46 protein-coding genes and 1 tRNA gene (2 of these 47 running past the window's edge) are annotated in these 57,671 nt (G+C 72.3%); 23 read left to right on the top strand and 24 right to left on the bottom strand.

Annotation, left to right across the window (positions count from 1 at the left end):
* The 6 genes from thrB to K1Y72_RS16190 form a co-directional block, all read right to left on the bottom strand.
* Window positions 1-563: the 5' portion of a homoserine kinase gene (gene thrB / locus K1Y72_RS16165; protein ID WP_220167152.1), read on the bottom strand. 388 nt of this gene lie to the left of the window's left edge; only the first 563 of its 951 coding nucleotides appear in the window; its start codon is at window positions 561-563; its stop codon lies off the left edge, out of view.
* A complete protein-coding gene (gene thrC / locus K1Y72_RS16170; RefSeq protein WP_220167153.1) occupies window positions 560-1,627 on the bottom strand; it encodes a threonine synthase in 1,068 nt (355 codons plus the stop codon). The genes thrB and thrC overlap by 4 nt, the downstream gene beginning before the upstream one ends.
* A gap of 61 nt (window positions 1,628-1,688) precedes the next feature.
* Window positions 1,689-2,987, bottom strand: a complete 1,299-nt coding sequence (locus K1Y72_RS16175; protein WP_308287105.1) for a homoserine dehydrogenase — start codon at window positions 2,985-2,987, stop codon at window positions 1,689-1,691.
* Window positions 2,984-4,375, bottom strand: coding sequence for a diaminopimelate decarboxylase (gene lysA, locus K1Y72_RS16180; protein ID WP_220167154.1), 1,392 nt, complete (start codon window positions 4,373-4,375; stop codon window positions 2,984-2,986). The genes K1Y72_RS16175 and lysA overlap by 4 nt, the downstream gene beginning before the upstream one ends.
* Window positions 4,372-5,055 (bottom strand): DALR anticodon-binding domain-containing protein, encoded by a 684-nt coding sequence (locus K1Y72_RS16185; protein ID WP_220167155.1) that lies wholly within the window; start codon window positions 5,053-5,055, stop codon window positions 4,372-4,374. The genes lysA and K1Y72_RS16185 overlap by 4 nt, the downstream gene beginning before the upstream one ends.
* A 21-nt stretch (window positions 5,056-5,076) precedes the next feature.
* Window positions 5,077-5,439 carry a response regulator transcription factor gene (locus K1Y72_RS16190; RefSeq protein WP_220167286.1) on the bottom strand — a complete coding sequence of 121 codons (363 nt, stop codon included), beginning with the start codon at window positions 5,437-5,439 and terminating at the stop codon, window positions 5,077-5,079.
* A 129-nt stretch (window positions 5,440-5,568) separates the two neighbouring features.
* On the opposite strand from K1Y72_RS16190, the gene K1Y72_RS16195 reads away from it, so the two are divergent.
* A tRNA-Arg gene (locus tag K1Y72_RS16195) sits at window positions 5,569-5,640 on the top strand.
* A 372-nt stretch (window positions 5,641-6,012) separates the two neighbouring features.
* Entirely contained in the window at window positions 6,013-6,438 is a 426-nt protein-coding gene (locus tag K1Y72_RS16200) for a hypothetical protein (protein ID WP_220167156.1), read from the top strand.
* Between the two features lie 103 nt (window positions 6,439-6,541).
* Here K1Y72_RS16200 and K1Y72_RS16205 read toward each other — a convergent pair whose 3' ends face one another.
* Both K1Y72_RS16205 and K1Y72_RS16210 read right to left on the bottom strand, forming a co-directional pair.
* Complete coding sequence (locus K1Y72_RS16205; RefSeq protein WP_220167157.1) at window positions 6,542-7,030, bottom strand: GNAT family N-acetyltransferase; 489 nt, start codon at window positions 7,028-7,030, stop codon at window positions 6,542-6,544.
* A 70-nt stretch (window positions 7,031-7,100) separates the two neighbouring features.
* Entirely contained in the window at window positions 7,101-7,523 is a 423-nt protein-coding gene (locus tag K1Y72_RS16210) for a hypothetical protein (protein WP_220167158.1), read from the bottom strand.
* Between the two features lie 204 nt (window positions 7,524-7,727).
* Here K1Y72_RS16210 and K1Y72_RS16215 point away from each other — a divergent pair, with 204 nt between their 5' ends.
* A complete protein-coding gene (locus tag K1Y72_RS16215) occupies window positions 7,728-7,931 on the top strand; it encodes a helix-hairpin-helix domain-containing protein (protein WP_220167159.1) in 204 nt (67 codons plus the stop codon).
* Between the two features lie 6 nt (window positions 7,932-7,937).
* Here the strand turns inward: K1Y72_RS16215 and K1Y72_RS16220 are convergent, their stop codons facing one another.
* The 4 genes from K1Y72_RS16220 to K1Y72_RS16235 all read right to left on the bottom strand — a co-directional run bounded on the left by K1Y72_RS16220 (window position 7,938) and on the right by K1Y72_RS16235 (window position 11,361).
* Window positions 7,938-8,597: a response regulator gene (locus K1Y72_RS16220; protein WP_220167160.1), complete on the bottom strand. Its 660-nt coding sequence runs from the start codon at window positions 8,595-8,597 to the stop codon at window positions 7,938-7,940.
* Complete coding sequence (locus tag K1Y72_RS16225; protein ID WP_220167161.1) at window positions 8,594-9,745, bottom strand: sensor histidine kinase; 1,152 nt, start codon at window positions 9,743-9,745, stop codon at window positions 8,594-8,596. Before K1Y72_RS16225 ends, K1Y72_RS16220 begins: the two co-directional genes overlap by 4 nt.
* Window positions 9,742-10,581, bottom strand: a complete 840-nt coding sequence (locus tag K1Y72_RS16230) for a CPBP family intramembrane glutamic endopeptidase (protein WP_220167162.1) — start codon at window positions 10,579-10,581, stop codon at window positions 9,742-9,744. The genes K1Y72_RS16225 and K1Y72_RS16230 overlap by 4 nt, the downstream gene beginning before the upstream one ends.
* A gap of 141 nt (window positions 10,582-10,722) precedes the next feature.
* Window positions 10,723-11,361, bottom strand: a complete 639-nt coding sequence (locus K1Y72_RS16235) for a DedA family protein (protein ID WP_220167163.1) — start codon at window positions 11,359-11,361, stop codon at window positions 10,723-10,725.
* Window positions 11,362-11,620: 259 nt separating this feature from the next.
* On the opposite strand from K1Y72_RS16235, the gene K1Y72_RS16240 reads away from it, so the two are divergent.
* The 6 genes from K1Y72_RS16240 (at window position 11,621) to K1Y72_RS16265 (ending at window position 29,820) form a co-directional block, all read left to right on the top strand.
* A complete protein-coding gene (locus K1Y72_RS16240; protein WP_220167164.1) occupies window positions 11,621-13,285 on the top strand; it encodes a DUF6119 family protein in 1,665 nt (554 codons plus the stop codon).
* A gap of 123 nt (window positions 13,286-13,408) precedes the next feature.
* Complete coding sequence (locus K1Y72_RS16245; RefSeq protein ID WP_220167165.1) at window positions 13,409-19,648, top strand: protein kinase domain-containing protein; 6,240 nt, start codon at window positions 13,409-13,411, stop codon at window positions 19,646-19,648.
* A gap of 56 nt (window positions 19,649-19,704) precedes the next feature.
* Window positions 19,705-22,620 (top strand): DUF8741 domain-containing protein, encoded by a 2,916-nt coding sequence (locus K1Y72_RS16250; protein ID WP_220167166.1) that lies wholly within the window; start codon window positions 19,705-19,707, stop codon window positions 22,618-22,620.
* Window positions 22,620-26,783, top strand: coding sequence for an Eco57I restriction-modification methylase domain-containing protein (locus K1Y72_RS16255; protein ID WP_220167167.1), 4,164 nt, complete (start codon window positions 22,620-22,622; stop codon window positions 26,781-26,783). Before K1Y72_RS16250 ends, K1Y72_RS16255 begins: the two co-directional genes overlap by 1 nt.
* Window positions 26,783-28,624: a DUF4357 domain-containing protein gene (locus K1Y72_RS16260; RefSeq protein ID WP_220167168.1), complete on the top strand. Its 1,842-nt coding sequence runs from the start codon at window positions 26,783-26,785 to the stop codon at window positions 28,622-28,624. Before K1Y72_RS16255 ends, K1Y72_RS16260 begins: the two co-directional genes overlap by 1 nt.
* Complete coding sequence (locus K1Y72_RS16265; protein ID WP_220167169.1) at window positions 28,621-29,820, top strand: McrC family protein; 1,200 nt, start codon at window positions 28,621-28,623, stop codon at window positions 29,818-29,820. Before K1Y72_RS16260 ends, K1Y72_RS16265 begins: the two co-directional genes overlap by 4 nt.
* 13 nt (window positions 29,821-29,833) lie before the next feature.
* Here K1Y72_RS16265 and K1Y72_RS16270 read toward each other — a convergent pair whose 3' ends face one another.
* From K1Y72_RS16270 to K1Y72_RS16280, 3 genes are all read right to left on the bottom strand, one after another.
* Window positions 29,834-31,516, bottom strand: a complete 1,683-nt coding sequence (locus K1Y72_RS16270; RefSeq protein WP_220167170.1) for an N-6 DNA methylase — start codon at window positions 31,514-31,516, stop codon at window positions 29,834-29,836.
* A 157-nt stretch (window positions 31,517-31,673) separates the two neighbouring features.
* Window positions 31,674-31,874, bottom strand: coding sequence for a DUF397 domain-containing protein (locus tag K1Y72_RS16275; protein WP_220167171.1), 201 nt, complete (start codon window positions 31,872-31,874; stop codon window positions 31,674-31,676).
* Window positions 31,867-32,718 (bottom strand): helix-turn-helix domain-containing protein, encoded by an 852-nt coding sequence (locus K1Y72_RS16280; RefSeq protein ID WP_220167172.1) that lies wholly within the window; start codon window positions 32,716-32,718, stop codon window positions 31,867-31,869. Before K1Y72_RS16280 ends, K1Y72_RS16275 begins: the two co-directional genes overlap by 8 nt.
* A 355-nt stretch (window positions 32,719-33,073) precedes the next feature.
* Between K1Y72_RS16280 and K1Y72_RS16285 the strand changes: the two genes are divergently transcribed.
* From K1Y72_RS16285 to K1Y72_RS16300, 4 genes are all read left to right on the top strand, one after another.
* Complete coding sequence (locus K1Y72_RS16285) at window positions 33,074-33,484, top strand: ATP-binding protein (RefSeq protein WP_220167173.1); 411 nt, start codon at window positions 33,074-33,076, stop codon at window positions 33,482-33,484.
* 434 nt (window positions 33,485-33,918) lie between these two features.
* Window positions 33,919-35,565: a hypothetical protein gene (locus K1Y72_RS16290; RefSeq protein ID WP_220167174.1), complete on the top strand. Its 1,647-nt coding sequence runs from the start codon at window positions 33,919-33,921 to the stop codon at window positions 35,563-35,565.
* A 61-nt stretch (window positions 35,566-35,626) separates the two neighbouring features.
* Complete coding sequence (locus tag K1Y72_RS16295; protein WP_220167175.1) at window positions 35,627-36,127, top strand: hypothetical protein; 501 nt, start codon at window positions 35,627-35,629, stop codon at window positions 36,125-36,127.
* A gap of 13 nt (window positions 36,128-36,140) precedes the next feature.
* Entirely contained in the window at window positions 36,141-38,219 is a 2,079-nt protein-coding gene (locus K1Y72_RS16300) for an Hsp70 family protein (RefSeq protein ID WP_220167176.1), read from the top strand.
* Window positions 38,220-38,231: 12 nt separating this feature from the next.
* Here K1Y72_RS16300 and K1Y72_RS16305 read toward each other — a convergent pair whose 3' ends face one another.
* Window positions 38,232-39,185, bottom strand: coding sequence for a helix-turn-helix transcriptional regulator (locus tag K1Y72_RS16305; protein WP_220167177.1), 954 nt, complete (start codon window positions 39,183-39,185; stop codon window positions 38,232-38,234).
* A gap of 94 nt (window positions 39,186-39,279) precedes the next feature.
* On the opposite strand from K1Y72_RS16305, the gene K1Y72_RS16310 reads away from it, so the two are divergent.
* Both K1Y72_RS16310 and K1Y72_RS16315 read left to right on the top strand, forming a co-directional pair.
* The gene (locus K1Y72_RS16310) at window positions 39,280-39,807 is read left to right on the top strand and encodes a DinB family protein (RefSeq protein WP_220167178.1); all 528 of its coding nucleotides are present in this window, start codon (window positions 39,280-39,282) and stop codon (window positions 39,805-39,807) included.
* 102 nt (window positions 39,808-39,909) lie between these two features.
* Entirely contained in the window at window positions 39,910-40,764 is an 855-nt protein-coding gene (locus tag K1Y72_RS16315) for a restriction system modified-DNA reader domain-containing protein (protein WP_220167179.1), read from the top strand.
* 12 nt (window positions 40,765-40,776) lie between these two features.
* Here K1Y72_RS16315 and K1Y72_RS37170 read toward each other — a convergent pair whose 3' ends face one another.
* Window positions 40,777-42,738 carry a UvrD-helicase domain-containing protein gene (locus tag K1Y72_RS37170; RefSeq protein ID WP_220167180.1) on the bottom strand — a complete coding sequence of 654 codons (1,962 nt, stop codon included), beginning with the start codon at window positions 42,736-42,738 and terminating at the stop codon, window positions 40,777-40,779.
* Window positions 42,739-42,997: 259 nt separating this feature from the next.
* Here K1Y72_RS37170 and K1Y72_RS16325 point away from each other — a divergent pair, with 259 nt between their 5' ends.
* On the top strand, window positions 42,998-44,431 hold the full coding sequence (locus tag K1Y72_RS16325; RefSeq protein ID WP_220167181.1) for a sigma-70 family RNA polymerase sigma factor: 1,434 nt from the start codon (window positions 42,998-43,000) through the stop codon (window positions 44,429-44,431).
* Here the strand turns inward: K1Y72_RS16325 and K1Y72_RS16330 are convergent, their stop codons facing one another.
* Entirely contained in the window at window positions 44,432-45,691 is a 1,260-nt protein-coding gene (locus K1Y72_RS16330; RefSeq protein WP_220167182.1) for a PucR family transcriptional regulator, read from the bottom strand.
* A gap of 144 nt (window positions 45,692-45,835) precedes the next feature.
* Here K1Y72_RS16330 and K1Y72_RS16335 point away from each other — a divergent pair, with 144 nt between their 5' ends.
* The 4 genes from K1Y72_RS16335 (at window position 45,836) to K1Y72_RS16350 (ending at window position 47,434) form a co-directional block, all read left to right on the top strand.
* On the top strand, window positions 45,836-46,063 hold the full coding sequence (locus tag K1Y72_RS16335; protein ID WP_220167183.1) for a hypervirulence associated TUDOR domain-containing protein: 228 nt from the start codon (window positions 45,836-45,838) through the stop codon (window positions 46,061-46,063).
* Window positions 46,060-46,389, top strand: a complete 330-nt coding sequence (locus tag K1Y72_RS16340) for a DUF3140 domain-containing protein (protein WP_220167184.1) — start codon at window positions 46,060-46,062, stop codon at window positions 46,387-46,389. Before K1Y72_RS16335 ends, K1Y72_RS16340 begins: the two co-directional genes overlap by 4 nt.
* A gap of 85 nt (window positions 46,390-46,474) precedes the next feature.
* The gene (locus tag K1Y72_RS16345; RefSeq protein WP_220167185.1) at window positions 46,475-47,044 is read left to right on the top strand and encodes a TIGR03086 family metal-binding protein; all 570 of its coding nucleotides are present in this window, start codon (window positions 46,475-46,477) and stop codon (window positions 47,042-47,044) included.
* A gap of 18 nt (window positions 47,045-47,062) precedes the next feature.
* Window positions 47,063-47,434 carry a YchJ family protein gene (locus K1Y72_RS16350; RefSeq protein ID WP_220167186.1) on the top strand — a complete coding sequence of 124 codons (372 nt, stop codon included), beginning with the start codon at window positions 47,063-47,065 and terminating at the stop codon, window positions 47,432-47,434.
* On the opposite strand, the gene K1Y72_RS16355 is transcribed toward K1Y72_RS16350, so the two are convergent.
* Window positions 47,413-48,123 (bottom strand): response regulator transcription factor, encoded by a 711-nt coding sequence (locus K1Y72_RS16355; RefSeq protein WP_220167187.1) that lies wholly within the window; start codon window positions 48,121-48,123, stop codon window positions 47,413-47,415. The two genes, K1Y72_RS16350 and K1Y72_RS16355, sit on opposite strands and share 22 nt — an antisense overlap.
* On the bottom strand, window positions 48,120-48,380 hold the full coding sequence (locus K1Y72_RS16360) for a hypothetical protein (protein WP_220167188.1): 261 nt from the start codon (window positions 48,378-48,380) through the stop codon (window positions 48,120-48,122). The genes K1Y72_RS16355 and K1Y72_RS16360 overlap by 4 nt, the downstream gene beginning before the upstream one ends.
* 110 nt (window positions 48,381-48,490) lie before the next feature.
* On the opposite strand from K1Y72_RS16360, the gene K1Y72_RS16365 reads away from it, so the two are divergent.
* Window positions 48,491-49,822 carry a HAMP domain-containing sensor histidine kinase gene (locus K1Y72_RS16365; protein ID WP_220167189.1) on the top strand — a complete coding sequence of 444 codons (1,332 nt, stop codon included), beginning with the start codon at window positions 48,491-48,493 and terminating at the stop codon, window positions 49,820-49,822.
* A 17-nt stretch (window positions 49,823-49,839) separates the two neighbouring features.
* Here the strand turns inward: K1Y72_RS16365 and K1Y72_RS16370 are convergent, their stop codons facing one another.
* Entirely contained in the window at window positions 49,840-50,979 is a 1,140-nt protein-coding gene (locus tag K1Y72_RS16370) for an alpha/beta hydrolase (protein ID WP_220167190.1), read from the bottom strand.
* A gap of 259 nt (window positions 50,980-51,238) precedes the next feature.
* Between K1Y72_RS16370 and K1Y72_RS16375 the strand changes: the two genes are divergently transcribed.
* Complete coding sequence (locus K1Y72_RS16375) at window positions 51,239-52,081, top strand: class I SAM-dependent methyltransferase (protein WP_220167191.1); 843 nt, start codon at window positions 51,239-51,241, stop codon at window positions 52,079-52,081.
* A gap of 17 nt (window positions 52,082-52,098) precedes the next feature.
* On the opposite strand, the gene K1Y72_RS16380 is transcribed toward K1Y72_RS16375, so the two are convergent.
* Window positions 52,099-53,280 (bottom strand): low temperature requirement protein A, encoded by a 1,182-nt coding sequence (locus K1Y72_RS16380; protein ID WP_220167192.1) that lies wholly within the window; start codon window positions 53,278-53,280, stop codon window positions 52,099-52,101.
* Window positions 53,281-53,392: 112 nt separating this feature from the next.
* Window positions 53,393-55,282 carry an ABC transporter ATP-binding protein gene (locus K1Y72_RS16385; protein WP_220167193.1) on the bottom strand — a complete coding sequence of 630 codons (1,890 nt, stop codon included), beginning with the start codon at window positions 55,280-55,282 and terminating at the stop codon, window positions 53,393-53,395.
* Between the two features lie 178 nt (window positions 55,283-55,460).
* Here K1Y72_RS16385 and K1Y72_RS16390 point away from each other — a divergent pair, with 178 nt between their 5' ends.
* Window positions 55,461-56,615, top strand: coding sequence for an aminotransferase class V-fold PLP-dependent enzyme (locus K1Y72_RS16390; RefSeq protein WP_220167194.1), 1,155 nt, complete (start codon window positions 55,461-55,463; stop codon window positions 56,613-56,615).
* 40 nt (window positions 56,616-56,655) lie between these two features.
* On the opposite strand, the gene K1Y72_RS16395 is transcribed toward K1Y72_RS16390, so the two are convergent.
* Window positions 56,656-57,671: the 3' portion of an LCP family protein gene (locus K1Y72_RS16395; RefSeq protein ID WP_220167195.1), read on the bottom strand. The gene runs 19 nt beyond the window's last position; the window shows 1,016 of its 1,035 coding nt (coding positions 20-1,035); the start codon falls outside the window, past its right edge; it ends in the stop codon at window positions 56,656-56,658.

Here is a 57,671-nt window from a genome sequence, read left to right on the forward strand (position 1 = left end):
TGGTCCGGGACGAACGCCACGACGCCGCCCTTGATCTGCGGGTCGAGCCGGACGAGCCGCGCCCCGGCCGCGCCCGTCCAGGCGATCGTGAGACCGCCCGCCAGGCACGGCGCGACGTTGTCGGGGTGCCCCTCGATCTCGGTCGCGAGCCGCAGCGCGTCGTCGTCGCCGAACGACTCCCCCGCCGGGTGCAGGTGCCGGGCCGCGACGATGCCCGCCACGATCGCCGCCGACGACGAGCCGAGCCCGCGGCTGTGCGGGATCCGGTTGACGCAGCGCAGCCGGACGCCCGCCGCCCGCGCGGCGTACCGCGTCCCGGCGCGCGCGTCGATCGCCGCCAGCGTCCGGCGGACCACCTGGACGATCAGGTGCCGCTCGCCGCGGCCGGCGACCTCGGCGCCCTCGCCCTCGACCTCGATGGCGACGCCGGGCGCGGCGGCGACCTCGACGGTCACCTCGTCGTGCAGGTCCAGCGCGAGGCCGAGGCTGTCGAAGCCGGGGCCGAGGTTCGCGCTGGTGGCGGGGGTGCGGACGGTGACCGGAGCGGGTTGCCAGCCGGTCACGCGAGGCCCAGCGCGGACGCGGCCTCGTGCGCGTCGACGCGCACGGTCGTCGGGGCGGGCGCGCCGGAGATCGCCCAGTCGGGGTCCTTCAGGCCGTTGCCGGTGACCGTGCAGACGATCCGGGAGCCGCGCTCGACGCCGCCCTGCTCGACGGCCTGGAGCAGCCCGGCGACGCTCGCCGCCGACGCGGGCTCGACGAACACGCCCTCCTCGGCCGCGAGCAGCCGGTAGGCGGCGAGGATCTGCCGGTCGGTGACCGAGTCGATCGCGCCGCCCGACTCGTCGCGGGCGGCGATCGCCAGGTCCCAGGACGCGGGGTTGCCGATCCGGATCGCGGTCGCGATCGTGCGCGGCTTCAGCACCGGCTCGCCCTTGACGAACGGGGCCGCGCCGGACGCCTGGAACCCCAGCATGCGCGGCGTCCGGGACGCGACGCCGTCCCGGGCGTACTCGGTGTAGCCCATCCAGTAGGCGGAGATGTTGCCGGCGTTGCCGACCGGCAGGCAGTGCACGTCGGGGGCGTCGCCGAGCGTGTCGACGATCTCGAACGCGGCGGTCTTCTGCCCCTGCAGCCGGTAGGCGTTCACCGAGTTGACCAGCGCGACCGGGTAGTCCACCGACAGCTTGCGGGCCAGTTCCAGGCAGTCGTCGAAGTTGCCGTCCACCTGGAGCAGCCGGGCGCCGTGCACGAGCGCCTGCGCCAGCTTCCCCATCGCGATCTTGCCCTGCGGGACCAGCACCGCGCAGGTCATCCCGGCGCGCACCGCGTACGCGGCGGCCGACGCCGAGGTGTTGCCGGTGGACGCGCAGATCACCGCCTTGGCGCCGTCCTCGGCGGCCTTGGAGATCGCCATGGTCATGCCGCGGTCCTTGAACGACCCGGTCGGGTTGGCGCCCTCCACCTTCAGGAGCACCTCGCAGCCGGTGAGCTGCGACACCCGCGGCGCCGGGACGAGCGGCGTGCCGCCCTCCAGCAGGGTGACCACCGGCGTCGTGGCCGACACCGGGAGGCGGTCGCGGTACTCGGAGATGAGGCCGCGCCAGGCACGGGCGGTCGGGTTCACGTCGATCTCCTCGGATCGGATGACCTGCGGTGTTGCCGCAGAGTGTAGAGGGCGAAAGCGGTTATTCGTCGCCTTCGACGCGCATGACGCTGGCCACCTCGCGGACGGTGCCGAGCTTGCGCAGCGTCTCCACGGTCGCGGCGAGCGCGGCGTCGGGCGCCCGGTGGGTGACCACGACGAGCTGGGCGTTCTCGCCGACGCCCTCCTGCCGCACCGCCCGGATCGACACGTCGTTGCGGGCGAACTCCTCGGCGACGGCCGCGAGGACGCCCGCCTGATCGGCGACGTCGAGCTGGATGTAGTAGCGCGTCGTCGTGTCGCCCATGGGCAGCGCCGGCAGCTCGGCGTAGGTGACCTCCAGCGGGCCGGGGGTGCCGCCGCGCACGTTGCGGGCGACCGCGACGAGGTCGCCGAGCACCGCCGACGCCGTCGGGGCGCCGCCCGCGCCCGCGCCGTAGAACATCAGCGAGCCCGCCGACTCGGCCTCCACGAACACCGCGTTGTAGGCCTCGCGGACGCTGGCCAGCGGGTGCGTCCGCGGGATCATCGCCGGGTGGACGCGGACCGACACCCCGCGCGACCCGCCCGCGCCGTCGGGCACCCGCTCGCAGATGGCGAGCAGCTTCACGACGCTGTCCATCTCCTTGGCGCCCGCCACGTCGGCGGCGGTGACCTCGGTGATGCCCTCGCGGTGCACGTCGGCGGCGGTGACGGGGGTGTGGAACGCCAGCTGGGCGAGGATCGCGGCCTTGGCGGCGGCGTCGAACCCCTCGACGTCGGCGGTCGGGTCGGCCTCGGCGTACCCGAGCGCCTGCGCCTCCTCCAGCGCCTCGTTGAACCCGGCGCCGTGGGTGTCCATCTGGTCGAGGATGTAGTTGGTGGTGCCGTTGACGATCCCGAGGACCCGCTGCACGTGGTCGCCGACGAGCGACTCGCGCAGCGGGCGCAGCAGCGGGATCGCGCCGGCCACCGACGCCTCGTAGTACAGGTCGGCGTTGCACTCGCGGGCGGCGGCGAACAGCGTCGCCCCGTCCTCGGCGAGCAGCGCCTTGTTCGCCGTGATCACCGACTTGCCGGTCTTCATCGCGGCGAGCAGCAGCGACCGGGCGGGCTCGATGCCGCCGATCACCTCCACCACGATGTCCACGTCCGGCCGGGTGACCAGGGCCTCGGCGTCGGTGGTGAGCAGCGCCGGGTCGACGCCCTCGCGGACCCGGTCGGGGCGCCGCACGGCGATCCCGGCGAGCTCCAGCGGCGCCCCGACCCGGGCGGCGAGGTCGCCCGCGCGCTCGTTCAGCAGCCGGACGACCTCGGTGCCGACAACGCCGCACCCCAGCAGCGCCACCCGCAACGGTTTCACGCTTCGACCTCCGCATCGAGGCGCAGCAGGTCGTCCTCGGTCTCCCGGCGGACGATCACCCGCGCCGCGCCGTCCCGGACCGCCACCACGGCGGGCTTCGGGACATGGTTGTAGTTACTGGCCATTGAGCGACAGTACGCACCGGTCGCCGCGACCGCCACCAGGTCGCCCGCCGTCAGATCCTCGGGCAGCCAGAGGTCGCGCACGACGATGTCCCCGCTCTCGCAGTGCTTGCCGACGAGCCTGCTGAGCATGGGCGCCGCGTCCGACGTCCGGGACGCCAGCGCGCACGAGTACTCGGCGCCGTACAGGGCGGTGCGCAGGTTGTCGCTCATCCCGCCGTCCACCGACACGTAGGTGCGCAGCCCCTCGACGTCCTTGACGGTGCCGACCTCGTACAGCGTGACGCCGCCGGGGCCGACGATCGCGCGGCCCGGCTCCACCGTCAGCCGCGGCATGGCGAGCCCGTAGGCGCGGCACTCGCGGCCGACGATGTCGCGCAGCGAGTCCGCCATGGCCTTCGGGTCGATGGGTTCGTCACCGGGGAGATAGGCGATCCCGTACCCGCCGCCGAGGTCCAGCTCGGGCAGCTCGACGCCGTGCTCGTCGCGGATGGCGACGAGCAGCTCGGCGAGCCGGTGCGCGGCGACCTGGAAGCCGTCCGCGTCGAAGATCTGCGACCCGATGTGGCTGTGCAGCCCCACCAGCTCCAGGTCCTTCAGCGCCAGGACCCGGCGGACCGCCTCCAGCGCGGCGCCGGAGCTCCGCGAGAACCCGAACTTCTGGTCGTCGTGCGCGGTGGCGATGAACTCGTGGGTGTGGGCCTCGACGCCCGTCGTCACCCGGATCAGCACCTTCGGCCGCACGCCCTTCTTCCCCGCGAGGAAGCCGAGCCGGGCGATCTCCTCGAACGAGTCGACCACGATGTGCCCGACGCCCGCGTCCAGCGCCCGCTCCAGCTCCCACACGGCCTTGTTGTTGCCGTGCAGGGTGATGCGCTCGGGCGGGAAGTCGGCCGCAAGCGCGATGGCGAGCTCCCCGCCGCTGCACACGTCCAGCCCGAGCCCCTCGTCTCTCAGCCAGCGCGCGACCGCCGTGCACAGGAACGCCTTGCCCGCATAGTGGACGCTGCCGTCATGGAACGCCTCGGCGTACCTGCGCGCGCGCGCCCGCACGTCCGCCTCGTCGTAGACGTACAGCGGCGTCCCGTACTCGCGCGCCAGGTCGCGCACGTCGACGCCGCCGATGACGACGGCGCCCTCGTCCCTGCGCGCCCCGCGCGGCCACACCAGCTCGTCGAGGACGTTCAGGTCCTCGGCCGGGGGCATCGGGTTGTCCTCGGGCAGCACGTCGGCGTGCCGGCCGCCGGCGGGGTGAACTCTGCTCATATCAGCTCTCTAGGGGTCTCACCGATCATGTCCAGTCCGTTGCCGAGGGCGATGCGCGCGGCCGCCGCGAGGGTCACCCGCGCCGCGTGCACCGCCCCGGGTTTCTCGTCGCCGCTGGGCAGCGCCGGACACCGCTCATGGACATCGTGGTAGACCCCGGCCAGCCGTTCCAGATAGGAGGCCAGCACCCGCGGCTCGTTCTCGCGCTCGGCCTGCTCCCCGCGCCCGGGCATCTCGGCCAGCACTTCGAGCAGCCGCAGCTCGTCCCCCGCGTACCCCTCGGGCTCGCCCGCCGTCACCCCGAGCTCCCGGGCCCACCGCTGGACCCAGCCCGCCCGCGCGTAGGCGTAACGCACGCAGAACCCCGGATTGTCGAACGTCCGGGGCCACTCGCTCCACCCCGTGCCCGCCCGCACCCGGGCACGCCCGTAGACGTCCCCCAGCCGCACGATCTCCCCCGCGAGCGCCCCGGCGTCCACCCGCACGACGACGAGCCCTCGCACCACGGAAACGTCCTCGACCCCCTCCGCGCGCCGCACCCGCGCGGCGACGACCTCGGGGTCGACCCCCGCGCGCAGCGCGACGGGGCTCGCGTACACCCCGGGCCCGCGCACGCTCACCGGCGCCGCGTCGGCACCGGCGGCGGCCGCGAGGACGGCGCTGACATCGGCAGGAGTCACGCTGGTGAGACTATCTGACCACTATCTGGACATGGCAGCGAGTTTCCGCACCGTCTGGATGAGCTGGTTCGGATCGAACGGCTTCGTCACGTAGGCGTCCACGCCGATCTCGTGCCCGCGGCGGATGTCGTGCTCCTGCGCCCGCGCCGTGATCATGACGACCCGGATGTGCGCCGTCCCGGGGTCCTCCCGCAGCCGGCTCGCGGTCACCCAGCCGTCCAGCCGCGGCATCATCACGTCCAGCGTGATCACGTCGGGGCCGACCTCCCGCACCCGCTCCAGGCAGTCCCGCCCGTCCGTCGCCGTCGCCACCTCGAAGCCCTCCAGCTGCAGGTTCACGGCGATGAGCTGCCTGATCACCTCATCGTCGTCGACGACCAGCACGCGTCCCAGTGGCTCGGTCACGGCATCGAAGCTAGCCCACTCCCCCGCCCCGACGCACGGCGAACGCCCAGGTGCGCGCAAGCCCGCCGATCCTGGTAGCCTTCTTCTCGCGCCGCTCACCGGCGCAGGGCCCCCTTAGCTCAGGGGATAGAGCAACGGCCTCCGGAGCCGTGTGCGCAGGTTCGAATCCTGCAGGGGGCACCGCACAGACCCACCGCCGACCCCGGCCGACTCACGTCGCCGGGGTTTTCTGCATCCAAGAGCGCCGCACCGTCCCGCCCGGCGTATTCCAGCCATTTCACCGGCCGGATAACTTCTTGCGGAATTCACGACGTCCGCGTTATGATCAAACAACGATGACGGCCGGGCCGCGATAGAAGAATCGGGTCCGCCGCGTTATACGACCGCGCATTGCCCATCATGAGATGGATGCCGACGAAGGCATCGCACGAAGAGTGGATACTCCGGGGCAATACGGGGAGCCCAGTGCTGCCCGAAAACAGATCGCGACGCACAAGAGGGGCGAAGAACACCTTCCGACAACTACATAGAGCGACAAATGAGGAGCCCATCGTGAACAGCAACGCGCAGAAGACCTGTATCCACGAACTCCCCACCGATCAGTGCGCCTACTGCCGCAAGCCTCCCGCCGGCCTTCCGGGCAGGGTCTGGCGCACCCGCTACGGCACCCACATGCACCGCTGGGCCGACTGCAACGCCCTCCTGTACGGCCACCACGTCTCCCGGAAGCTGGACCTCAACACCCACGCCCCCCGGCCCGTGTCGCTCGCCGAGGCCAATTCCGCCGGCCTCGACCGCTGCTCCAACTGCCTCCCCGAAAACGTCCCGCCCGGCGCCCGAGCCTGCCGGGTGAGATTCAACGGCTACTGGGAGGACGGCTTCGTCATCGAACTCCTCCCGAACGGAAACGCCCTGATCGACTTCCAGTCCCGGGGTGAACGCATGCGCCGCGTCTTCCACCACTGGAAGAACCGCTGACCTGAAACAATGGCGAGCGGATCGGCCCGGCACCCGAGAGCACAGCGGGCCGATCCGCAACCCACCCGGCCACGAGGGAATCCGGCTCAAAGCCGAGGCCCTGCTATGGCAGTTGCTTGTGCATTAGTGTGCACATCGTCTCGTGCAGGGTGATGGTGCCGTCGGGGGCTTCTGCTTCCCACGACTCGGGGGCGCTGTCGTAGGCGGTGTAGCCGAGTCGTTCGTACAGCGCGCGGGCGCGCGGGTTGTCGTCCTCCACGCCCAGTTCGGCGCGGTCCAGGCCGCGGGCCTGGATCCGCTGCTCGGCGGCTTGGATCAGGACGGTGCCGATTCCGCACGACTGCAGTGCCGGGTGAACGGCCAGCTGCCAGAGCGTTCCCGCGCCCGGCACCTTGGCGTAGTCGACGCCGCCGACGCCCACCGGAAGACCGGAGGGCGGGCAGAGGGCCAGGTAGTCCACCTCGCCCAGCCCGACCCGGTCCAAGGCTCTGGCCATGCTCTCCAGATGGGCGGCCGATCCGCTCCAGTCGCATGAGGGAAGGTCCTCGCGGGTCAGGTCGCGCACCGTCATCGGCACTGTGATCTCGGCCATGGCCGCCGCCCCCGTCCTCCATCGTGATCCGCCGGCTGGCCAAGTCAGCGCCCAAGGGACAGTTCTGTGATCACAGGCTGGTGCGGCTTCGGCGTTCTTGCGTGACGCGTTCGGCGGCGTCGGTCCACAGAGGCCGGGCGGTGGGGGTGTGGGGCAGGTCCGCGGTCGGCAGCGTCCAGGAGACGCGCTCGAACTCGTCCATCCAGGGGCGGATGCGGTCCATGGCGGCGCCGTGGGGGTCGGTGCGGGTGTAGGCGGACAGGGAGCGGCGGTCGGTCCAGGCGGAGAGCGTCCAGAACGTGCCGCGGAAAGGGTGGGCCTCGATCGCGATGCCGAGGAGGCCCGGCGAGCGCAGAGCCTGCCACCACAGGAGCAGGCTGTGGAGCATGAACCCGGGCGAGCGCCAGGAGTCCTTGAGCCGGAACCACGTCACCAGCACCACGGCGTCCCCGCCGTTCGCGGCCGCCGGTCGGGAGATCCACGGAAACCTCATGCGCGCCTTCCCTGCCGGTACCGGGAGCATCGATCAGATGAACAGGTGCGTCTATTTGATGCCCATCATCGCAGACCGGTTCCCTCCGGGGAAGACGGGGGGCACCGGCAGGGACTATCGTCCAGGTGGCGTATGCCTTCGTGCGGCGTAGCCGTTCCGCCGGAATCTTCGGGTACCGGACATCTCCGAGCTCCGAGGAGTCCCATGGAAGGCAGCGATCTGCCGAGACTCGCCATGCCCGCCCGGCGCGCCCTGGCCGACGCCGGGTACACGCACCTCGAACAGCTCACCGACGTCTCCGAAGAAGACCTCCTGGAGCTCCACGGCATGGGCCGCAACACCATGCAGGTCCTCCGCGAGGCCCTCGCCGAGCGCGGCCTGTCGTTCCTCGACGACGAGGACGACTGACCCCCGTCAGCTCGCCAGGCCTTGCCGGTAGGCGTAGACGACCGCCTGGACGCGGTCGCGCAGGCCGAGCTTGGTGAGGATGCGGGAGACGTAGGTCTTGACGGTCTCCTGGCTGAGGACGAGGGCCGCGGCGATCTCGCTGTTGGACAGTCCCTCGGCGATGAGGCGCAGCACCTCCATCTCGCGCGGCGTGAGCGCGTCCGCGGCCGACGCGCTCTCGGCGGGACGGATCCGCTCCGCGTACCGGCCGATGAGCCGCCGGGTCACCTCGGGGGCCAGCAGGGCGGCGCCGGCCGCGACGGTCCGGATGCCGTGCAGGAGCTGCGCCGGCGGGGCGTCCTTGAGCAGGAAGCCGCTCGCCCCCGCGCGCAGCGCCTCGTACACGTACCGGTCCAGGTTGAACGTGGTCACCACGAGCACCTTGACGGGGTCGGCGACGCCGTCGCCGGCCAGCAGCCGGGTCGCCTCGATGCCGTCCAGGACGGGCATCCGGACGTCCATCACCACGACGTCGGGGACGAGGCGGCGGGCGAGGTCGGCGGCGGCGCGGCCGTCGCCGCACTCCCCCACCACCTCCAGGTCGGGCTGCGCGCCGATGATCGTCGCGAAGCCGGTGCGGATCAGCGCCTGGTCGTCGGCGACCAGGACCCGGACCGGCGCGCTCACGCCGGGCTCCCCGACGGGATGCGGGCCCGCACGACGAAGCCGCCGTCCGGTCCCGGCCCGGCGGCGAAGTCGCCGTCCAGGGCGCCGATCCGGTCGCGGAGCCCGGCGAGGCCCCGGCCGCTCCCGCCGGGCGACGCGGCCGGCGTCGCGGCGCCGTCGGTGCCGACCTCCACGCTGATCTCCCTGTCGCGGTAGTGCACGCGGACGACGGTCCGGCTGCCGGGGGCGTACTTGAGGGCGTTCGTCAGCGACTCCTGGACGACGCGGTAGGCCACCAGCTCGGCGCTGCCGGCCGGCTCGCCCGGCTCGCCCGCCGCGGTGAACTCGACGGGCTGGCCGGCCTGGCGCGTCCGCTCCACGAGTGCGGAGAGCTCGCCGGCGGACGGCACGGCGGCGGTCCCGTGGTCGGGGTCGAGCACGTCGAGCAGGTGCCGCAGGTCGCCGATGGCGCGCCGCCCGGTGTCGGTGATGGCGCCGAGGGCGCCGTCCAGGCGGCCCGGGTCGGCGGTCAGGTACCGCGCCGCCTCCGCCTGGACGACCATCGCCGTCACGTGGTGCGTCACGACGTCGTGGAGGTCGCGGGCGATGCGGGTGCGCTCGGCGGCGCGGGTGTCCTCGGCGACGCGGCGGCGGCGCTCGGCCTCGGCGGCGCGGGTGGAGCGCAGCCACGCCCCGATGCCCCACGCGAAGACCGTCACCAGGTAGAACGTCGCGAACCCGCTCAGGTGCTCGGTGGAGCCGAGGCGGTCGAGCGCGACCGCCAGCAGCACGTACGCCGCGGAGAGCGCGGCGGCGACGCCGTACCGCCGGCGCTCCAGGTGCGCGCCCGCGCTCACCAGCGCGAACGCGAGGGCGCTGCCGGCGAACGAGTGGTAGGCGCGGAGCTGGTCGGCGGCGAAGCCGAGCGCGACGAGGACCGTGCAGAGAGCAGGCCAGCGGCGGCGCACGGCGAGCGGGAGGCAGGTCAGCAGGATGACCGGGACGGCCAGCGCGTCGAGGGGGCGGGCCGGCAGGTCGCCGAGCTGCGTCCCGTGGTCGCGGAACGCCGGGACGAACGACGCGGCGACGATCAGCAGGGGGAAGGGGAGGTCCCGGACCGTGACGTCCAGCCGTCGCCACCGGTCCGGGACCCGCCGGAAGTCGATCACCGGGCGAGCGTAGCGGCCGCGGCGGGCTCGGCCGTCCGGCGTCCGCGGCGGTGGACGATGGTGCCGCGCCGCCGGGCCAGCCACAGGAACGCGACCATCAGGGCCGCGCCGAAGCCGACCGCGTACAGGCTCGCCTCGGGGCCGAACTCGCCGCCGCCGAGCAGCGTCGGACCCGACGTCGTGCTGTTGAGCAGCCCGTCCGGGGCGTCCTTGCCGGAGACGGTGGTGCCGAAGATGCCGCCCCCGGCGAAGTTCCACGCGAAGTGCAGGCCGATCGGCACCCACAGGTTGCGGGTGGCGACGTAGGCGGCGGCGAGCATGCCGCCGGCCTCGATGGCGATGGCGAGCGCGCTCCACAGGTCGGCGCCGGGGTTGGGCAGGTGCATGAGGCCGAACAGCAGGGCGGTCAGGACGAGCGCCACCCAGGTCCCGGTGCGCTCCTCGACGATCCGGAACAGGACGCCGCGGACCATCACCTCCTCGGTCACCGCGGCGGCGGCCATGAACCCGAGCAGCGCGACCGCACCGCCCGCCGAGCCGAACCCGTCGACCCGGTAGTCGCCGAGGAAGGCGATGTTCGCGATGACGGCCCCGAACATCGCGAACCCGATCAGCATCCCGCGCGTGACGGCGCCGGCCGCGCCCTTGGCGGCCACCTCGTCCGGCGCGCGGTGCTCGGTGCGCCGCACGATCCAGCGGTAGGCGAGCAGCGTGAGCACCGCCGTCGCGGCACCGAAGAGGAGCGTCAGAACCGGGTTCCACTGCGCGGCGCCGACGAGCGCGCTGCCCGCGAACGCGACCACGCCGACGACCACGAGCTGCTTGAGCAGTCGCATGCTGACTCCTTGGGGGGTACCGCGGCCGGAGCGCCGCGGCTTCGCCCACAACGCTAGGGATCCACCCCCTCCCGGATCGTCACCGCGCGGTGGACACCTGCCTGTAGCTCGCACGGGGGACAGACGCCGCCGGAAAGGGGGTCAGCGGCTCTCGCCGGCCGCGCCGTCCTGCTGCCGGTTCGGACGGAAGCGGTTCCAGAGGTAGCGGCCGGCCTCGATGAGGGCGGAGAGGGCCAGGGCGATGCCGAGGCCGAGGAGGAGGCCCTTGAGGGGGTCGTCCTCGAAGGCCGCGCCGCCCAGGTAGCCGATCAGGGCCGAGTAGGTGCCCCACAGGACGGTGGCCAGGGCGTCGAAGAGGGAGAAGGCGCGCATCGGGTACCGCACCGCGCCCATGACGAGCGTCGCCGCCGTCCGGCCGCCCGGGATGTAGCGGGCGATGACGAGGACGAGGCCGCCGCGGCGGTCGAGGATGCGTTCGGCCTCGTCGAAGGCCTTGCGGCGGCGCTTCCCGCCGCGCAGCCGGTGCTGGAGCCGGTCCCCGGCGAAGCGGCCGATGAAGTAGGAGATGTGGTCGCCGCAGAAGGCGCCGAGCGCCGCGGTCACGATGACGAGGACGAGGTTCGGCGCGCCGTGCGCGGCGAAGACGCCCGCGGTGACGACGAGGCTCTCGCTCGGGAAGACCGGCAGGAACGAGTCGACCAGCGCGAGCCCGAAGATCGCGAGGTAGATCCACGGCGAGTCCATCGCCCCGCGCAGGGCGTCCAGGATGGCGTCACCCACGGGCCGTCCGCTCCCCCGAAGTCCCCATGGCCAGCGATTCTAGGAACCGCGGACAGTGAGCGACCGCCGCGACCTGCGCCCCTGTCCACCGGATGGCACAGATTTTTCCATCCGTGAAGCAGAGCCACTAGTTCACGGATGTGTTGACACTGCCAATAGGTTGGCGTAGTCTACCCAATGAACACACACCACTCGCGCCCCCCGGTCCCCATGACCGCGGACCTGCGCGACCATCGCCTACACGCTCGGGGGCCGAACGATGCCTGTGCACACCCTCTACCGCCTCACCGACATCCCGCCCACCCACGAGGGCATGCTCGACGCTCTGGACACCGAGCAGCTCGACGAGCTGCGCTTCCTGCCCTCTTTTCCCGACGAGCACCTGGGCTGTCCGGCCCTGCTGGTCGGCGGGCACTTCGACATTCCGCGCGTCGGCTGGTGCAACGAGATCAGCAGCCTGACCGGCGTGGAGCTGGAACTGGGGAAGCTGGACACCGCGGCGCTCCTGATGCTCGCCGTGGACGGCGAGGTGTACGCGATGGGGTTCGGCAGCGGCTACCGGCTCGTTCCCGAGGAGCATAAGGACCGCTCCTTCGGCCTGCGGGTCGCGGTCCGGAGCGTGGACCCCGACTTCGTTCAGGGGGTCGTCCGGCGGTCGTTGTCGAAGCAGGGCCGTCAGGACGCCACGCGCGTCTCGTTGGGACTGCACATCTCGCGCGTCGGCGTGAGGCAGCACGACGAGCTCGTCCGTCAGATCGGCGGCCGCTTGGCCGCGAGCGACATCGGGCTGCCGGGCGTCGGACGGATCTCGATCGAGGGCGCGACGGGCCTGCGCTTCTCCACGCCGACCTCGCCCGAGACGCTGCTGCGCTGCCTCCGCGCGCTCACCGCGATCTGCGCGGCCCCGCCCGTCCCGGAGCTGGAGTTCATCGAGGCCGTTCAGCCGGTGACCGACGCGCGGACCGTCAAGCGGCTGGACGAGGAGCTGGACAGGCGGCTCCTCGACCCTCGTGACGACTCCCTTCAGATCGCGGTCCCCTCCGACCTCTCCGCTGATCTCCCGCACACGAGCTCCTACCGGATCCAGGTCGGGAGCGCGGCTCTGCCGCCCCGCGACCACCTGGACGTGTCCGACGTCCGCGCCCGTGCCCGCGTGCAGCACGCCGTCACCCCGTCCGAGGCGCTGCGCAAGGGAAAGATCTCCCTGCTCTCCTCCAGCGGGACGGTGCTGGCGTCCGCGCCCGCGATCCGCTGGATCGAGACCGACGTCGCCACCGGGTTCGAGCACCGTTTCCTCTTGGAAGGGGAGTGGTACGAGAGCGGCGCGGACTACATGGCCTCGATCGAGCGGCAGGTCGCCGAGCTCATCCCCGCGAACCCCAGCGTCGCGCTGCCCGCTTGGCGGCCCGGAGAGCACGAGCGCGACTACAACCTGCGCGTCCAGGACGAGCTGGGGCGCGCCGCCTTCCTCTGCCTGGACCGCACCAGCGTGAAGAACGCCCTGCACGCGCACAACGGCATCGAGGTGTGCGACGGCCTCGGCCCGCAGGGCGAGCTGATCTGCATCAAGCCCGCCGACGGGTCGTCGCCGCTCAGCCACCAGTTCAACCAGGCGCTGGTGGCCGTTGAGACCCTGCTGCACGACGCGACGGCGCGTGAGCGGTTCCACGCCCTGGTCGTCGAGCGCAGCGGCGGCACGCGCACCCCGCCGCCGGACGCGCGGCCGAAGAAGGTGATCTTCGGGATCCACCTGAAGACCGGCCGTGACCTCACCCCTGCGACGCTGTTCCCCTTCGCGCGGGTGGCACTGGTCAACATGGCGACCGTCCTGCGGCACGACGTCGAGGTCGAGGTCGTCGGCATCCCCGCCGTCGGCGCGGTCGCCGCGAGCGCGCCGGCGCTCGCCTCGTCCCCCAGCAGTTGACTCTGCCAACAAGATAACCGTAGAACAGCGGTGCACCACCGTGTACAGTCAGACCGGTCCGACGCCGCAATCCCCCGAAGCCGATGCGCCCACGTCCCGGCGCAAGGACAATGAAGGATGCCCATGACGCTGGAGTTCGTGGCAAACAGGTTCCGTCTCGTCGGCCAGCTCGGCCGGGGGAACATGGGCGTCGTCGAGCAGCGCGAGGACATGGAGGCCGAACCCGGCTCCCCCGACCGTCTGGTGGCGGTGAAGCTGCTCCTGCGCAGCCGCAACGGCGCGCACCTGGACACCGAGGCCGACGCCAAGGCGGTCAAGCGCTTCGGGCGCGAGGTGCGGATCATGGGCCGGCTCGACAGCCCCAACCTGCCGCGGATCATCGACGGCGGGGTGGACGAGGACGCGGGCGGCCTCCCCTATCTGGTCATGGAGCTCCTGGACGGGCGCACGCTCGACCTGCTGATCGGCGAGGAGAAGCGCCTCCCGGTGGCCTGGGCGGCGGCGATCGGCGTCCAGATCGCCAACGGCCTGGTGGCCGCGCACGGCGCCGAGGTGGTGCACCGCGACCTCAAGCCCGCCAACATCATGCTGATGCCCGACGGCACGGTGAAGGTGCTGGACTTCGGCATCGGCCGCATCATCGACGACCCCGACGGCGACGGCCTGACCAGTTCGGACGCCACGCTCGGCACGGCCCGCTACATGGCCCCCGAGCAGTTCCGGTCCGCCGCCGTGACGCAGGCGGCCGACCTGTACGCGCTGGGCTGCATCATGTACGAGCTGCTGACGAGCGTCCCGCCCTTCGACGGCCCCGTGTACCACGAGCTGGCCGTCAAGCACGAGAAGGACGCTCCCCCGCCGATCTCGATCATCCGCGGCGACGTGCCCGTCGACCTGCTGCGCCTCGTCGACGACCTGCTGGCCAAGGAGCCGGAGAAGCGCCCGGTGGACGCGGTCGCGGTCCGGGAGGCCCTGCTCCCGCACGTGGTCCCCGTCCCTCCCGTCGACGACTGGGCGGAGTTCGACCCGATCCCGGTGGCCCTGTCCGAGACCGCCTCGCCCAAGCCCGCCGAGCCCGACCTCTCGACGCCGGCGATCCGTCCCACCGGCACCGTCATGGACGTCTTCGGCGTCCACCAGCAGCTCATCAAGGACTACCGCGCCTTCACCGAGGGCGGCACGGTGATCCGCGACGAGCGCATCAAGGACTTCGTGGAGGACACCCTCGACGCCAAGTCCCAGTGGCCCGACCCGTGGCTGTCGCTCAACCCGTTCTTCGCGTCCGGGGGGACGGTGCTGGAGCTGGCCCGTGACGGCGTGCTGCACGAGGAGTGCGCGCAGATCTTCCAGGCGGGCAAGCGGGCCGGTGCCACCGGCTGCGACGGGCGGCCGCTCACCCTGCACCGGCACCAGCGCGAGGCGGTCGACACCGCGCGGAGCGGCCGCTCGTACGTGCTGACCACCGGCACCGGCTCGGGCAAGTCACTGGCCTACATCGTGCCGATCGTCGACAAGGTGCTGCGCACGCGGCCCGCCGCGGGCGCCGCCCGCCGCAAGCGGGTCCGCGCGATCATCGTGTATCCGATGAACGCCCTGGCCAACAGCCAGCGCAACGAGCTGGAGAAGTACCTGACCCACGGCTACGGCGAGGGCCGCGAACCGGTCACCTACGCCCGCTACACCGGGCAGGAGAGCGAGGAGGACCGCCGCCGGATCCGCGAGGACCCGCCCGACGTCCTGCTGACGAACTACGTGATGCTGGAGCTGATGCTGACGCGGCCGGACGACCGGCGCTCGCTCATCCGGATGGCGCACGGACTGGAGTTCCTGGTCTTCGACGAGCTGCACACCTACCGCGGCCGGCAGGGCGCGGACGTGGCGCTGCTCATCCGCCGGGTCCGCGAGGCGTGCGAGGCTGCGGACCTGCAGTGCATCGGGACCTCCGCGACCATCTCCAGCGAGGGCACGGCGGACGAGCAGCGGGCGGTGGTGGCGAGTCTGGCCACCACCCTGTTCGGCGTGCCGGTGGATCCGGCCGACGTCATCGGCGAGACGCTGGTGCGCGCCACCGAGCCCGAGCCCGACGAGGTCCCGGCCGACCGGCTGCGCCGGGCGGACGCGCCGCGCGCCTACGCCGAGCTGGTCCGGGATCCGCTGGCCCGCTGGATCGAGACGCGCTTCGGGCTGGCCTCCGACGCCGCCGGGCGGCTGGTCCGCCAGCGCCCGGCCAAGATCGAGGAGGCCGCCGAGGCGCTCGCCGCCCAGAGCGGCGTCCCCGCGCAGCAGTGCGCGCAGGCGATCCGCCGGACGCTGGAGGCCGGTTCGGAGGCCCGGCATCCGGTCACCGAACGGCCGCTGTTCGCGTTCCGGCTGCACCAGTTCCTGTCTAAGGGCGACACCGTGTACACCACGCTGGAGCCGCCGGCGGGCCGCCACCTGACCCGCGACTACCAGCTCGTCCAGCCCGGCTCGGACGGCAAGGTCCTGCTGCCGGTGGCGTTCTGCCGCGAGTGCGGGCAGGACTACCTGACCGTCTGGCGCCGTGACAAGGACGGCCGGGTCTCCTACGAGTCGCGGCCCGACACGGCGGCGAGCGGCGGCAGGGACGGGGACGGGTACCTGTACGTCTCCCCCGAGCGCCCCTGGCCCGCGACGGCCGACGCCGCGATCGCCGAGCGCCGGATCCCCGAGTCGTGGCTGGAACTGGACGCGCACGGCAACGAGGTCGTGCGCGCCTCTCTCCGGGACCGGCTGCCGCGCGCCGTCATCGTGGACGAGTACGGCAACGAGGGCCGCGGCGAGCTGCACGCGGCGTTCATCCCGGCGCCCTTCCGGTTCTGCCTGCACTGCGCGATCAGCTACGAGCAGTCCCGCGGCCGGGACTTCGCCAAGCTGGCCACGCTGGGGCAGGAGGGGCGCTCGTCGGCGACCTCGCTGGTGTCGGCCTCGATCGTGCGCTCGCTGCGGGCGGTGCCGGCCGAGGCGCTGGACCCGGAGGCCCGCAAGCTGCTCACCTTCGTCGACAACCGCCAGGACGCCGCCCTGCAGGCCGGGCACTTCAACGACTTCGTGCAGATCACCCAGCTCCGCGGGGCGCTGTACCGGGCCGCGCTCGCGGCCGGCGAGGACGGGCTGGAGCACGAGAAGCTGGCGGAGCGGGTCACCGAGGCCCTCGGCCTCCAGCCGGTCGACTACACCGGCGAGGCCGACCTGGCGCCCCGGCTCGCCCGCAACGCCGCCAGGACGCTGCGCGACGTGGTGGCGTTCCGCCTCTACCTGGATCTGGAGCAGGGCTGGCGGATCACGATGCCCAACCTGGAGCAGACGGGCCTGCTGACCGTCCAGTACGCCGATCTGGACTGGCTCGCGTCCCAGGACGACCGCTGGAGCGCCGCGCACCCCGCGCTGCGCGGCGCCGCGCCGCGGCGCCGCGAGGAGATCATGCAGGTGCTGCTGGACGAGATGCGCCGCGGTCTCGCCATCGACGTGCAGTACTTCCGGGACGACTTCGACAGCCTGCAGCGCGCCAGCGAGGAGCGCCTGGTCGATCCCTGGGTGCTCGCCCCGGGCGACCAGCCGCGCGTCGCCACCGTCTACCCGCAGCCGTCGCGACCGGGCCTGGACAGGTCTTTCCGGTTCCTGTCGGGCAAGGGCAAGTTCGGCAAGTACCTGCGGCGGGTGCACTTCACCGACGCCGAATTCGGCTCCGAGGACGCCCAGCGGGTCATCGCCGACCTGCTGCGGATCCTGGCCAAGGCCGGCCTGGTGACCGAGGTGGAGGCGACACCGCAGCCGGCCGGCCGCCGGCGCCGCGTCCCGTCGATGCCGACCACCGGCTACCGGGTGTCGGCGGCGGCGCTGGTCTGGCGGGCCGGCACCGGCGAGACCGGCGCGTACGACCCGCTCACCCGCACCTACGCCAGCGGCGACGGCCCCCGCGTGAACACCTTCTTCCGCGACCTGTACCGCAACACCGCGGGCACGCTGGCGGGGCTGGCGGCCCGCGAGCACACCGCGCAGGTGTCGCCCGAGGAGCGGGAGCGGCGCGAGAAGGCGTTCTACAAGGCCGAGCTGAAGCTGCTGTACTGCTCGCCCACGATGGAGCTGGGCGTGGACATCTCCTCGCTGAACGCCGTCATGATGCGCAACGTGCCGCCGACCCCCGCCAACTACGCCCAGCGCAGCGGGCGCGCGGGGCGTTCCGGTCAGCCGGCGCTGGTGACCACCTACTGCGCGACCGGCAACAGCCACGACCAGTACTACTTCCGCCGGTCGGACCGCATGGTGGCCGGTTCGGTCGTCGCGCCGCGGCTGGACCTGGCCAACGAGGACCTGGTGCGCTCCCACGTGCAGGCGGTATGGCTGGCCGAGGCCGCCTTCGACCTGCGAGGCAACATCCCGCACATCATCGACGTCGCCCACGACGAGGAGGCCCGCGTCCCCGCGCCCTCGCTGAAGTTCCACGACCACATCGCGGAGGCGCTCGCCGACACCGCGAGCACGGCCCGCGCGCTGGACGCCGCCCGGCGCGTCTTCGCCGAGCTGGTCCCGCTGTTCGAGGGCACGACCTGGTGGGACGAGCAGTGGATCGAGAACGCCGTCAGGCGGGCGCCCGAACGCTTCGACGACGCCTTCGACCGCTGGCGCGGGCTGTTCCGGGCCGCCCTGGTCGACCAGGCCGAGCAGAACCGCCGCGTGCTCGACCACACGCTGTCCGAGCGCGACCGCAAGATCGCGGTGAACCGGCGGCGGGAGGCCGAGACCCAGCTCAACCTGCTGAAAAACGAGAGCACCGACAACCGGTCGGTCCTGTCGGACTTCTACCCCTACCGCTACCTGGCCAGCGAGGGCTTCCTGCCGGGCTACTCCTTCCCCCGGCTGCCGCTGGCGGCCTACATCCCCAAGACCACCCGCCGGTACGGGGACGGCGACTACCTCCAGCGCCCCCGCTTTCTGGCCATCCGCGAGTTCGGCCCCGGTGCCCTGATCTACCACGAGGGGTCGCGGTACCAGGTCGACCGGATCCAGCTCCCGACGGACGCGACGGGCGACGTCACCACCTCGTCCGCGCGCCGCTGCGCGGAGTGCGGGTACCACCACGGCGCTGACGACCGAGCCGACCGGTGCCAGATGTGCCAGGCGACGTTGCAGGACACCACCACCTACGGGTTGCTGCGGCTGCACACCGTCTACACCAAGCGCCGTGAGCGGATCTCCTCCGACGAGGAGGAACGGCGCCGGGCCGGTTTCCGGCTCGTGACCTCCTACCGGTTCCAGGACCACGGCACCCGCCCAGGACGCCGCGACGCCCTGGTCTCCGACACTCAGGGAGAGCTCGCCACCGTCTCCTACGGCGACTCGGCGACCGTGCGCATCACCAACATCGGCCGGGTGCGCGCCAAGGCCGGCGAGCCGGACGGCTTCTGGCTCGACCCCGCCGACGGCCGCTGGCTGAACGAGCGCGACGCTGCCGAGGCGGCCGGCGACTCCAGCGAGATGCCGATCGTGGACGCCGACGGCAACGAGAACCGCCGCAAGAAGCGCGTCATCCCCTACGTCCAGGACAGCCGTAACATCCTGGTGGTGAAGCTGGCGGACAAGCTGGACCTGCCGGTGGCCCTGTCGCTGATGTACGCCCTGGAGCGCGGCATCGAGGCGGCGTTCGAGCTGGAGGACTCGGAACTGACCAGTGAGCTGCTGCCGCCGGCCGACGGTCCCCGCGACCGGATGCTGTTCACCGAGGCGGCCGAGGGCGGCGCGGGCGTGCTGCGCCTGATGCAGTCCGACGGCGACGCGCTGGCGAAGGCCGCCCGCGAGGCGCTGTCGATCTGCCACTTCGACGCGGCGGGCAACGACCTCGGCGGCGCCGACGCGGACCGGCCGTGCGCGCGCGGCTGCTACGACTGCCTGCTGACCTACGGCAACCAGCTCGACCACGCCTTCATCGACCGCCGCTCGATCCGCGACCTGCTGCTGCGCTTGGCCGGCGCGTCGGCCGTCACGACCGGGCGCGGCGAGACCCGCACCGAGCAGCACCGGCGCCTCACCGGCCAGGCCGAGTCCACGCTGGAGAGGCGGTTCCTCGCCTGGCTCAAGGAGCACGACCTGCGCATGCCCGACGACGCGCAGGTCCACATCGCCGAAGCGGGCGCGCGACCCGACTTCGTCTACCGGCTGCAGGGCGTCGACGTCGCGGTGTTCGTGGACGGTCCGGTCCACGACCATCAGGTGATCAAGGAGCGCGACCGGGCCGCCGAGGAGCGGTTGCAGGATCATGGCTGGGACGTCGTGCGCTTCTCCCACGACGCCGACTGGGACTCCGTCGTCGAGCGGCACCGGCGCTACTTCGGCACGGGCCGCTGATCGACGAGGACATGGACGGACGGACACGACGATGACGACACGAGGGACCGCCTGATATGCCCGTCACCTACACGCCCGGTTCCCTGGTCGCCGCGCGCGGCCGCGAATGGGTCGTGCTGCCCGAGAGCGACGGCGACATGCTGGTGCTGCGCCCGCTCGGCGGCTCCGACGACGACGTCGCGGCGCTGTTCCCCGGTTTCGAGGAGGTCGCCGCCGCCGAGTTCGCCCTCCCCTCGCCCGCCGACCTCGGGGACGCGCAGGCCGCGGGCATGCTGCGCACCGCGCTCCGGGTCGGCTTCCGCTCGGGCGCGGGCCCCTTCCGCTCGCTGGCGCGGCTCGCCGTCGAGCCGCGCGCCTACCAGCTCGTCCCGCTGATGATGGCGCTGCGGCAGAAGACCGTCCGGCTGCTGATCGCCGACGACGTCGGCATCGGCAAGACCGTCGAGGCGGGCCTGATCGCCGCGGAGCTGCTGGCGCAGGGCGACGCCCGCGGCATGGCGGTGCTGTGCTCGCCGGCGCTGGCCGAGCAGTGGCAGGACGAGCTGCGCACCAAGTTCGGCATCGACGCCGAGCTGGTGCTGTCCTCCACGGTCGCCCGCCTGGAGCGCAATCTGGACTTCGGGCAGTCGCTGTTCACCAAGTACCGCAACGTGGTGGTCTCCACCGACTTCATCAAGTCCACCCGGCACCGCGACGACTTCATCAAGCACTGCACCGACCTGGTCATCGTCGACGAGGCGCACACCTGCGTCGCCGCCGACGAGGGCACCTCCCGGCAGAGCCAGCTCCGCTACGAGCTGCTGCGCGGCATCGCCGACGCCACGCCGCAGCGGCACCTGATCCTGGTGACGGCGACCCCGCACAGCGGCAAGGAGAGCGCCTTCCGCAACCTGCTCAGCCTGCTCAAGCCCGAGTTCGCCACCATCGACCTGGGCAGCCGCGCCGGCCGGACCGAGCTGGCCCGGCACGTCGTCAAGAGGCAGCGTCCCGACATCCGCCGCTTCCTGGACGAGAACACCGAGTTCCCCTCGCCCCGCGACTTCAAGGACGAGACCTACAAGCTGTCGCCCGCCTACCGCGAGCTGCTCTACGACGCCATCGGCTTCGCGCAGGAGCGGGTCGAGGCGGCGGGCGGCCAGGGCAAGCGGGAGGCCCGCATCGCCTGGTGGTCGGCCATCGCCCTGCTGCGCTCCCTGGTGTCCTCGCCGCGGGCCGCCGCGCAGACGCTCACCACCCGCTCCACGGCGGCACTGGCCGCCACGGCCGCCGAGGCCGACGAGCTCGGCGCGCCGCTGAACCGCGACGCCGCCGACGCCGACGCCCTCGAAGGCATGGACGTCGCCCCCGGCGCGCAGACCGACGACACCGGCACCCGGCTGGCCGCGCTGGCCGCCCGGGCCGCCACGCTCCAGGGCCCCGCCACCGACCTGAAGCTGAAGAAACTGGTCAAGGAGCTCAAGGGTCTCCTGGCCGACGAGTACAACCCGATCGTGTTCTGCCGGTACATCCCGACGGCCGAGTACATCGCCGAGCAACTTGAGAAAAAGCTCGGCAAGGGCGTCGTGGTCCGCACCGTCACCGGCACCCTGTCCCCGCAGCAGCGGATCCAGCGCATCGAGGCGCTGGCGGCGGAGACGAGCGGTGACGCGGCCGCCCGCCGCGTCCTGGTCGCCACCGACTGCCTGTCGGAGGGCATCAACCTCCAGCACCACTTCGACGCCGTCGTGCACTACGACCTGGCGTGGAACCCCACCCGGCACGACCAGCGGGAGGGCCGCGTCGACCGGTACGGCCAGCGCCGCGACAAGATCCGCGTGATCACCCTGTACGGCGCCGACAACGGCATCGACGGCAAGGTCCTGGACGTCCTCATCCGCAAGCACCGGCAGATCCAGAAGGACCTGGGCATCTCGGTCTCGGTCCCCGACGAGGCGTCCGCCTCGGTGACCGACGCGATCGTCGAGTGGGTGCTGATGCTCGGCCAGAAGGGCGAGCAGGAGGGGCTGTTCGGCTCCGAGGAGCTGGCGAACCTCGATGCCAGGGCCGGGGATCTGGAGACGGAGTGGAAGTCCGCCGCCGAGCTGGAGCGCCGGTCCCGGTCGCTGTTCGCGCAGAACACCATCCGCCCCGACGAGGTCGAGCCGGAGGTCAAGGCCGTCCGGGACGCGCTCGGCGACCCCGGTGAAGTGCACGGCTTCGTTCGCCACGCTCTCGCCGCGCTCGGCGCCGTCCTCCGCGAGGACGGCGCCGGCGGCTTCACCGCCGACCTCAGCGGCACGCCGGCGGGCCTCCGTGACGCCGCCGCGCCGTTCCTGACCGGGCTGGACCTGGAGAGGGGCGCCCAGGTCCCGTTCCGCACGACGCCCGCGGTCGGACGCGGCGAGGCCGCCCTGGTGCGCACCGACCCGGTCGTGGGGGCCGTGGCGGGCTACGTCCTCAACGCCGCGCTGGACACCACCGCCGCGACGGCCGGCCGTGACGACGGCGAACGTCCCGCCCGCCGCTGCGGCGTCGTCCGCACCCGGGCGGTGGCGACCCGCACGACCCTGCTGCTGGTCCGGTACCGCTTCCAGCTCACCCTGCCCTCCCGCTCTGGCGAGCGGGAACTGGTCGCCGAGGACGTCCGGCTGCTCGCCTTCGAGGGCGCGCCGGACGGCGCCCGCTGGCTGCCGTCCGAGGACGCCCGCGCGCTGCTCAGCGCCACCGCCGACGACAACACCGACCCGGCCTTCGGTGAGCGGACGATGGCCCGCATCCTGGACGGCCTGACCGGCGCCGTCCAGGAGCACCTGGACGGCCGCGGCGCCGAGCTGGCGGACGAGCTGCTGAACGCGCATCGCCGCGTCCGCACCGCCTCCGGCGAGATCGTCCGCGGTGTGACCGTCCGGCACCGCACCCCCGCCGACATCCTCGGCGCCTACGTCTACCTGCCGGTGTCCGGCACCGCCCCGTCCGCCGGAGGAGCCCGCTGATGCCCGCCACCACCGCCATCACCGCCACCGTGTCGGTCGGCAACCTCATCCCGGCCGACATGCTGCTGCGCATCGCCACCGACACCGACGTCAAGGGCACCGCGCCGGCCGACTACGACGTCGTCGGCGTCCGCACGGTCGCCGACGACGCCGAACGGCACTGGGACTACCTGAAAGGCGTCTGGCGCGACCTGCGCAAGGAGCTGCCCCTCGCGCGGCCCGAGGAGCTGCCGGCCGACCCGACCGGCCGGGCGGCGTCCCAGTGGCTGGAACCGCTCTTCGCCGAACTCGGGTTCGGCCTGCTGACGCGGGTCGGCCCGGACGGCATCACGTCCGACGACGGCCAGAAGACCTTCGCGATCAGCCACCGCTGGAACCACGTGCCGATCCACCTGGCGCCCTGGAACGCCGAGCTGGACAAGCGCCCCGGCGGCTCCGGCGCCGTCCCGCCCCAGTCCCTCGTCCAGGAGTGCCTCAACCGGACCGAGGCGCACCTGTGGGCGGTGCTCGCCAACGGGCGGCGGCTGCGGCTGCTGCGCGACTCCAGCGCCCTGGCCACCGCCTCCTACGTCGAGTTCGACCTGGAAGCGATCTTCGACGGCGAGCTGTTCAGCGAGTTCGTGCTGCTGTACCGGATGCTGCACGCCACCCGCTTCAAGGTCGCTGCGGACGCCCCGCCCTCGTCCTGCTGGCTGGAGACGTGGCGCACCGACGCGATCAGCACCGGGATGCGGGCGCTGGACCACCAGCGTGAGGGCGTCCAGCGGGCCCTCACGGCTCTCGGCACCGGCTTCCTCCAGCACCCGGCCAACGACGCGCTGCGCCAGAACCTCGACATCGAGAAGTTCCACGCGGCCCTGCTCCGCCTCGCCTACCGGATGATCTTCCTGTTCGTGATCGAGGACCGGGACGTCCTGCACGGCGCGGACGTCCCCGACCTGGCCCGCGAGCGGTACGCGGCGTACTTCTCCTCGGCGCGGCTGCGCCGCCTGGCCAACCGCCGCCGGGGCAGCGCCCACACCGACCTGTACCAAGCGCTGCTGCTCGTACTGAACGCCCTCGGCGACGAGCAGGGCTGCCCCGAGCTGGGGCTGCCCGGTCTCGGCGGTCTGTTCGACGACACCGGCGCCGACACCCCGCTGCGCGGCATGGCGCTGTCCAACGAGCACCTGCTGAAGGCCGTGGACCACCTGGCGCGCGTCCGGGACGCCGGCTCCGCCCGCTGGCGGCCGGTGGACTACCGCAACATGGGGTCGGAGGAGCTCGGCTCGATCTACGAGTCGCTGCTGGAGCTGGTCCCCAAGCACAGCGCCGTGGACCGCACCTTCCAGCTCGTCGACCGGGCCGGCAACGACCGCAAGAAGACCGGCTCGTACTACACGCCGAGCTCGCTCATCGAGAAGCTGCTCGACTCGTCCCTGGACCCGGTGATCGACGACGCGCAGAAGCGTGGCGAGCAGAAGGCGACGGCCGCGGGCGTGACGGACCCGGCCGAGGTGGCCGAGATCATCGCCGCCGAGCTGCTGGCGCTTACCGTCTGCGACCCCGCCTGCGGCTCGGGGCACTTCCTGGTCGCCGCCGCCCGCCGCATCGCCAAACGCGTCGCCGCGGTCCGCGAGCAGAACCCGGAGCCGACTCTGGACGCCGTCCGGCACGCCCTGCACGAGGTGATCGGCCGGTGCGTGTACGGGGTGGATCTGAACCCGATGGCCGTGGAGCTGGCCAAGGTCTCGCTTTGGTTGGAAGCGATGGAACCCGGTAAGCCGCTGGGCTTCCTGGACGCGCGCATCAAGCTCGGCAACAGCCTCATCGGCGCAACGCCCGCTTTGCTGCGTGGCGGCATTCCGAACAAGGCGTTCAAGGCCGCCGAGGGCGACGATGCGAAGTTCGCCGCAGCGCTGTTCAAGCAGAATGAGGAGGAGCGCTCAGGTCAAGGCTCTCTCTTCTCTCGCTCCACGCAGGCGAAGATCTCCAATACCACCTTCGCTGAAGGTCTCCGTCAGATCGCCGCCGTTCCAGCCGATACCCTGCGCGACGTTCGCCGCCAGAAGGCCGCCTACCGCGACTGGGCCACTTCACCGGAGTACCTGCACGACCTGCACGTGGCCGATGCGTGGTGCGCGGCGTTCATGTGGTTCAAAACGCCCGACGCGCCGCCCGCCATCACCCATGAGGTGTTCAGGGAGATCCAGAATCCAAACTCCCAGGGAGTTCCGCAGGAAACGCATGACGAGATCGTCCGACTCAGCGAGGAGTACCGCTTCTTCCACTGGCACCTGGAGTTCCCCGAGATCTTCACCGTGCCGGATGGAGACGCCACTACTGCGGCGGAAATCAACCCCGATACAGGATGGATGGGAGGCTTCTCTTGCATCCTTGCCAACCCGCCATGGGATAAGGTGATCTTCGAAGACACGAAGTACTTCAGTGTAGTTGAACCTTCCATCGCCAACCTCTCAGGCGTAGAACGCCGTAAAAGAATTGTCGAATGGGTCATCGAAAATCCCGAGGCCGGAAAACGCTACCATGCCGCCCGTCGTCGAGTTAAGTCAATTTTCCTTTTTGCCGGCAGCTCGGGCATGTTTCCTCTATGTGCCAAAGGGTTGACAATCAAGGGAGTTAATTCACTACAGATCGATCAACTGTTTGTCGAACTTTTCACCTCCATCCTCTCACCCGAAGGGCGTATTGGCTGCATTATTCCGACGACTATCGCAACTGGAGCCTCGGCTCAATATCTCTTTAGCACGTTTACACAACGCAGCTCTATTGCCTCTCTATATGACTTCGACAACCGCAAACCACTTTTCCTTGACGTGGAATCGCGGTACAGATTCTGTCTATTTTCGGCGATGGGCAGCGCACTCCAGGAAGGTGGCACAAAGTTTGTTTTCTCTCTAACAGAACCGTCCGATCTGGACACTCCAGGAAAGATCGTCCGCCTTTCTGCAGAAGAGATTTCACTCATCAACCCAAATACACTCACATTCCCTCTTTTCAAAGCGCGACGCGACGCAGAATTGACGCTCGCAATTTACAAAAGAATCCCAGTACTACTGAACGAGCGCAAAATCGATGGAAATCCTTGGGATGTGAATTTTAGAAACCTCTTCAACAGTACCGACGACTCAGACTTGTTTCAGTATCAAGAAAATCTAGAATCTTCCGGATGGGTTGCACAGGGAATCATATTCTCCGATGGGGATACTCAACTACTTCCCGTACTCGAAGGAAAGATGATCCATCTATTTGATCACAGATGGAATCACTATTACGGCGTCCGCGATAACGATTATGAACCAATCCCAAGTGGAATAAAATCCTCCCCCAATGGGACCGGATGGCCGCGCCGCTGGATCCAGGCCGACGGATCTATTCAGGCAGTCCGCAAAGGAAAGAGAGTCTCTATATCCGGAGTACGTGACAGACTACACGAAGCCGACTGGAAACATGAATGGCTATACGGGTGGCGCGAAATAGCGCGAGCTGCCGATGAGCGAACTGCTATTCCCGCTTTCGCGCCCCTCGCTGCCCCCGTAGAGACATTTCCCATATTGATCTCCCCAAGAAAACCGACCTTTATCGGCGCTCTCGCTGGAATCCAATCGTCTCTCATCTTCGATTTCGTTACCAGGCAAAAGGCAAGCGGCGCCCATATCGGTCGACGCATCTGGAAGCAACTCCCTGTTCCCACGCCCGTGATGCTGGAACCACACCTTTCCTTTGTCGTTCCGCGCGTCACGGAGCTGGTGTACACGACCTACGACATGGCGCCACTAGCTCAGGACCTTGGGGATGAAGGGCCACCGTTTCAGTGGGACGAGGAGCGGCGAGCACAGATCAGAGCCGAACTGGACGCCTATTTTTTCTTCCTTTACGGAATTAGCAGAGAAGACACCGAGTACATCCTGGAAACATTTCAGTCTGATTCGAAACGTGGGCTCAAGAACAACGAGATCGCCAAGTACGGCACCTACCGCACCCGCGATCTGGTGCTGGCCGCCTATGACCGGATGGCGCCGCTCGGTGTCGATCTTGACGTTCCGCTCATCGACGGTGAGAACTACACCTCTCCCCTGTCCCCTGCGCCGGGCCACGGGCCCCGGCATCCGGCTCAGCCCGACGTTTCCAACACCCCCCACGCGGAAGGCGACGCGCACTGATGTCCGACGGCTACCCGGAGTTCCGGCTCAGCATCCCCTACAGCTCGCTGAAAGCACGGGGGAGGCTGCTCGAAGAGATCGGTACCAACGGCAGCCAGAAATTCGTCATCCTCGCCGGGTCGTACGGCCGGGAGCAGGCGGTTCCGTCCTTCTCGACCCAGGCCGTGTCATCGCACAGAACGCGGCAGAAGCTGCTCGCGGACGGCTCGCTGGTCTCCTCGACGGCCCATCCCGGGTTTCTGGAGGCCACTACCGACATCGTCTGCAATTCCCCGTCGGCCGCCGGTGAGGTGCTGGTCGGGGGCAGTGTGAATGGTTTCAAGCAGTGGGTTTCGCCCGATAATCATCCGCTGGGCGACTTCGTCTCCCAGGCGGCCTGGGGGCCGAAGCGGGCCTGGCTGGTGCGCGGTTCCCAGGTCAGTGGGGCCAACTTGGTTCAGCGGCTCTGGCTGGCCGAGGGGCTGGTCAGCCTCGCCGCGCAGCGGTTGCGGCCGGGCATCCCGACCCCCGTCAGCAAGGAGCAGATCCGGCAGATCGTGGCGGAGGACTACGAGTCCACGCCCTACAGCCGGCAGCACGAACTGGTCGACGAGTTCCACTCTTTCCTGTCGCGGATGAAGACCGACGACACCGTGTGCACGATCTCCGGTGGTCGGCTCCGTGTCGGCACCATCTCCGGTGACGCCTACCAGGTCGAGTCCGATGACGATCGGTCGAACCTGCGGCGCCCGGTGGACTGGCGGGAGGCGGACCACGCTTACGAGGACCTCCCGGAGGAGCTCCAGCAGAAGCTTTCGGTCCAGCGCGATGTCGTCGACCTTTCCATGGTGCAGGCCGTGCTCGACGGGCTCGAACTGAGCGACGCGCAGATCAGCACGCTGGCCGAGGAGTCCGAGAGCGGCTCCAGCGGCGAGCATCCCGTGATCACCGCGCGGCAGCCGCTGGAGCTGCCTGTTCCCGACCAGAGCCTTGCCGATGACCTGCTGGTCCATGACGCCGCCTGGCTGCGGGAGCTGCGCGATCTGCTCTGGGACGACCGGCAGATGGTGCTGTACGGGCCGCCCGGCACCGGCAAGACCTACCTGGCGCTGAAGCTGGCCGAGTTCCTCAGCGGGGATCCGTCGCGGGTGAAGCTGGTGCAGTTCCACCCGTCCTACTCCTACGAGGACTTCTTCGAGGGGTTCCGTCCGCAGGAGGATCCCGAGACCCATGAGGTGGCGCTGCGGATCACGGCCGGGCCGCTGCGCGAGCTGGCCGACCTGGCCGACCGGGAGGGCAGCCGCCACATCCCGCACTTCCTGATCATCGATGAGATCAACCGGGCGAACCTGGCGAAGGTCTTCGGCGAGCTGTACTTCCTGCTGGAGTACCGCACCCGGTCGGTGCGGCTGACCTACTCGGGGGACGACTTCGCCCTGCCCAAGAACCTGTTCGTGATCGGCACGATGAACACCGCGGACCGGTCGATCGCGCTAGTGGACGCGGCCATGCGCCGCCGCTTCGCGTTCGTGGAGCTGTCGCCGCGCGTCGAGCCGACCAGCGGCCTGCTGCGCCGCTGGCTCGCCAAGGAGAAGCACGGTTCCGAGACCGCCGACCTCCTCGACGCCCTCAACGACGCGATCGGCGACCCCGCGTACCAGGTCGGCCCTTCGTACCTGATGCGGGAGTCCCTGTACAGCGGCTCCGGCGGTCTGGAACGGACCTGGAAGACCAAGATCCTTCCGCTGCTGGAGGAATACCACTTCGGCGAGGACGTGGACGTCGTCCAGCGCTACGGTCTCGATGCGCTCCGCGCCAAGGTCGCCGGCGGTGCGGCTCCGGGTGGGAACGCCTCCGCATGACGACGGTCGAGCTGGCCGAGCACGGCGGTCCCGTCTCGGTGCCGCTGCCGGACGCCCTCGGCCGGGCGGTGGGGCTGTCGAAGATCGTGGACGCGGTGCCCGATCCCTTTCACGCGGGACGCTGGCGGTTGCAGGAGAAATGGGGCAAGGTCGGCGTCTGCACGATCGCCGCCCCCGACGGGACGGCGGTGACGCTGCGGATCGTGCCGAAGCTGCCGGTCGCGCGGGTGCTGTTCCTGCTCGGCTACCAGCAGTCGCCCAAGGGGTGGCGGGACGACGAGGTGACGGCCGCCGAGGAGGCCGAGCTGCTCCCGGTGCTCGCGCGACTGTTCGAGCGGCAGGCGGAAAGGGCGCTCCGGCAGGGACTCATGCAGGGTTACCACGTGGTCGAGGAGAGCGGGCCGGTGGTGCGGGGTCGCATCCGCGAGGCCGACCAGCTCCGGCGGCATCACGGGCGGCTGGTGCCGGTCGAGACCGTGCACGACGAGTACTCGACCGACATCGCCGAGAACCGGCTGCTGCTGGCCGCGTGCGAGCGCCTCTGCCGGCTTCCGCAGGGGGTGCCCGGCGACGTGCGCCGAGGACTGCTGCGGTTGCGGTCCCGGCTGGCGGACGTCAGCCCGCTGGTGCGGGGGCGTCCGCTGCCGGGGTGGCGTCCCACCCGGTTGAACGCCCGCTATCACCACGCGCTGCGGCTGGCCGATCTCGTCCTGCGCGGTGCTTCGGTCGACCACCTGCCCGGCGGCGTCACGGTGAGCGGCTTCCTGTTCTCGATGCCGAGGGTCTTCGAGGACTTCCTCACGGTCGCGCTCCGGGAGGCGCTGGCCGGCAGGGCCGTGCGCTGCGCGTTCCAGGACGCCATGGCGCTGGACGAGAACGGCGACATCACGATGCGCCCGGATCTCGTCGTGTACTCGGGTGCGCGGTCGCCTCTGGCGGTGGCCGACGCCAAGTACAAAGTGAACAAAACAGATAAGGCGCTGAACGCCGACGTCTACCAGATGCTCGCCTACTGCACCCGGCTCGGCTTGGCGGACGGGCACCTGGTCTACGCGGCCGGTGAGGTGGAGGCGGCCGTCCACCGGGTGATGGGGACGCCGGTCCGGGTCCATCGGCACGCGCTGGACCTCGGCCGTTCGCCGGACGAGTTGCTCGCGGACGTGCGCGTCCTTGCGTCCCTGCTGGTCCCGAGCTGACGCCGGGCCGGGTTCAGGTCCGTCGTTCGGTGTCCTGGTCGGTGTCCTCGCTGGAGGGGCGCAGCGCTCCGCTGGTCAGCCCGGTCCGGGCCAGTTCCGCGGCGCGGCCGCCCAGGCGGGCGAGCTCACCGGAGGCCCGCTCGAACTCCGCCAGTGCGTGGAAGGTCTCGCCGTAGCGGCGCTGCTCGTCGATGTCCATGTTGGGGATGCGGGAGCCGCGTGCGTCCAGCCGGAACGTCCCGCTGCCGCTGGTCGACCGGCGGACGTTCGCCGCGGATTGTAGGAAGCCGCGCAGGTAGTCGGTGTCGAGCTGATCGCTGGCGGAGACGGCGCCGTCCTCGGTCAGATCGACCAGGCCGGCCTTGGCCAGGTCCGCCACGCTGGTCGCCGCACCGTCGAGCTGTCCCGGTCCGGGTGCCAGGGACGGCAGCAGCCGGTCCAGCCGGTTCAGGTGCGCTTGCACGGACGCGCGCAGCTCACGGTAGTCGGCCAGGAAATCGACGTTGGAGGCGGCGACGTGGCGGCCGGGCGACAGATCGATGTCGTCGTCCAGCAGGTCGATCAGCCGAATGCGGGCGACCTGCCGGTCGGTGGGCTCGTAAGGACCGTCCGGATCGGCGCCGGTCAGATCGACCATGCGCACCGACTCGGCGGGAGTCGTCCCGGAGCCGGGACGGGCGAGCAGCCACAGGTGCACCGGTTGGACGTGCGTGGCCACCATGCCGCCGGGCAGCGCGACGACGTCGGTCAGCACGCCCTGCCGGACGATCTCGGAGCGGATGCGCCGGCCCGCCTTGCGGTAGGCGACCGACGGCGGCATCACCACGATGGCGCGGCCACCCGGGGCGACATGTGCGAAGCAGTGCTGCAACCAGGCCAGTTCGCTCTCCGCGCGCGGCGGTGTCCCGAACTCCCAGCGTGGATCGATCAGCAGGTCCTCGCGGCCCCAGGCCGGGACGTTCACCGGCGGATCGCACACCACCAGGTCGGCGCGCAGTCCGGGGAAGCGGTCGGCGCGCAACGTGTCTCCCACCTGGATGGCCGTGTCAGGGAACGCGGCCAGCGCAGCCCGCGCCGCGGCCAGGCGCGCGGCGGACCGATTCATGTCCTGCCCGACGAGACGACGACGGGTCTTCCTGCCGAAGGAGAGGAGGAGGGAACCGATGCCGCAGGCGGGATCGAGGATCGTGGCCGGTTCGGCTTCGGTGGCTCGGGCGAAGGATCCGATCGCTTTTATCAGGCGGTTGCCGGTCACCTGGTCCGCGCCGTCCCGGGCCGGTGCCGAAGCGAATCGCTCCACCAGTCCCTCGACCGCGTCCGCCGGTGAGCGTTCCGCGAGCAGATCGCGCACGGCCGCGTCCACGCGGTCCGCAAGGATCGACGGTTCGGCCCTCCCCGCCAGTACCGAAGCGAGATCGGCGAGTCCGCGGAGCATGTCCTCGCCGTACTCGCTGCGGAGCGCCTGCCACACCCGCACCTCGGCGGAGACCTCAACACCCTTGTCTTGGCGTTTCAGCCACGCCTGTACTTCTGGAAGCCGGAACAGGGTGCTGCGGTTGCCGCCGCCCACCGGCTCGGGGAAGTCGGGATAGCGCTTGCGCCAGTTGGACACGGCGGCCCGTGTCACCCCGGCCAACCTGGCGATTTCCGCGCCGGAGACCAGGGCTTCGTCGTCACGTGCGGAAGCTTCGCTCATATGTTCAGAGTACACGCGGCCCAAAATCAACACGAGGGTGGGGCTCTTGGCAAAGTCAACACAAACTGTGATCGTTCAGAGACGCTCGCCCACATTTGAACAGCGTGTGGGAGATCAGGAGCGGGACGGCACGCCGTCCCCGTTGCGGCGCCGCGACCTACGGCAGATCGTGCCGGCCGGCCTTAAGGCGAGCCGCGAAGTCCGCCCAGCAGGCGCGGCCGAAGGCGAGTCGCGAGCCATCGGGGTCCTTGCTGTCCCGGACGGCGACCGCAGCGGGCAGGGCGGCCACCTCGACGCAGTTCTCACCACTGGTACTGCGGAGAGAACGTCGCCATGCCGGGTCACGCCGCTCACCCATTCCCCGCCACCTCCCTCAGCCCCCGCTCCAAGCGTCGACGTGTTTCGTCCGGCGACAACGCCAGCGCCGACAGGTCTTTGAAGCGGACTCTACAGCGATCCACATCGTCCTCGGCCTCGATGTACAGGTCCCCCGCCGTCGTCTCCAGGTAAGCGATGTCCGGATCGACGCCCTCCTCAAAAGACAAGATCGTGAATCCACCGTCGAGTCCAGGATGACGCCCTACTGCGAACGGCAGGATCTGGAGCGCAACGTTCGGGCGGCGCCCATCCGCCAACAACGATTCCACTTGCGTGCGCATGACCTCCCGGCCCCCTACGAGACGGAACAGGATCGCCTCGTCCAGGACGGCGTGAAACCGGGGCGCCGGATCGCGGCTCAGCAGGGAACGCCTGGTGACGCGAGCGGCCAAACGTCGCTCAATGTGAGCCTCATCAGTGGTGAACGACTTGATCACTTCACGCGCATAGTCGGGGGTTTGAAGGAGCCCTGGTACCGCCTGCGGCTGCCACTCGCGGAACCTGGCGGCCTCGTCTTCCAGGGACAGGTAGGTACCCGCGTAGATGTCGCGATAGGCGGTCCACCAACCCCGCTTCCAAGCGTCTCTGGAAAGCTGGACCAGCGCCTCGCGCTTGGGGCTGGTCACGCCGTAGAGCTCAAGGATGGCGTTCAGGTCGTGGGGGTTGGCCTTGGTGATCGCCTTCTCGATGCGCATGATCTTCTGGCGGCTCCAGCCGAGCCGGCGGGCCGCTTCCTCGTGACTCAAAGCCGCACGCTCGCGGAGATCGCGTAGCTCTCTGGCCAGGCGGCGACCCCTGACAGTCGGGTTGTGGGGCTGAACCATGTCGCCAGTGTGCACCAAACGTCACTTACCGATTACCGAAAACCGCCACCCAAACAAAGCTGCACTGTTCTCTTGTGATCATGAACAGTCCACAGTAAGAACGTATACAGGAACACAGCGTGACTCATTGATCACGGTTTGCAAGGGGATCATTGAGCGGCGAGCCGCTGGCCGCACCTCACCTGTGTAGAACCGCCGTGCGGCCGGGATTCGGATTGGACCCCTGGCCCGGCCGCACGGCTTCATCCCCTCGAAGGAGACGGAGATGAGACTAGTCCGCGCATCCTTGATCTCGCCCCTGCCGCGGCCGGATCGCATGTCGCGCCGGATCGCGAAACCGGGCTCCCGCAAGGGAGTGCCCGCCCTCCCTCACCTCGGCGACCAGCAGTGGAACATGGACGTGCCGGGAACGGCCGAGGCCGTGCCCCTCCTGCGCCGCTGGGTCCGGACGTTGCTGGTGGACGACGCCGGCGTCGCCGACTCGGTCGAGCTGATCGCCGGCGAGTACGCCACCAACGCCCTCTGGCACAGCGCGAGCGGGCGGCCCGGCGGCCGCATCACCGTCGGGCTGTCCCGGCACGGTGATCGCGTCTGGCTGACGGTGCTGGACGCGGGTTCCACGGGTCGCGGGGCGAAGGGCGGCCCGGTCCGCGAGCATCCCGGCGACCACGGGCGGGGATTGATGCTGGTCCGCGCGTACGCCTACGACCACGGGCATCTCGACACCGTCCGGGGGCGGCTCGCCTGGGCCGTCGTCGGTCCTTGAGAGGCTCGCCATGTGCCGATGCGGAGCACGTGTCCCGCCGCGGTGGGGACGGGAAGCCGACGTGGGATCCGTGCTCGCAGAGCTGCGCCGCCGCTTCCCCGGTGTCCCACTGTGGTGGGGTCCGTTCACCGGATCTCTGTGGGCGCTGGCCGGCGGGCGGCTCGTCGAGGCCGGGTCACCAGCGGAGATGATGCAGGCGCTCGGCGGTCAGGTGCTCCCGGCCGTTCCGGAGAACCAAGCGCGGCGCGGCGGGCGGCCCCCGTCCCGCCTCCCCTGGTGGCGACCCGGGGCGTCATAGGCCCGGCGGTGCGGGGAGCCGGAGCATGAGGCGCCGCGGCCGTCGGTGCTGACTCGTCGCGTTCACCCCCTGACTTTCGTCAGGCGTTGCCGATAAGGTGACGGTCACCCTGATCTGCTCCGGCCCTCCCCCCACCGTGGTCAACAGACAAGAACTCATCGAGAACGAACGCGCCCGCCGCGCCCGCAAGCGCGCCGCGCGCGCGGCGGCGGCCGCGGACCCCGTCGAGACCGCCTGGGCGCTCCTCGGCGTCCAGGGGACCGACACGGTCGACGCGATCCGTTCCGCGCTGCGCCCGCTGGTCACCGAACTCCCACCAGGCAGCGGGCACGGCGCGGTCCTGCACGGTGCGCTGACCGGGCCGCCGTCGATCGATCTTCCCGAGGCGCTGCGAGTGACGCTCGCCGAGCTGCCTCCAGCGCAACTCGTGGCGAACCTGGTCGTCCTCGGCCAGGCCGGCGTCCCGTGGTTCAGCGAGCTCGGACTGATCAGGGCGATGCTGCTGGCCGAGGAGCGGCCCACCGTCCAGGCCGTCGGCCGGCTGCCGGAGGCCCTGCTGTCCGGTTCGGCCGCCTGGCGCCGCTACCTGGCCGTGCTCGGCCATCCCGTGCGGCTGACCGGCGGCGAGCTCGCCGAGTCCTGTGCCGCCCTCCCGCTCTCCCTGGTCGACGATCTGATCGACAACGGGCAGGTGGGCGCCGGCGACCGGCCCTGGGAGCGGCGTGCCGATCCGCGGGAGGCCGACTATCTGGCGGCGCGGCTCGTCCCCGACCAGATCACGTCAGCGCAGGCCGCGGCGCTCGGCTGGCCCGAGGCCGTCTCCCGCCACGCCTACCTGGCCGGTGCGGTCGAGACGGGCGACGCGGTGCTGGACGCGCTCGCCGCTCTCTACGAGGGCGACAACTCGGATCTGTTCGAGCTGCGGGCAGCGCTGCCCGCCGAGCAGCAGGCCAACCTGCGGGCGGTCCTGGACGGCGTGCCCGTCGGCAGGTGGCCGGCGTGGGTCACCGCCGATCGCGGGCTGTGGCGGCTGCTGGCCGCCCAGTGGAGCGCGCAGGCCGCCGCGGACGGCGACCGCGACCGCTGGATGGACCCGCGCGCCAGCGACTTCCACCTGTGGAACGCCTTCCGCTCGGCCCACGAGCGGATCGTCCGGGGAGACCTCGCCGGGGCCGTGCGCCAGTCGGACGCCCTCTCCGCGTTCTCCGCCGCGGAGGAGCCCCCGGCCCTCTACGACCTGGAGATCCGCAACCTGCGCGCCTACCTGATGCAGCGCCCCCAAGGCCCGGAGCACAGGAGCGGACGGCTCGATCTCGCGGTCGAACTGCTGGACGCCGACCATCCCGTGATCTCTGCCAACCGCCGGCTCGTCGAGGCGCGCTTGGAGACGCCCGTCAACGAGCGGGAGTCATGGGAGAACCCGTTCTTCGTCCTCGGGCTCACGCATGGCGACCCTGCCTGGAACGAGCGCTGGCGGGCGCTCACCGTCGAGCACCGGGACGACGTCGACGAGTCGGCGCGCATCAACGACGCCTGGCGGCGCATCCATGACGCCGTCGGCGCGTCGGGCTTCTTCGCCCTCCCGGTGGAGCCGGGCGTCATCGACGTGCCCGCCGAGCGGTCGGCGGTGCTCGTCCCGTCGCTCGCGCCACTCGCCCGGCGCACCGCGACCGATGAGAGCGACCTGGCCCCGGTGCGGGCCGGCGCGGCGGCGGATCTGCTCGACGAGTTCGGCGCGGCCGAGATCGACATGACTTCGGAAGGCGGACCCCATCCCCGGTAAGAACCAGCGGCGCGACGCCCACCGCCGCCCCCGCGTCCAGGAGTACCGGCTGGAGCCGGTCGTGCTGCCCCCTCCGCTCGACATTCCCGAGCTGGTGGGCGCCTTCGCCGACGTGGCCGCCAAGCTGCTGGGCCGGGTCGACGCCCCCGAGCTCACCGAGCAGCGCGTCAAGATGATCATCAGGCAGGCGGTCCAGGACGCCATGCGCTCGCGCAAGCAGCACCACACCCAGATCATCGAGATCGAGCGACTGATCACCCGCGAGACGCGGACCAAGGAGATCAGGGCGCGGATGCCGGGCTGGCTGGAGCGGGCCGGCATCTCCAAGATCGAGACGCTGAACCGCGACACCCAGCGGTGGTTCACCGTCCTCAACGGCGAGGACGAGGGCGACTGCGTCCGTGTCGTCCACCCGGCCTACCTGGACATCGCCACCGGGGCCGTGGTGCAGAGCGGTCAGGCGAGGATCGACGACCACGAGACACACGGCGGGCGGCACCACTGCGTGCCGCTGGCCGAGCTGACCGGTGCCGCGGGCGGCACCGACGTTGACGGGGAATGAGGCGGTAGCGGGCATGGCCACGGGGATCGACTTCGGAACCACCAACTCGGTGATCGCGCAGTGGAACGGGACAGCGGCCGAACCGCTCCCGCTCGACGGCGACCACATCGACGCCGACTGGTTCTACCCCTCGTTCGAGAACCTGTTCCCGACGGTGGCGGGCCAGGGGGCGCTCCAGCGGGGACTGCTGTACGGGTGGGAGGCCAAGCTCCGCTCGCAGCGCACGATCGAGGCGTGCAAGCGCATGTTGCGCAGCGACGGCGCCATCGAGGTCGGCGCACGCCGCTTCCCGGCCACCAGCGTGGCCGCCGGCGTCTTCGCCGCCATCCGCGACCGCGCGGACGACTACTTCGCCCCGTTCGACAGTGCCGTCATCACGGTGCCCGCCAACGCCAAGGGCGGCGCCCGCTACCGGACCCGGGCGGCGGCCGCCGCGGCCGGCATCAAGGTCAAGGCGCTGCTCAACGAACCGACCGCGGCGGCCCTCGCCTACATGCACCACCTCGGCGAGAACGGCACCATCATGGTGTTCGACTGGGGCGGCGGCACCATCGACGTGACGGTGCTGGAGCACGTCGACGGTTTCTTCCACGAGAAGATCTCGCACGGCATCACCCAGCTCGGCGGCATCGAGATCGACCAGCGGCTGCGCCGGATGGTGCTCGGCCGCCTGAACCGCCTGCCGGACTTCGCCCCCGAGCAGGAGCGCGCGTTCGCCCTGGCCATCGAACGCAGCAAGATCAGGCTGTCCGTCGAGGAGTCGGTGCACGTCGACGTCCCCGGACGTCCCGCGGTCGAGATCGGCCGCTCCGAGCTGGAGGCCGAGATCGCCGACCTGGTGGAGCAGGCGCTGATCCCGGCCCGCCGCTGCCTGAACGATCTCGGGGCCGAGCCCGCCGAGATCGACGACATCCTGATGATCGGCGGCAGCAGCCGGATCCCGTGCGTCCGGCAGGCGGTCGAGCGGCTCATGGACGACGCGACGGTGAGCCCCGACCTCTGCGATCCGATGACCGCGGTCGCCGAGGGAGCCGCCGTCGCCGCGGCCCTGTTCGACCGTGAGACCGAGGGCGTCCTGAAGGTCACCTCGATGTACGCGCTCGGCACCACGCACCAGCCGCACGGGCGCGACGGCGCGAAGGAGTTCAGCACCCTGATCAAGGCCGGCTCCCCGCTGCCCGCCTCCCGGGAGAAGCACTACACCCCGAACGGCGCCACCGTGCAGTCGGTGGACATCCCCGTATGGGAGGCCGATCCGGCGAAGCCGCTGAGCGACGAGGAGAACTTCCAGCTCACCACGCTGAGAGTCGCGTTCCCGCGCGAGCTGCCGCGCGGAGAGGCCGAGTTCACGCTCAAGTACGTGTACACCACCGACGGGCTGCTCCGCGTGACGGCTACCCTCGTCTCCACCGGCGAGGTGCTCCTGGACGAGGAGATCAGCGACTTCACCTCCGGCGGCTGCCTGCCGACCCACCTCATCGAGGAGCACCTGCGAGAGCTCGCGCTGACGCCGCCCCTGCGGGCGGCGGTGCGGCCCGCCGAGCCCGTCTTCAAGGCGCCGGTTCCGGTTCCCGTCCCCAAGCCGCCAGCCTCGCGTCCCGCGACGGACACCGCAGCGCCCGAGATCACCGCGCTCGCCGTCGACGGCTCGAACCTGGCGTGGGGGAACGGCTTCCAGTCGCGCGGCGACCGGCCGAGCCTCGCCCGATTGCAGAGCGCGCTCCGCGCCTTGGCCAAGGAGTTCCCGCAGGCCCGCGTCACCGCCTTCGTGGATCCGGCGTTCCAGCACCAGATCGACGCGTCCGAGCGGCCCGCCTTCGAGGAGGCCATCGCCGCCGACGCTTTGGTGCGCGTGCCCGCGGGCACCCACGGCAAGGCCGACCGCGCGGTGATCGAGTACGCGGAACGCACCGGCGCCACGATCGTCACCAACGACAACTACGGCGAGTTCCATCAGGGCTTCCCCTGGCTCGTCGAGAAGGGTCGCGTCCTCGGCGCCCAGTACGCGGGCGACATCTGGCTCTTCCTGGCGCGCACTCCCCGCCCTTCCGGCGGCCCGCGCAGGACGTCCCAACGCCTTCCTCACGGCTGAACCGAGCCCGCGTCAGGCGCGGGTGAAGCGGGCGCCCCACGTGTGGACGCGGTCGATCAGTTCGGGCGGGCCGAGGACGTGGAAGTCGGCGTCGAGCATGCCGAGGGCCAGGACGGGCCAGTCCAGGGAATCGGTGGCGATGCTGATGCGGCAGCGGGCGGCGTCCTGCTCCTCGATCGCGTACCAGCGGCCGATCCGCTCGCGCACGTCCGCCGCCGGTGCGTCGACCAGGACTTCCACCCGGTACGGCCAGGGCGCGTTCTCCAGTGACTCCCGGACGAACTCGGCTGCGTCGGCGGCGGGCAGGGTGCGGGGGCGGAAGCGGGCGCCGGTGCTGTGAGGGTCGGTGAGGCGGTCCACACGGAAGCTGCGCCAGTCGTGGCGGAGGAGGTCGTAGGCGACCAGGTACCAGCGCTGTCCCAGGCGGACCAGCCGGTGAGGCTCGACGTGCCGGTCGGTGCTCCGGCCGCCGGCGGCGGTGTAGGCGAAGCGGAGGTGCTCGGCGTCGCGGCAGGCGAGCGCGAGGACGGGCAGGACGCCCGGATCCACGTCCGCTCCGGCGGGCGCCTCCCACGCGGCGGAGACGGTCATCGCGCGCAGGGCCTCGACGCGGCGCCGCAGCCGGGACGGCATCACCTGCACGACCTTGGCCAGGACCCGGACCGAGGACTCCGCGACACCGTCCACCGTGCTCTGCGCCGCGGACTGCAATCCCACCACCAGCGCGACGGCCTCGTCCTCGTCGATCACCAGCGGCGGCAGGGCCACCCCGGCGGCGAGCTGGTAGCCGCCGTCGACGCCGCGCCGGGCCTCCACGGGGTAGCCGAGTTCGCGCAGCCGGTCGACGTCCCGGCGCAGCGTGCGCGCGGAGACCCCGAGCCGCTCGGCGAGCTCGCCGCCCGGCCAGTAGCGGCGGGATTCCAGGAGCGACAGCAGACGCAGCGTCCGGGCACTGGTGTTCGCCATGTTCCCCATCCTGCGGCAATTGAGGACGGAAAGTGGCCGCAAGGCTCTCTAGCGTGGGTCCTGTCCGAGAGCGGTACGACGGAAGGCAGAGATCATGAACAGCACCGCGACCCTCACCGGCGAGCGCGCCGACCTGCTGGCGGCGCTGGCCAAGCAGCGGAACTTCCTGCGCTTCACCGCCCGCGACCTCACCGACGAGCAGGCCCGCGCCCGCACCACGGCGAGCGAGCTGTGCCTGGGCGGTCTGATCAAGCACGTCGCGTCGGTCGAGCGGGGCTGGGCCGCCTTCATCGCGGACGGCCCGTCGGCGATGCCCGACTTCACCGCCATGACCGAGGCCGACTGGGCCGCCCGTGCCGCCGAGTTCCGGCTGTTGCCCGACGAGATCCTCGCCGGCGTCCTCGACGGCTACGCCGAGGTCGCCCGCCGCACCGACGAGCTCGTCGCGTCCCTGCCCGACCTGGACGCCGCCCACCCGCTGCCGAAGGCGCCGTGGTTCGAGGCCGACGTGAGCTGGTCCGCGCGCCGCGTCCTGCTGCACATCCTCGTCGAGACCGCCCAGCACGCCGGCCACGCCGACATCCTCCGCGAGTCCCTCGACGGCGCCAAGACCATGGGCTGATCCCCCTTCCCAGCGGATCGATCTGCACGATTCCCGGCGTGACCTGGGCGAACACGCCTAGCATGGCCGGGTGATCGGAGGTAGGACTTGGTAGCGGAATCGGTGGGCGACCTGTCGGCAAGAGTCACCGTCCCAGAGACGGCCGCGCATCCGGTCGAGATCTACATCGACCACGCCGCGCTCTGCGTGGCGATCGTCGAGCGGCACGGCATGATGTCGCTGCCCGGGTTCTGGGACGTTCCCGGCGCGTACATCCTGCTCGATTCCCCATCCGCTGAAGGAGACGGGGTCCGTCACGTCGGCGAAGCACCCGCAGGAATTCGCACGCGTTTGATGAGCCGTGCCGGCGGCGAGGTCCGCTGGTCCCGCGCACTGCTGATCCGGAGGGACACCAGTCACGGCTTCCGCTCAGATCAGATCGGCCCGCTGGGAGACCGACTACGTGACCTGTTCGACACCTCCGGCAGCGTGCGACTGTGCGGTAAGGGCCGGACGGGCGACGAGAATCTCGCACCACACGACCGGCAGATGCTCGACTCCTGTGTCATGCCGATCGCTCGCGTGCTCCGCCTGATCGGCCATGATCCGGCAGAGCACGCGTGGACGCCGCCGACCTCCCTGAGCATGGTCGCCGCGCCTCCCCCGGCGGAGGTTCCGCCGCCGGTCCAAAAGACCAGGCACGACTGCACCGTGCTGGACCTCATCAACGCCGGGCTTCTCAAGCCCTACGACAGGCTCTTCTCGACCAGCGCCAAACGGCCTGGTGAGGCGCTCGTCCTTCCCGACGGCCATATCGAATACGGCGACCAAGTCTTCACGTCCGTTTCGGGTGCCGCCAGAGAGCTCGTCGGCACCTCGATCAACGGCTGGTACGCCTGGGCCGTCGACTCTCCCGACGGGAGGGTGGAGCTCGCGACCCTCCGCTCCGCCCTTGGAGCCGTGGCCGAGAAAACCTGACCCGCAGGTCCGTCAGTCCGAACCCTGGACGGAGCCGAGCCAGAGGAGGTCGCGGGCTCGGGTCATGGCGACGAAGAGCTGGCGGCGGGCGAGTTCGGCGCGTTCGGTGTCGGGGGCGGTGGCGGGTGGGGACGCGGGCAGGTCGGCGTTGTGGCGGGGGAGGTAGACCTGCTTGAACTCCAGGCCCTTCGCGCGGATGTAGGTGCCGAGCTTGACGGCCTCGGCGGGGGTGGCGTCGTACTGGTCCAGGCGGAGGACGGGGACGCCGGCGCGGGTCAGGAGGGCGGCGTAGCGGTCGACGTCGCGGTTGGTGCGGCAGAGGACGGCGGCGCCGGAGGGATCCGGCAGGGCGGTCAGGGCCTCGGTGAGGAGGCGGTCGTGGTCGGCCAGGGTCGGGGCCTCGGCGCGGACGACGCCGCCCTTGTGGTACGTCGGTTCGACGGTGCGGCGGCCGTCGGGGCGCGGGCCGTCCAGGTCGTCGAAGGGGTCGCCGGACACCAGGTCCAGGGCCGCCTGGAGGATCGGTGCGGCGTTGCGGTAGTTGGTGCGCAGGACCGCGCCGCGGCCGCTGAGGGAGACGCCGGCGTCGGCGAGGCGGTAGCCGCCGGGGTAGACGGCCTGCTGGCCGTCGCCGATGACGAGCAGGCCGTTCGGGGCGTCGCCGGCCAGGGCGTGCAGGAGGCGGACGCCGACGAGGGTGAGGTCCTGCACCTCGTCGACGATCACGGCGGTGTAGGGCGGGTCGGGCGGCGCGTGCTCGACCTCGGCGAGGGCGGCGGACAGCACGTCGTTGAAGTCGTGGACGCCGCGTTCGGCGCGCAGCCGCTCGTACTCCAGGTACAGGTTCCAGACGGCGTCGCGGTGCGCGGGCCGAAGGGCGGTGCGGCGGCCGGGACGGTCGACGGCGCGGTACTGGTGGACGGTCGCCAGGCCGCGCCCCTTGATGACGTGGTCGATCTCCTCCTTCCAGTAGGCGTGGCCGGCGAGGCCGGCCAGGACGCCGTCGCGGCCGGCGCGCATCCAGGCGCGGGAGAAGGCGGTTTCGGCGACGTCGGGCTTCAGGTCGAAGCTCACGTCGCGGGACGCGAGGAGGGTGGTGGCCCAGGCGTGCAGGCTGCTGAACTCCACGTGGCCCGCGCGCGGCGCCATCCGGCCGAACAGTTGCTCTTGGACGCGCGGCAGGTTCCGCGCGTACGTCACGTACAGGACGCGGCCGCCGCGGCCGGCCAGGTGGACGGCGCGGTGCAGGCCGACGACGGTCTTGCCGGTGCCGGCGGGGCCGCTGACGCGGGCCGGGCCCGACCAGTCGCGGCGGACGATGGAGAGCTGGTCGGGGTGCAGGAACGTCATCCAGGTCTCGATGGGGTCGTGCAGCCGCGAGGCGATGATCGACTGCTCGGCCTCCTCGCGGCTGAACAGCGCGTCGGCGGCGTCGGCGGCGGTGGCGGGTCCGGCCAGCGCCTCGGCGGCGAAGCCCGGCAGGTCGTCGGCGAGGTGGTCGGCGACGGCGCGGACGAGGGCGGGCGTGAGGCGCTTCGGCTCGGCCAGCAGGGCCGGGACGGCGGAGGCCGCGGCCACGAGGCGGACGCCGTGGGCGGTGGGCGCGGCCGGGGGCGCGGCGGTGAAGGCCGCGACCGGGTGCACGGCGACCGGGGACATGCCGAGCGCCGCGACCTTCTCCTCCACGATGCGGACGGCGCCCGCCGCGCGCTGCCGGAGGGCGTCGGGGGGCGGATCGGTGAGGACGGCGAAGACGCCTCCCGGGCCGACGAGGACCAGCGGTCCGGCGGGCCAGTCGCGGGCGGCGAGGAGGCGCCAGCCGGCGGCGGTCAGGGTCAGCAGGCCGGCGGCGAGGCGGCGCTGCTCGTCGGTCGCGGCCGTCCAGCGGGCGGCGTGGGCACGGGCGTCGCGGGAGCGGCGCGACAGTTCCAGCGCCTCGGCGCGGGCCCGGTCGCCGCGGGTTCGTGCCGGCATGGTGCGCCTTCCGTCGGGGGTGATGCGGGCGCGGTGGGCGCGGCGTGTCGGCGGCATCACTGATCATTTTTCCTGCGGGTCAGGGGAGGGTCAAGCCTTTTCCTGGGAGGTGCGGGATTTTTCGGGCGGAGGGCGTAACCGATCGTTCGTTCGGGCGTCTTGTTCTTCGGGGCTGTCGTGCCGGTGGCGCGGGAGCCCCAGGGAACCGGCGGTGGGGGTTGTGCGCGGCGCGCCCCGTGGTTTTGATTGCGTGGTGGTTATGGGTGCGGTGCCGGAGTCGGACGCCGAGCTCGTGGCGGCTGCCCGGACGGGCGACGCGCGGGCGTCGGGCGCGCTGTACGAGCGGCATCACGGCGCGGTGCTCGGGTACGCGCGCGGGCTCGTGCGCGACCGGCACACCGCCGAGGACCTGACGAGCGAGGCGTTCACGCGGACGTTCGCGGCGCTGCGCGAGGGCCTCGGGCCGCGCGAGGCGTGCCGGCCCTACCTGTACGCGGCGGTGCGGAACGCGGCGGTGGACTGGGCGCGGGCGGGGCGGCGGACCGTCGTCACCGACGAGGTGGCGCGGTGGGCCGACGGGCCGGTGGACGAGCAGCCCGACGTGGACGAGCTGGACGCGCTGGTGCGGGCGTTCCGGTCGCTGCCCGAGCGGTGGCAGACGGTGCTCTGGCACACCGTGATCGAGGACGAGCCGGTCGCACGGGTCGGCGAGCTGCTCGGGATGCGGCCGGGGGCCGTCGCGCAGCTGTCGTTCCGGGCCCGGGAGGGGCTGCGGCAGGCGTTCCTCGCGGCGAGCGTCGCGGGGCGGCCCGAGTGCGCGGAGTTCACCCGGCAGCTCGCCGCGTCGACGCGGCGGCCGGGGCGGCGCCGGGGCCGGGCGCTGCGGCGGCATCTGGAGACGTGCGCGGACTGCCGGCGGGCGGCCGCGGAGATGGCCGACCTCAACGGGCGGCTGCGCGCCGTGCTGCCCGTCGGGATCTTCGTGGTGGCGGCGGCCGGGGCGGTGAGGGGGAAGGCGGCGGCGCTGTCGCTGTCGGCGTGGGCGCTGCCCGCCGGGATGGTCGGCGCGGCGCTGGTGATCGGCGCGGTCGTCGTCGTCACGGTGGACCCCGGTCCGGCCGGGTCGGGGCCGGTGGTCGCGGGCCCGACGCGGGGGGCGGCGCCGGGCGCGGTGGGGCGGCCGACGGCGGTGCCGCCGGTCGAGGACGCGCCGACGATGGCGACGGTCGTGCAGCCGCGGCGGACGCGGCCGGCGGCGAGCGCGTCCGCGAGCACCGCCGCCGGCGGGACGACGGCGCGGATCCGCAACACCACCCTCCAGTCGTGCCTGGTCCCCGACGGCGGATCGGTGGCGCAGCGCTCCTGCGGCGGCGCGACCGCCAAGTGGCGGCGGACCACCGCGTCCGGCGGGTTCACGCTGGCCAGCGCGGCGACGGGCCAGTGCCTGGCGCGGGGCGAGCAGGCGGCGGGCGTCCCGTGGGAGGGCGGCGCCGAGTACACCGTGGCGCTGGCGCCCTGCGGCGGCCCGAACCAGGTGTGGAAGATCGTCGCGTTCGCGCCGGGCGTCGACCGGCTGGTGAACGGCGACGGCTGGTACCTCCAGGCGAGCTGGTCGGGCCTCGCGGCGCCCGCGCTGAAGCCGTTCTCGTTCGCCGGGATGGCCGCGCAGGGCTGGGCCGTCGAGGGCGCCTGATCAGCCGGTGCGGAGCTGCGCGGCGGGCGGCGCCTCGGCGGCGTTGGCGGTGAGCCAGGCGTGCAGCGCCATGTGCAGTTCGAGCCGGTCGCCGGTGGCGTGCAGGTCGTCGCCGAACAGGTCGCCGAGCTGGCGGAGCCGGTAGCGGACGGTCTGGGCGTGCAGGTGCAGGCGGCCGGCGACCTCGGTGGCGTTGAAGCCGCACTCCAGCGACACCAGCAGCGTCTCGGCGAGCCGGTAGCGCTGCGCGGGGCGGATGTCGAGCAGCGGCGCGAGCCGCCGTTTGATCACGCCCTCGACCAGGTCGCGCTCCTGCATCATCACGATGATCGGCATGTGCCGCTCGGCGACGACCGGCCGGGACGCGTCGATCAGCCCCTCCTCGGCGAGGGCGAGCGCCTGGCGGGCGATGCGGAGCGAGCGCGCGAGCCCGGCCGGCTCCACGACCGGCCCGATCACCGCCGTCCAGCCCTGGAGCTGGCGCTCCAGCGCCCGCTCGCGGCCGGGGCCGTCGGGGTCGGGGACGATCAGGCACGGCTCGGGCAGGTGCAGGCCGAGCAGGACGTCGGGGGCGGGCGCGGGCGGGTGGGCGCCGGCGCCGCGCTCCTTGAGGGCGACGGCGAGGGCGGTGCGCGGCAGCGGCCAGCCCGCCGCCCGCGCCGTCTCGGCCAGCGCCTTGGCGTCGGCGGCGCCGCGGCCGAGGAGCTGGTCGACCAGGCGGCGCCGGTAGTCCGAGCGGGTGTCGGCCGACCGCGTCCGCACCTCGGCGTGGCCCTCGCCGACGGCGGCGGCGAGCTGGTTGATGTAGCCGAACACGGCGTTGACGATCACCGCGACGGTGGCGGCGCTGGCGTTGTGGCCGAGCCGCTCGGCGCGCTCGGTGAGGCGCTCCACGGCGACGCCCGCGCCGATCCGGACGGCGGCCTGCCAGGCGTCCAGCGAGCGCCCCTCGGCGGCCTCGCCGGCGCCGACCTGCCGCCAGAAGCGCAGCACCTCCGACGAGCCGGCGGCGGGGTCGGCCATGAGGTCGAGGAAGTGGCGGATCGCCTGCTCGGTGCCGATCCGCAGGGCGCCGGCGTAGCGGGGGTCCTGGGGGCGCAGGAACTCCGGCAGCGCCTCCTCGATCCGGCCGGCGGCCTCCGCGGCGACCGCCGGGACGTGGTCGCGCAGCTCGGCGGCGATCCGCACCGCGCAGTCCGGCGGCATCCCGAGCTCGATGCGCTGCAGGGGCAGGGGGACCACCTGGCTGGCTTCTGGCATCGGCTGTCTCCTCCACGAAAGCGGCGTGCAGGGGAGACGCGACGGGCGCCGCGCGATTACGGGGATTCGCGAATTTTCCGCATCGACCCTCCCCCGACGGGTACGGAGGGTGATCTGAGCATCCCTTTCGGTGATCGGAGCGGTATGGCGGAGGACGCGGACCTGGAGCGGGGCGACGCGGTGGAGTGGCGGAGCCACGGCGCCCGGGTGCCCGGCGAGGTCGAGAAGGAGATCACGGAGCGGACCGAGGCGGCCGGCCGGACCGTCGACGCGTCCGAGGACGACCCCCAGTACCTCGTGCGCAGCGACAAGTCCGGCAAGGAGGCGGTGCACAAGCCGTCCGCCCTGAAGAAGAAGGGGAAGCGGCGATGAGCGACGACGGGACGGCGCGCGAGGATTTCCGGGAGGCCGTCAACATGGCGCCCGCCGAGCTGGAGAAGTGGCTGGCGACCGACGCGTCCAAGGCGGCGGGGCAGCACAAGGGCGGCGGCGAGGCGACGGGGCACGCGTCGGGGCGGCGGATCGTGGAGATCCTGCGCACCCGCGAGGACGACCTCACCGACGCCGACGTGCGGCACATGCGCAAGGTCGTCGGCTACGTGCACCGGCACCTGGCGCAGCGCCCGTCCGGCGACGTCACCGACACCACCTGGCGGCACTCGCTCATGAACTGGGGGCACGACCCGCTGAAGGGGTGAGGGGCGGGCGGGCCGAACACTGGAACGGAATGCTTCGTTCTGCTATTATGGATCTTGTTCGGCCCCCTCCGGAAAGCAGGCGCAGATGATCCTCTCCCAGGCGCACCAGGCCCTCCGCGACGTCTCCCGCGCCGTCGCCCCCGCCGACCTCGCCAAGCCGACGCCCTGCGCGGACTGGACCGTCGTCCAGGTCCTCCAGCACGCCGCCGGCGACCAGCAGGCGTACGCCGCCTTCCTCGGCGAGGGCGCGATGCCGTCCGAGGACCCGTTCGCCCCGTCCGGCTCCCCCGCGACCGCGCCCGCCGACTTCGTCGAGGAGGCGGTCGCCGCCGCCGAGCGCGCCTGGTCCAAGGTCGACCCGGAGGCGGCCGAGGTGCCCGTCCCGATGCCGCCGAACACGATGAGCGCGAAGGTCGGCGCGGGCGCCTGCGCGCTGGACGCCGCCGTGCACGCCTGGGACGTCGCCGCCGCGGTCGGCCTGCCCTCGCCGATCACGCCGGAGATGGCCCGCGAGCTGCTGCCGATCGCCCGGCAGGTCGTCATCCAGCCGCTCCGCGACTACGGCGCGTTCGGCCCCGTCCTGGACGGCGCCGGCGACGACGTCGCCGAGCTGCTCCGCTTCCTCGGCCGCGACCCGGAGTGGAAGGCGCTGTAGAGGCGCCACAATTGGGCCATGGCCAAGACGAGGATGTGCCCGTGCGGGCTGCCCGCGGCGTACGACGACTGCTGCGGGCGCCTGCATCGGGGCGAGGCGAAGGCGGCGACGGCCGAGCAGCTCATGCGGTCGCGCTACAGCGCCTTCGCCGTCGGTGACTCCCGGTACCTGCTGGAGACCTGGCATCCGGCGACGCGGCCGGTGTCGGTCGACCTCAACCGGCGGACCGTCTGGGAGGGGCTGGAGATCGTCCGGACGGTGGACGGGACGGCGTTCAACCAGGCCGGGACGGTGGAGTTCCGCGCCCGGTACCGGGGCGGCGAGCTGCACGAGGTGAGCCGCTTCGCGCGGGTCGGCGGCGCCTGGGTCTACGTGGACGGCGACTCGTAGCGGTAGCCGCGGCCGCGCAGGGTGGTGATGGTGCCGGGGTCGGCGCCGTGCTGGGCGAGCTTGCGGCGGAGCGCCGAGATGTGCACGTCCAGGGTCTTGGTCGGCCCGAACCAGTTGACGTCCCAGACCTGGTCGATGAGGGTCTCGCGGGTGACGACCTCGCCGGCGCTCGCGACCAGGCAGGCCAGCAGGTCGAACTCCTTCGGCCGCAGCTCGACCTCGGCGCCGTCGAAGGCGGCGCGGCGGGCGGCGAGGTCGAGGGTGAGCGGGCCGCTGGTGACGAACCGCTCGTCGGCGCGGGCGGTGCCGCGGCGCCGCAGGTGCGCGCGGATGCGGGCCATCAGCTCGGTCAGCCGGAACGGCTTGGTGAGGTAGTCGTCGGCGCCGGCGTCGAGCGCGACGACGACCTCGAACTCGCGGGTGCGCGCCGTCAGCACGACGATCACGGTGTCGCGGGCGCGGGCGCGCAGCCGCCGGCAGAGCGCGACGCCGTCCATGTCGGGCAGGCCGAGGTCGAGCAGGACGAGGTCGGGGACGTGGCCGGCGACGCGGTCGAGCGCGTCCGCGCCGGTGCGCGCCCAGTCGGCGGCGTAGCCCTGGGCGCCGAGCGCCTCGGCGAGCTCGCTGCCGATGGCCTGGTCGTCCTCGACGACGAGGATGCCCGCGCCGCTCCTCCCGCCGCCGCTCATGCCCGCGCCGCGCCGGGCCGGGGCGCCACCGGGCCGTCCGGTCGGCCGGGACGCTCGCAGAGGCCCGGCCTGCCGCCCGCCGCGAGGGTCTGGCCCATCGCGTCGGTGACCCGGTCGACCGCCCGCGCCCAGCGCGACGAGCCGTCGCGGCCGGTGTCGGGGCAGCCCGCCGACCGCTCGCGGGCCGGGCCCGCCTGCCCGAGGCCGATCCCCGCCAGGGCCGCCAGCACGGCGGCGGCGACCAGCAGCTTGCGCATCGAACCCCGCTCTCTATAGTCAAGCGTTCTCGCGCGCCACGATAGTGCTGACCGGGTGAGGAACGCCTGCACCACAGGTTACGAGCGCGCTTACCTTCCCGGGAGGGCCGATGGGGGACGCGACGGGGGTGCCGCTGCGCCGCCGGCTGCTGGTGACGATCGCGGGCGTCACGACGCTGGCGGTGGTGCTGCTCACCCTCACCCTGGCGGTGGCGGTGCAGCGGCTGTACCGGAGCGAGGCCGTCGCGACGCTGGAGCGCGACGCGGCCCGCGTCGCGGCGACCGCGCCGGACGACATCGCCGCCCGGCCGCGCCCGGTGGCGCTGCCCGAAGGGCTGAGCGGCGGCATCGTCGTCGGCATCTACCGGGCCGACGGGGCGCGCCTCACCGGGGACGGCCCGGCGGCGTCGCCGGTGGCGGCCGCGACGTCCGACGGCCGCCCGCACCAGGCCGACGAGGCGGGCGTCCTCGCGGTGACGGCGCCGATCCCCTCCGACGAGGGCCGGCGGGCGGTCGTGCGGGTCGGGATGCCCGACGCGGCGGTGGCGCGGCGCACCGACGGCGCGTGGCTGCTCATGGCGGCGTTCGCGCTGGTCGTCATCGGCCTGGCGGTGATGGTGGCGCGCTCGCAGTCGCGGCGGCTGGCGCTGCCGCTGGAGCGGCTGACGGGCGCCGCGCAGGCCCTCGGCGACGGCGATTTCAGCGTCCGGGCGCAGCGGTCGGGGATCCGCGAGGCCGACGAGGCGGGCCGCGCGCTGGAGGTCACCGCACGGCGCCTCGGGACGCTGCTGGACCGCGAGCGGGCGTTCAGCGCGGACGTGTCGCACCAGCTCCGCACCCCGCTGACCGGGCTGCTGCTCGGGCTGGAGGCGGCGCTGGAGCGGCCCGGCGCCGACCTGGAGGCGGCGGCGCGCACGGCGGTGCGGCGCGGCGAGCACCTGCGCGACATCATCGACGACCTGCTGCGGCTCGCCCGCGACGCCGGCCCCGACCGCGAGCCGCTGGACGTCCCGGCGCTGCTGGCCGAGCTGGAGGCGCGCCGCGAGGACGCCGGGCGGCCGCTCACCGTGCGGGCGCACGGGCCGCTGCCGGTGGTGCACGCCACGACGTCGGCGGTGCGGCAGATCCTGGAGGTGCTGGTCGACAACGCGGTGGCGCACGGCGGCGGGCGGATCACCGTGGAGGCGAGCGACATCGGCGGGGGCCTCGCGGTGGACGTGTCCGACGAGGGGCCGGGCGTGGTGGACACCGACGCCGAGGACATCTTCGAGCGGCGCCGGTCGGCGGGCCCCGGCTACGGGATCGGGCTGGCGCTCGCGCGGTCGCTGGCCGAGGCCGAGGGCGGGCGGCTCGTGCTGCGCCGCCTCGCCCCGCCGATCTTCACCCTGCTGCTGCCGGCGGCCGAGCGGCGGCCCGAGCGCGGCGACGCGTCCCCGGCGTAGCCAGAACCGGCGCGGAACTATTGCGCCTTGAGAATGCCGCCGAACCATTCGAGCGTCGCCGGCACCATGCGCCGGAAGGTGCGGAAATTGTGGCCGCCGGATTCGAGGAACAGGCTGTCGGTGCGCATCGGGGGGCGGGCGCCGGCGACGAACCGCTGCGACTGCGCGAAGGTCTGCTCGCCGATCCGGCAGGACGCGACGAGCAGCGAAACGGGCGGCGGCGGCAGGTGCCGCTCGCGCCACAGCAGGTCGTTCTCGTCGCGCAGGCCCCTGCTGCCCCCGTACAGGTCGCCGGTCGTCATGTCCTTGATCGTGGTGAAGTAGCCCGACAGGGACGCGGCGGCGGTGTAGGAGGCGGGGTGCGTCATGGCGACCTTGGCGGCGCAGTAGCCGCCCGTCGAGTCGCCCATGATCCCCCACCCGGCGCGGTCCGTCGCGACGCGGTAGTGGGCCTGGACGGCGAGCGGCACGTCCTCGCCGAAGAAGCTCGCGACCTGCGGGCCGCCCGGCACGTCGGTGCACTCGGTGTCGCGGGGCGGCGCGAGGGTGGGGCGCATCATGACGTAGACGGCGGGCGGGACGCGGCCGCTCCGCTCCCCCTGCCGGACCAGGTCGGGCAGGTGCATGACGCGCAGCAGCGCCGACGGGTGCCCGGGGTAGCCGGTCAGCGCGACGACGACGGGGAACCGGCGGGCGGCGTAGGCGGGCTGGAAGTACTCGGGGGGCAGCAGGACGTAGCCGTCGGCGGGCAGCCCGGTGCTGGCGCCGGTGAAGCGCAGCTCCTCCAGGGCGCCCGCCTTGCGCGGGTCGCGTCCGGCGCCGCCGGGCGGCGCGAGGCGGTGGATGCTGAGCGCCGCGACGGCCGGGACGTGCCCGGCGCGCGCCTCGGCCCGCTGGATCCTGCCCGGGGCGGCGTTGGTGCCGAACAGGTCGTCCCAGCCCGCGTAGAACTCGAAGTGCGCGTTGACGGCGGTGAGGACGGCGAGGAGCGCGGCGGCCTGGACGGCGGCGAGCAGGCCGGTGCGGGCGAGCACCGGGCGGACGCCCCGGCCCCCGAGCCGGGGCCACCGCGCCACCGTGACGGTGCCGAGCGCGAGGACGAGCAGGAACAGCGTCCCGATGAACCACGAGCCGGTGAGCCCCACGAGATCCCCCACGTCCTCGTACGGGACGGGCATGGTCGCCGGCCGGCACCGAAGGCCCCACCCCCATGACGACCACCCGGTGCGAGCGACCGGCCGGCGGCCAGCCCGTCAACGCACACGCTAGGCGGCGGCGGATAAGGCGTGGATCAGCGCAAGGTTAGCATTTCGCTTACCTGCCCCCGCTTTATCGCGACAATGAATTGACGGCACGGTTATCGGAAATTGATGTGCGCCTGATATGATGGCCGGAAAGGCGAATAGCGTGGCCTTCATGGACATCGGAAAGCCCAGCCAGACGGCCCTGTTCGCGACGGCGGCGCGCGCCGCGCACCTGGCCGTCGACCACTCCCCCTTCCTGCTGCGCGACACCGTCGCGGGACCGCTGCTCGGCCCCGCCGCCGACGAGATGATCGGCTACCACCGCGAGCACGGCGACCACATCGTCCTCGCCGGCACCCGGACGCTGACGACGGTGCGGGCCGCGTTCACCGAGCGGCGCCTTTCCGCGAGCGGCGCCGGCCAGTACGTCGTCCTCGGCGCGGGGCTCGACACTTTCGCCCACCGGTCGGCGGGCGGGGTGCGGGTGTTCGAGGTCGACCATCCGGCCACCCAGGAATGGAAGCGCGGGCTGCTCGACGCGGCGGGGATCGTGCCGCCGCCCGGGACGGCCTACGTCCCCGCCGACTTCGAGGAGGGGCCGCCGTGGGACGCGCTCGCCGCCGCCGGCCTGGACGCGTCCCGGCCGGCGCTCGTCGGCTGGCTCGGCGTGAGCGTCTACCTGACTCCCGAGGCGATCGGCGCGACCCTGGCGGGCCTCGCGCGGCACCTCGCGCCGGGGAGCGAGCTCGTCATGGAGTACATGGTGCCGCCCGGGCTGCGCGACGAGACCGGCGAGCAGTACGCGGCGTTCGCCGGGCAGGCCGCCGGCGAGCGCGGCGAGCCCTACCGGACGTTCCTGACACCCGGCGAGGTCGCCGAACTGACGGCCGCGCACGGCCTCACCGTCGTCGAGGACGCGGGGACGCGCGAGGCCGTCCCGGCGGAGCTGTGGGACCGCACGGACGCGCTCCGGCCGTTCGCCTTCGCGCGCCTCGTGCGGGCCGTCGTCGCCTGACTCCCGTGCCCGCGCGCTCAGAGGCCGCCGCGGCGCTGCACGACCTGGAACTCGACGACGTTGAGGACGCCGACGAGCAGCGCGAGCAGCGCCACGGTGGCCAGGGCCGGCAGGTGCGGGGCGGCCGGGAGCAGCGGCAGCACGACGAGCGCGGCGGCCAGGCGCGTCCAGGCCACCTTGCGGAACATCCGCCAGCGCGTGTAGCCGAACGTGGCGAGGTACAGCGCGCAGCCGCCGACGAGCAGCGCGGCCGTGCCGGGGTGCAGGTGCTCGCCGGGACGCCCGACGACGGAGTGCAGGCCCGTCGCGACGATGATGATGGCGACGATGAAGGCGAGGTGGCCGTAGGACAGCACCTGGCGGACGACGTCGGTCTGCACGGCGGCGGTCCGCAGCGCGTGCTGCACGGCGCTCGCGGCGAAGTGGTAGTAGACCCACCACAGCGCGCAGACCAGCGCGAACGCCGCCGCGACGGCGCCGAGCAGCCCCGCCGACAGGTGCGGGGCCGCCGCTGCGGCGGCGCCGGTCGCGACGACGGACTCGCCCATGGCGATGAGCAGGAACAGGCCGAACCGCTCGGGCATGTGCCCGGGGTCGAAGCGCAGGCCCATGAGGCGCGACCGCAGCAGGCGCGGCGTCAGCAGGTCGGTGGCGCCCGCCAGCGCCCAGAGCAGGACGCGCACGCCGGCGTCGTCCACCAGGCCGCCCGCGAGGAGCAGCGGGCCGCTGACGACGACGGCGACGCTGAACGGGCTCAGCGTCCACCAGCGGCGGCCGAGCATGAGCGCCGCCAGCAGCAGCCGCGCGGCGCAGTAGGACGCGCCGAACAGCAGGCCGCGGTCACCGTAGGCGAGCGGCGTGGCGAGAGCCATGAACAGGGCGCAGAGGCCGATCGCGAACACCGCGACGCGCGCGGCGGGCCGCTCCGCGTCGCGCGTGTCGGCATGCACCGACGTGCCGACCCACGCCCAGTACACGGGCACGAACACCACCAGGGCCCGCGCCGCGCCCGCCCAGGAGTGGTCGTGGTGCAGCAGCGCCGACACCTGGGTGACGGCGAAGACGAACACCAGGTCGAAGAACAGCTCCGCCCACTCGACCCTCTTGGGCTCCCCCGCCCCGCCTGCCGGGGGCGGGACGAGGAGGGGCGGCTCCGGGTCGGGCGGAACGGTGCCGTCCGGGTCGGTACGGGCGTCCATGGGCGTCCTTGGGGGTCGGGAGCCGGACGAGCGGCACCCTAACCCGGGCGATCGGCCGCCTGCCACGCTTTTCCGGCATACCGGCCGGGCGTGGCGCGATCGGGTTAAGGGGCTAGGGAGCGGGCTGGAGGGCGGGGGCGGGGGCGTCGGCGAACTGGGTGGTGTGCAGCTCGGTGTAGCGGCCGTTGCGGGCGAGGAGCTCGTCGTGGGTGCCGCGCTCGACGATCCGGCCGGCCTCCACGACGAGGATCTGGTCGGCGGCGCGGACGGTGGACAGCCGGTGCGCGATCACGATGGCGGTGCGGCCCGCGAGGGCCTCGGCGAGGGCCTCCTGGACGGCGGCCTCGGAGGTGGAGTCCAGGTGCGCGGTCGCCTCGTCCAGGACGACCACGCGGGGGCGGGCCAGGAGCAGCCGGGCGATGGTGAGGCGCTGGCGCTCGCCACCCGACAGCCGGTAGCCGCGCTCGCCGACGATCGTGTCCAGTCCGTCGGGCAGCGCGTCGACGAGGCCGTCCAGGCGGGCGCGGCGGAGCGCGTCGCGCAGGTCGCCGTCGGTGGCGTCCGGCCGGGCCAGCAGCAGGTTGGCGCGGATCGACTCGTGGAACAGGTGGCCGTCCTGGGTGACCATGCCGAGGGTGTCGCGGAGGGCCGCGAACGACAGGTCGCGGACGTCGACGCCGCCGAGCCGGACGGCGCCCGCGTCGGGGTCGTAGAGGCGCGGCAGGAGCTGCGCGATGGTGGACTTGCCCGCGCCCGACGACCCGACGAGCGCGATCATCTCGCCGGGCCCGGCGCGGAACGACACCTCGTGCAGGACGTCCACGCCGCCGCGCCCGTCGAGCGCGGCGACCTCCTCCAGGGAGGCGAGGGACACCTTGTCGGCGGCGGGGTAGGCGAAGGTCACGCCGTCGAACTCGACGGCGACCGGGCCGCCCGGGACGGTGCGGGCGTCCGGGCGCTCGGCCACCAGCGGCTCCAGGTCGAGGACCTCGAAGACCCGCTCGAACCCCACCAGCGCCGACATGACCTCGACGCGGGCGCCGGCGAGGGCGGTGAGCGGCGCGTACAGGCGGGTGAGCAGCAGGGCGAGGGCGACGACGGCGCCCGCGTCGAGCGAGCCGCGCAGCGACAGCCAGCCGCCGAGGCCGTAGACGAGGGCGAGCGCGAGCGCCGACACGACGGTGAGCGCGGTGATGAACACGTGCTGGACCATCGCGGTGCGCACGCCGATGTCGTGGACGCGGCGGGCGCGGGCGGCGAACTCGGCGGACTCGCGGTCGGGGCAGCCGAACAGCTTGACCAGCGTCGCGCCGGGGGCGGAGAACCGCTCGGTCATCTGGGTGCTCATCGCGGCGTCGTGCTCGGCGGCCTCGCGCTCCATCCCGGCGAGGCGCGCGCCCATGCGGCGGGCGGGCAGCACGAACACCGGCAGCAGCACGAGCGCGAGCAGGGTGACCTGCCACGAGATGCTCAGCATCACCGCGAGCGTGAGCAGCAGCGTCACCAGGTTGCTGACGACGCCCGACAGGGTGTCGCTGAACGCGCGCTGCGCGCCGATGACGTCGTTGTTGAGGCGGCTGACGAGGGCGCCGGTGCGGGTGCGGGTGAAGAACGCGACCGGCATCCGCTGCACGTGGTCGAAGACGGCGGTGCGCAGGTCGAGGATGAGGCCCTCGCCGATGCGCGCCGACAGCCACCGGTTGAGCAGGCCGAGGCCGCCCTCGGCGAGCGCCAGCCCGGCGATCAGCAGGGCGAGGGCGGCGACGAGCCCGGCGTCCTTCCCCGTCACGATGGCGTCGACGGCGCGGCCGGCGAGCACCGGCGTGGCGACGGCCGTCACCGCGAGCGCCACGCTGAGCGCGAGGAACGTCGCGATCAGGCGGCGGCGCGGCCGGGCGAAGGCGCCGACGCGGCGCAGCGTGGCGCGCGAGAAGGGCCGCCGCCCGCTCTGCCGGTTCATGGCGTGGTGCAGGGACGTCCACGCCGTCGCTTCCATGTCCATCGGTGCCGCCCCGTCGCTCGAAGTGCTCTCGGATGCCCCCATGCTCGGACCTCGACCTTGGTCGAGGTCAACCACAGAGTGATCAAGCTCACGCGTCCCGCCTGCTCTCCGAGGGTCTCCCGGGGGTCTGACATTTTCGGGACGGCGCTTGAATGGCGGGAAAGGAAAGGTGATCACCATGGACGTGCAGGCGCTGCGAGCCGAGACCCCCGGCTGCGCTCGGGTCGCCCATCTGAACAACGCCGGCGCCGCGCTGCCTCCGGCACCCGTGCTGGACGCGGTGCGGGCGCACCTGGAACTGGAGGCGACGATCGGCGGCTACGAGGCGCAGGAGGCCGCGGCCGCGGAGATCGCGCGCTTCTACGACGCGGCCGCCGCGCTCGTCGGCGCCTCCCCCGCCGAGATCGCCTACGTGGAGAACGCGACGCGGGCCTGGGACATGGCCTTCTACTCGATCCCGTTCGCGCCCGGCGACCGCATCCTGACGACCGCCAGCGAGTACTCCAGCAACGCCATCGCCTACCAGCAGGTGGCGCGGGCGCGCGGCGCCGTCGTCGAGGCGCTGCCGGACGACGCGCACGGCCAGGTGTGCCTGGAGGCGCTGGAGAAGGCGCTGCGGGCGGGCGGCGTCCGGCTGGTGTCGCTGAACCACGTGCCGTCGCAGAACGGGCTGGTCAACCCGGTCGCCGAGGTGGGGCGGCTCTGCCGGGCGGCGGGCGTGCCGTTCCTGCTGGACGCCTGCCAGTCCCTCGGGCAGCTTCCGGTGGACGTCGACGAGATCGGCTGCGACATGCTGTCGGCGACCGGCCGCAAGTTCCTGCGCGGCCCGCGCGGCACCGGCTTCCTGTACGTGCGGAAGTCCGTGCTGGAGTCGCTGGAACCGCCGTTCCTGGATCTGCAGGCGGCCGAGTGGCACCCCTCCGGCGACGTGGAGATCGTCCCGGACGCGCGGCGGTTCGAGACGTGGGAGCGCTTCATGGCCGGACAGATCGGATTGGGTGTCGCGATCGACTACGCACTGTCACTAGGGCTGGAGGAGATCCGCGCGCGGGTGGACCCGCTGGCGGGGCGGCTCCGGGACTCCCTCGCGGGCCATAAAGGTGTGACGGTGCTGGATAGAGGGATCGAACGGTCCGGGATTGTCACCTTCACGGTCGAGGGCCGCGAGCCCGACGAGATCAAGCACGCGCTGCGGGAGCGCGGCGTCAACGTGAACGTGACCCACCCGAGCGGGCACGGCTACGACCCGAACCTCGCCCCGGAGGCGGTGCGCGCGTCGGTGCACTACTACAACACCGAGGACGAGCTGGAACGGGTGCTGGAGGTGCTGTGACGGGCGCGCCCCGCCCCTGTGCAGGGGCGGGGCGCGTCCGTCATTTGAGCTGCGCGAACAGCCGGCCGGCCTGGGGCTGCTTCAGCTCCAACCGGGCCGGGTCGGCGGCGGCCGGCCGCAAGGGGACGGTGGTGAACGCGACGTCGGCGGGGTCCGTCCTCGCCAGGCTGCGGGCGAGGCCCAGCATCTCGACCTTGCCCATGGCGGGGGTGACCGCCAGCGACGAGGCGAGCGCCTCGACGATCCGGCCCATCCTGACGGGGTCGGTGAGCGCGCCGGCGTCCGTCAGCCTGCGGACCACCTCGGCGAGGACCTGCTGCTGCCGCTTGACGCGCGCCAGGTCCGAGCCGTCGCCGAGGCCGTGCCGGGCGCGCACGTAGGCGAGGGCCGCCTCGCCGCGCAGGAGGTGCCGGCCGGCGGACAGGCGGAGGCCGGACGCGGGGTCGTTCACGCTTTTCGGGAGGGTGACGCGGATGCCGCCGACGGCGTTCACCACCGTCACGAAACCGGTGAAGTCGATCACCATGGTGCGGTCGGGGCGGACCGCGGTGGCCTTCTCCACGGCCTGGGCGGCGCAGGCGGCGCCGCCCGCGGAGAACGCCGCGTTGAGCATGATCCGGCCCCTGCTCGCGACGCCGCGCGTGCAGGGCACGGACGGGACGAGCAGGTCGCGGGGCAGGCTGACGGCCCGGACGGACTTGCGGTCGGCGGGCAGGTGGACGAGCAGCAGGGTGTCGGAGCGGGCCGTGCGGACGGGCCCGTCCGTCCCGGCGCCGGCGCCCGCGCCCGTCCGGGCGTCCGAACCGAGCAGGAGGATGGTGAGGGGCCGGCCGGCGGTACCGGCGGTGGTGCCGGCGCGCGGCTCCGGCCGGTCGCGCGGGAGCAGCGCCGGGACGAGGACGAGCGCGGCGGTGGCCGCGGCGACGACGGACAGCAGCGTCCAGGTGCCGCGGCGGGAGCGGCGCCGGGCGGCCCGCCCGGCGAGGCGGGCGCGCTGGCGGACGAGCGAGGCGGGCGGCGGGCTCTCCAGCTCGCGGCCGAGCTCGCGGAGCGCGT

It is taken from the genome of Actinomadura parmotrematis (genome assembly GCF_019458805.1).
In the GTDB taxonomy this organism is placed as follows: Bacteria; Actinomycetota; Actinomycetes; order Streptosporangiales; family Streptosporangiaceae; genus Spirillospora; species Spirillospora parmotrematis.

Excerpts from the sequence above, each read along its gene's own strand:
- K1Y72_RS16310 (WP_220167178.1), top strand. The coding sequence starts at position 39,280 with ATGAACAGCACCGCGACCCTCACCGGCGAGCGCGCCGACCTGCTGGCG.
- K1Y72_RS16300 (WP_220167176.1), top strand. The coding sequence starts at position 36,141 with ATGGCCACGGGGATCGACTTCGGAACCACCAACTCGGTGATCGCGCAG.
- K1Y72_RS16240 (WP_220167164.1), top strand. The coding sequence starts at position 11,621 with ATGCCTGTGCACACCCTCTACCGCCTCACCGACATCCCGCCCACCCAC.
- K1Y72_RS16270 (WP_220167170.1), bottom strand. The coding sequence starts at position 31,516 with ATGAGCGAAGCTTCCGCACGTGACGACGAAGCCCTGGTCTCCGGCGCG.
- K1Y72_RS16385 (WP_220167193.1), bottom strand. The coding sequence starts at position 55,282 with ATGGACATGGAAGCGACGGCGTGGACGTCCCTGCACCACGCCATGAAC.
- K1Y72_RS16390 (WP_220167194.1), top strand. The coding sequence starts at position 55,461 with ATGGACGTGCAGGCGCTGCGAGCCGAGACCCCCGGCTGCGCTCGGGTC.
- K1Y72_RS16365 (WP_220167189.1), top strand. The coding sequence starts at position 48,491 with ATGGGGGACGCGACGGGGGTGCCGCTGCGCCGCCGGCTGCTGGTGACG.
- K1Y72_RS16230 (WP_220167162.1), bottom strand. The coding sequence starts at position 10,581 with ATGCGACTGCTCAAGCAGCTCGTGGTCGTCGGCGTGGTCGCGTTCGCG.
- lysA (WP_220167154.1), bottom strand. The coding sequence starts at position 4,375 with ATGAGCAGAGTTCACCCCGCCGGCGGCCGGCACGCCGACGTGCTGCCC.
- K1Y72_RS16375 (WP_220167191.1), top strand. The coding sequence starts at position 51,239 with ATGGACATCGGAAAGCCCAGCCAGACGGCCCTGTTCGCGACGGCGGCG.
- K1Y72_RS16355 (WP_220167187.1), bottom strand. The coding sequence starts at position 48,123 with ATGAGCGGCGGCGGGAGGAGCGGCGCGGGCATCCTCGTCGTCGAGGAC.
- K1Y72_RS16330 (WP_220167182.1), bottom strand. The coding sequence starts at position 45,691 with ATGCCAGAAGCCAGCCAGGTGGTCCCCCTGCCCCTGCAGCGCATCGAG.
- K1Y72_RS16205 (WP_220167157.1), bottom strand. The coding sequence starts at position 7,030 with ATGGCCGAGATCACAGTGCCGATGACGGTGCGCGACCTGACCCGCGAG.
- K1Y72_RS16340 (WP_220167184.1), top strand. The coding sequence starts at position 46,060 with ATGAGCGACGACGGGACGGCGCGCGAGGATTTCCGGGAGGCCGTCAAC.
- K1Y72_RS16380 (WP_220167192.1), bottom strand. The coding sequence starts at position 53,280 with ATGGACGCCCGTACCGACCCGGACGGCACCGTTCCGCCCGACCCGGAG.
- K1Y72_RS16335 (WP_220167183.1), top strand. The coding sequence starts at position 45,836 with ATGGCGGAGGACGCGGACCTGGAGCGGGGCGACGCGGTGGAGTGGCGG.
- K1Y72_RS16245 (WP_220167165.1), top strand. The coding sequence starts at position 13,409 with ATGACGCTGGAGTTCGTGGCAAACAGGTTCCGTCTCGTCGGCCAGCTC.
- K1Y72_RS16280 (WP_220167172.1), bottom strand. The coding sequence starts at position 32,718 with ATGGTTCAGCCCCACAACCCGACTGTCAGGGGTCGCCGCCTGGCCAGA.
- K1Y72_RS16215 (WP_220167159.1), top strand. The coding sequence starts at position 7,728 with ATGGAAGGCAGCGATCTGCCGAGACTCGCCATGCCCGCCCGGCGCGCC.
- K1Y72_RS16345 (WP_220167185.1), top strand. The coding sequence starts at position 46,475 with ATGATCCTCTCCCAGGCGCACCAGGCCCTCCGCGACGTCTCCCGCGCC.
- K1Y72_RS16255 (WP_220167167.1), top strand. The coding sequence starts at position 22,620 with ATGCCCGCCACCACCGCCATCACCGCCACCGTGTCGGTCGGCAACCTC.
- K1Y72_RS37170 (WP_220167180.1), bottom strand. The coding sequence starts at position 42,738 with ATGCCGGCACGAACCCGCGGCGACCGGGCCCGCGCCGAGGCGCTGGAA.
- K1Y72_RS16360 (WP_220167188.1), bottom strand. The coding sequence starts at position 48,380 with ATGCGCAAGCTGCTGGTCGCCGCCGCCGTGCTGGCGGCCCTGGCGGGG.
- K1Y72_RS16250 (WP_220167166.1), top strand. The coding sequence starts at position 19,705 with ATGCCCGTCACCTACACGCCCGGTTCCCTGGTCGCCGCGCGCGGCCGC.
- K1Y72_RS16305 (WP_220167177.1), bottom strand. The coding sequence starts at position 39,185 with ATGGCGAACACCAGTGCCCGGACGCTGCGTCTGCTGTCGCTCCTGGAA.
- K1Y72_RS16260 (WP_220167168.1), top strand. The coding sequence starts at position 26,783 with ATGTCCGACGGCTACCCGGAGTTCCGGCTCAGCATCCCCTACAGCTCG.
- K1Y72_RS16325 (WP_220167181.1), top strand. The coding sequence starts at position 42,998 with ATGGGTGCGGTGCCGGAGTCGGACGCCGAGCTCGTGGCGGCTGCCCGG.
- K1Y72_RS16275 (WP_220167171.1), bottom strand. The coding sequence starts at position 31,874 with ATGGGTGAGCGGCGTGACCCGGCATGGCGACGTTCTCTCCGCAGTACC.
- K1Y72_RS16350 (WP_220167186.1), top strand. The coding sequence starts at position 47,063 with ATGGCCAAGACGAGGATGTGCCCGTGCGGGCTGCCCGCGGCGTACGAC.
- K1Y72_RS16265 (WP_220167169.1), top strand. The coding sequence starts at position 28,621 with ATGACGACGGTCGAGCTGGCCGAGCACGGCGGTCCCGTCTCGGTGCCG.
- K1Y72_RS16210 (WP_220167158.1), bottom strand. The coding sequence starts at position 7,523 with ATGAGGTTTCCGTGGATCTCCCGACCGGCGGCCGCGAACGGCGGGGAC.